We start from the raw sequence: 52813 nt of genomic DNA on the forward strand, positions 1-52813 counted from the left end.
TCCAGCGCGATGACTTCATATCCATCGGCAAGCAGCCTTTGGCACAGATGAGAACCCAGAAATCCTGCTCCGCCGGCGACCAGCGCGCGTCCTTGATCGGCACGCCTCCGTCCCGGCTTGGTGTCCAGCTTCAGAACTTTGATGACCCTACCCATGGCGACCTCATACTCGCACACACCCACGCATCGTCGTTCCGGGCCGGGGCAACAGCGTTGCCCGACCAGGTGAAATGGCGATCCCCTCCGCATGCGCGAAGTCGCCAAAAACACGATGTGTTTTGTCTGAGTAAGCGGGGTCGTTGCCGTACGGCTTATGTGCTGCCGCTCAGCGTCCCTTTGCCCCTAAGTCGCGATCCACGAACATGGTTGCCACCACCGCGGACTGCTCGCCCAAATTGCACACCCAACGTATAGAAAGATATACCTGTGCGCGGCATAGTCAACTAATTTAGGGATTCATTAACTTCAGTCTTTTGCGGTTGGTTAACTGTAAGCGTAGGCAGGCGCGCCTTTGAGTCATAGAAGGGGTCGGTTCCGGCCGGTTTTCCCGCGGTAAAACACCGCGTGCCAGGGCCTACGCAAAGCTTGTCGAGCGTTAGAGGCGGAAGGCTTCAAGGTGAAGGACAAGGAATGCGTCTGGCGCCGTCTCTCGGGCTCTGGCATTTCTTGCGGCCGGTCTTTCGGGCTAGAAAATTGCGCAAGTATATCTTAGTTCGCCAACAGGTAGATCTGGCGAGCCTGTAGGCCCTATCTGCGAAACGCGCTTTCCGAATTGATCGGGGCTAAGCGGCCGTGGTGACGACGGCTCCGCAGCCGTGCTGTCCGGCACGCCGAGATGGCCTCCCGGCATCGCCACCACTCTGAGGTGCATCAAAAAGGGGAGCACAAGGAGTAGCCCAGGTTGGACAACTGGACGCCGTGCATTCCTATTTCTACTCCTCATTGCCCTCCTTATTCTCCGCCCATCTCCCTCTTAAACTGGGCGAAGTCGACCTGCATGCCGTTGAAGATGGTGCTCCAGTGGCGGGTCAAGGCGGCCAAGGCGACTGCCTCCTGGATCTCCTCGTCGGTGGCGCCGGCGCGTTTGGCGTTCTCGGTGTCCGACCAGACACAATAATTGCAGGGGATTTGCGCCGCGACCGCCAGCGAGATCAGCGACTTCACCTTCGGCGGCAGCGCCGTATTGTCGCTGAGCTCGATGGCCTTGACCTCTGCCCACGCGCCGGGCAGAGCGGCTTTCGGGAACTGCTTCATGAAGCCGGGCACGCCGCCCATGGTCGACTGGATGTCCTTGATGGCGTCGTCATAGTCGTCGGCGCCGGCAGGCATGGTCAAGGCCGCGGTGAACGCGATAGCGGCGAGCAGCGAGGCTGAACGAAGGCAGGAGTGCGCGCTTGAGATGATGCGAATGACAGGCATGGTGTTCTCCTCTGGTTTTTGTGAGCCTTACGGTGTAAGGTTATTTGGAACATGAACCTTACAGTGTAAGTTGTCAAGCGGCGCCATGGACTCACCGAGCAAGAGAATCCGAACCCGCGGAAAACTGTCCCGCGAAATGATCGAGGACGCGGCCTTTGAGGTAATCGAGCGGGAAGGGCTCTCCGGCTTCTCGATGCGCAAGCTCGCCGCCAGGCTCGGCTGCGAGGCGATGAGCATCTACCATCACTTTCCCTCGCAGGCGCATCTCTACGAGGCGCTGGTCGATCGCCAGATGAGCGGGCTCGTGATCCCCGATGAGGGCCTTCCTTGGCGTGAGCGGGCGCGCATCGGCATGCAGGAGTTCCGGCGTGTGGCGACGGAGCATCCGGCCTTCGCGCCGTTCATCGTCGTCTATCGCATGAACTCGCCGCCCTGCCTCGCCAAGTTGAACGCCATCATCGGCCTGTTCGAGGATGGCGGCTTCGGACCTGAGCTCAGCGCCCGTCTGTTCCGCGCCGCCGGTTATTATCTGATGGGGGCGATCCTCGACGAGACCGCCGGCTACGCCAAGGGGCCGTCGGCGGTCACCACGGTCAGCGACGAAGAATTGCAGCGCGACTATCCCAGTGTCGTGGCGGCCGCGGCTTATTTTGGCACAAGCGGTTTCGACAAGACTTTCGAGCTTGGCCTGGAGATGTTTCTGGACGAGATGGAGCGGATTCGCGACGCTGCCCGGGACGATGCCGCCAAAAGTGGCGATCGCGCCCGCAAGAAACTCTAACCAGGGCTTTCAATGCGCTTCCTCTCGGTTCTTGTGCTCATCGCCGGCGCTGCCATAGGGGTCTTCTATCCCTGGGCGATGAGCAATTTCTCCGGCCATGCGATCGGCACCTGGCGCGTCTACGAGGGCGGCCGCTTCCGGCCGGCGACCGTACGGCTCGCTGCGCGCGACGCGCCTGTCCGCGTGCTGGTCGACCTCACCGCGCGTGCCGAGCGCGTCGCCTCGCAGCAGCACACGGTGCTGACGCTGACCGCGGCAAGCGGCGGCCGCACGGCGCTCGCCTCGACGCTCTCCTTCAACCACACCGACAATCCACGCCAGGTGAGCCCGCAGCTGCCCGACAAGATCTTTCGCGACGAGGCCGGTGTGATAGAGACGGTCACGCCGGGCGCTTACGTCTTCACTGTCGGTCCGGGCGATGCGGACGGGATCGACATGCGCGCCGTCGACCTGATCTTGCGTGCGGGCACCGGCTCGGTCGACGAACGCGCGCAGCCGGCCGGTTACACGCTGATGGGAGTCGGCTTGGCTGGACTGGTGCTTTCGCTGGTCTTTGGGCGCGGCAACAAGCCGCCGCAGAATCCCAACTCGCAGCCCCCGCCGCCGCGCTGGGGCCGCGGCGGTTCGCAAAGGTGAAGGCGGCATGAATTATCGCCACGCCTACCACGCCGGCAATTTCGCCGATGTCGTCAAGCACGCGGTGCTCAGCCGGCTGGTCGAGTATCTGAAGCAGAAGGACAAGGCCTTTCGCGTTATCGACACTCACGCCGGCATCGGCCGCTACGATCTCGCGTCGGTGGAGGCCGGCAAGACGGGTGAATGGCAGGGCGGCATCGGCCGGATGTCCGAGGCCGCGCTCGAGCCTCGGACGGCCGCGCTGCTTCAGCCCTATCTGGAAGCGGTGCGCTTGGAAAATCCCGACTGCGGTCTCCGCCGCTATCCCGGCTCACCGCTGATCGTGCGCCATCTCCTGCGCAAGCAGGATCGGCTTACGGCGATCGAGTTGCATTCCGAGGACGCTGCGCGGCTCAAAGCCGTCTTCGCCGGCGACATCCAGACCAGGGTGATCGAGCTCGACGGCTGGTTGGCGCTCGGCGCGCATCTGCCGCCGAAGGAAAAGCGCGGGCTCGTGCTTGTCGATCCGCCCTTCGAGGAGGAGGGCGAGTTCCAGCGTCTCGTCGAGAACCTGCGCCGAGCGCACCGGCGCTGGCCGGGGGGCATCTACGCGCTCTGGTATCCGATCAAGGATCGCAAGGCGGTCGCCGCCTTCCGTGCCGCGCTGAAGGAGACAGGCATTCCAAAACTGCTCGACATCGGCTTCGAGATCCGGCCGGCCTCGAGCGGACCGAGCCTCGACGGCAGCGGCCTTGTGGTGGTGAACCCGCCCTTCACGCTGGAGGCCGAATTGCGGGTGATGCTGCCGGCCTTGCATGGAGCGCTTGCCGTCGAACAGCCGTCGCGCTGGACGATCGAATGGCTGGCCGGTGAGTGAGACCGGGACCAGCCGAAGATTGAGCTACGCCAGCGCCGAGGGTGTCACGCCGGTCAGCCGCCGGGTTTCGCGGATCAGATGCGCCTGGTCGGCGTAGCCGGCCTCGATGGCGAGCAGCGCGGTCGAGGCATCGCTATGCCGTCGCTGCAGGCGCCGGAAGCGGTGGAAGCGCAGGATGCGGTCGAGCGTCTTCGGACCATAGCCGAAAGCGTCCTCGAAACGCCGGCGCAGCGTCCGCTCGCTCATGTTGAGGCGGTTGAGCAGACAGGGAACCAGCGGCGTCTCCGGCGACAGGCCTTCATCAATGACTTCGAAGGCCCTGCCCATCAGCGCATCGAGCGCATCGCGCCCCTCTGTATGCGCGCCGATTTTATTCTCCAGCTGCCGCACCATGCCGGCGAGGTCGGGCGCGGCCTTGACGCGATCCGACAGTTCGCGGGCACGCGTACCCCATAAGTCCTGGAGGCTCAGCCGCCCGCCGACGATTTCGCCGGCCGGCACGCCGAGCCACCCGGCGGCCGCGCCCGGCCGGAAGCGGAAGCCGATGATCACCGACCCGGGGGGAAGGCGCTCGATCTGCGGCTCCTTGTCCGGTCCGGCCACGCGGAAGCGACCTTCGATCCATTGCAGATCGATGGTCGCGTCTGGCGTGATGACGATTGGCGGGACCTCCTGCTTCGCCATGCGATGCACCCAGACGGCGGAGAAGGCGCCGGCCAGGCCTCGCGGGGCGGGCCGTTCCCGAAAGAAGCCGGTGGTCTGCGCCAGGACCGCTTCCATATCTTCTCCGATCTGCTTCGGCGTCCTCTGGCGGATCCGCTTCGGCCATTTTGGCCGAAATCTTCAATGCGGGTCGCTTCCGCCGTGGCAAAACGGATGCAGCCTCTTGGCGCGTCCAGCGCCTTCACTGCGCCGCATCCGGTCGCGGATGTGGTCACGAATATAGAAGGGAGTGACAGAAATGAAAGCTCGCATCACCGTCTTCACCCTTGGCGTCGACGATCTGGAGGCGTCGCTCAAATTCTACCGCGACGGCCTGGGCCTGCCGACCGAAGGCATCATCGGCCGCGAGTTCGAGCACGGCGCCGTCGCCTTCTTCGAGCTTGCCGACGGCTTGAAATTCGCGATCTTCGAGCGCGCGAGCATCGCCCTCGACGCCACCGTGCCGCAGAGCGACCGCAGTCCGACCGAGTTCACCATCGGCCACAACGTGTCGAGCGAGGCCGAGGTCGACGCTGCGATGGCCGAGGCCGTCAAGGCCGGCGCGCGCGTCGCCAAGCCGGCGCAAAAGACCTTCTGGGGCGGCTATGCCGGCTATTTCCAGGATCCCGACGATCATCTCTGGGAAGTCGTCTACAACCCCGCTTTCATCCCGAAGGATTGAGCCGGAAGCCTGCAGGAGGTCGACATGTCGATCGATACCGTTCAGGCGATAGGCGCGCTTCTCATCGGCGGCGTGTTCGTCTTCGCCGGCATCGAGCACTTCCTGAAATTCCAGGCGATGTGCGACTATCTGGCGAGCCGGAAGTTTCCGGCTCCCGCTGTCATGCTGGCAGCCGGCTCAGCCCTCGAGGTCGTCGCCGGCCTGATGCTTGCGCTCGGCCGTGCCGTGCCTTTCGCCGCAGGTGCGCTTGTCCTGTTCACGCTAGCGACGAACGTCGCGCTGCTGCGCTTCTGGGAGTCCGAAGAGCCGGAGCGGCAGGTGCTGCGCAACGCGTTCCTGATCAACCTGGCCGTCGTCGGCGGACTGCTGGTGGCGGGAACCGTCTGACAGCCGGACCGCATCTGGAACGATGATTTGGGAAACCATTGTCTTCACAACCGCTTGACCGCCGTCAAGCGAATCCGCACAGTGCGTGCAACCGACCTTGAGAGGCTGTCATGACTCGCTTCGCCCATTCCGCCCTTGCCGCGCTGATTTCGCTTCTGACGCCGCTTGGCACGTCGCTTGGTTTCACCCAGGCAGCGCAGGCTGCCGACCTTGCCGTTTTAACCGAGGATGACGGCAGCGTCTGCGGCGAGGCCTGGGTGCTGAGCAAGATCACCGATCGCTTCAGCTATCAGGTTCATCATGTGCCGCACCTGCCGGACGTCGCGATCACCGATTTCCATAACATCCGCCTGCATCGTTATCTGCCGTCGACCGAGAGATGGCCGATCGGCCGGCACTATTGCCGCGCCACCGTCAGCCTGTCGGACGGCCGCGACCGCTCGATCTTCTACCTGATCGAGGAAGGCCAGGGCTTCGCCTCGATCGGCGACAATGTCGAGTTCTGCGTCTCCGGCTTCGACCGCTGGATGGTTTATAACGGCCGCTGCCGCGTGCTTCGGTAAGAAGCCGCAGATCCATTCACTGGTCCGCGGCCTTTAGGTCGCAGGCCACTCCGTTCGGCCCGTCGACGGCATCAGTCCCATCGCGAATATTGTGAGCTTGCCGGCCATCGCCGGAAGCCAAATCGGCTAATCGGCTGCCGATTGACAACTGTCGAACTGTCGCCTAAAAAGAGACAGACCTGTCTCATCACACGGCGACATAATGCCCTCATCGCCTTCCGCCAAACGCCAGCATGTCGTCGACACCGCGTATTCGCTGTTCAAGCGCGACGGCTTCCACGCCACCGGCATCGATCGCATTATCGCCGAGGCCGACATCGCCAAGATGACGATGTACCGCCACTTCCCGGCGAAGGACGAGCTGATCGTCGCGGTGCTGGAGCACCGCTCGGCGCGTTTCGAACGCCAGCTCGATCGGCTGGCCGCGTCGGCGGACACGGCGGAAGCGAAGATCTTCACGATACTGGACTGGCACGAACGCTGGTTTCGCGATCCGGCTTTCCACGGCTGCCTGTTCGCGCACGCGCTCGCCGAGTTCGGCGATCCCGATCATCCGGTGTTCAAGGCAGCCAGCCGCCAGAAGAAGGGTTTGCGGGCGCGCCTGCGCGCCATCCTGGAAGAAGAGATGCCGCCGGAGCGGGCCGAGGGCGTCGCCACGGCGCTGCTGATGCTGATCGAGGGCGCGACGCTGATGGCCCAGATGGGGGAGGCTGATGCCGCCATCGCCAATGCGCGCAAGGCGGCTTCCGCCATCCTCGCCGGCGCGCGGGTCCCCCAATGAACGCGACGGTCGTTGGGCTCGCGCTGTCCGCGGCCATTTTGCATGCCAGCTGGAACGCCTTCCTACGGACCGGGGCCGACAGGCTGTGGACGGTCACAGTCATGAGCTTCTCGAGCACTGCCGCTGCTGTTGTCCTGGCGCTCTTCCATCCGCTGCCGGCTGCGGCTGCCTGGCCCTATGTCGTGCTGTCGGCCGTCCTTCAGGTCGGCTACAGCGTGTTCCTGGTTGCCGCATACCGCTATGGCGAGCTCGGGCAGGTTTATCCGATCGTGCGCGGCAGCGTGCCGCTGCTGGTGGCGCTCGGCGGCTTCCTGCTGGCCGGCCAGCGGCTCGCCGCGCCGGAACTCATCGGCGTCGCGCTGGTCGCCTGCGGCATTATGGGTCTGTCAGTCGGGCGGGGCAGGGCCTCAGTGACATCGATCCTCTACGCGTTGGCCACCGGCGTCATCATCGCGGCCTATGCGACGGTCGACGCGATCGGCGTGCGCGTCGCCGGCGACAGCGCCGCCTACACCGCCTGGGTGCTGCTGATCTACGGTGCCCTGCTGCCGGCGGCTTTCGTCGGCCTGCGCGGCAGGCTCATTGTCGACCTGCGTGCGCCGGAAACACGCAAGGCCTTGAGCGGCGGCCTATTCGCGCTGCTGGCCTATGGCGCGGTGGTCGCCGCCTTCGCGCTCGGGCCCGCCGGGCCGATCACCGCCATCCGTGAGACCAGTGTCGTCTTCGCGGCCTTCATCGGCCGCTTCTTCCTCGGTGAGCAGTTGACGCCGCGCCGTATCGGAGCCTGTGCCGTCGTCGCGCTGGGCGCGATCTGCCTCGGCTATCAACCCTGACGGCGTCGGTCTCGCGATCGTCACGCTCGCGCGCCCTGGCCGGACAGATAGGCGCAGATCAGCTCGCCGAGCTGCTTCTGCAGCTCCGGCGCATCGAGCATGTTGCGGCGCGCCGCATTGTGGATCACGCCCTCGACGGCGGAGGAGAGCACGCGCGCCACGGTCTCGGTATTCTTCAGGCGCCGGCGGTATTGCGCGACGGCCGCCGCATAGTGCTCGAGATAGCGGGCCTGGAACGAGGCATGCGCGGCGCGCGAGCCGCGGTCGCCCGGCATCTCGTCGAGCAGCACCTGATGCAGCGTCGGGTGAATGCTGTGCGCGGCGATCATGCCGCGCACCAGCTCGCGCGCGAATTGCCTGAGCGGCTTCTCCTCGGCCGCGGCTTCGCGAATGACGGACAGCACATGGTCGAAGTGGCGGCGTCGGATGGCGTCGACCAGCGCAAGCTTGTCGGGGAAATATTGATAGAGCGACCCGATGCTCACGCCCGCGGTCTCGGCCACCTTGTTGGTGCTGAAGCCCGCCCAGCCGATCTCGCTTAGAACGCGGGCACCTGCTTCGATTATCGCCTCGACGGTGGCGACCGAGCGCGCCTGGCGCGGCTCCTTGCGCATGCGCGGGGCTGGCTTTGCAATGCGAGTAGACATCCCCAACCTGCCTCCCGAGAATATAAGCAGGATACTCACATTTGGCCTGAGAGCAATTCCAGGAAAAGTGCGAAGCGGGTTTTCCGTCCGGAATTGCGACCAAGGAAGAACAGCAATTCCAGGAAAAGTGCGAAGCGGTTTTCCGTCCGGAATTGCGACCAACGAAGAACAGCACTTCCAGGATTGTGCGCAACGGTTTTCTCCCCGGAACTTGCGAGGAGCATGGAACGGGCGGCGTCCTCACGCCGTCTGCAGCGGAGCCTGAGCGGTATCAGGCTCTTCCAGCGGCAGTTTTGAATGTGAGCGGTAAGCTCGCTTTTTGCCACGCAAGCTTTGCTCCTTCGCCGGTTCGGTTCTGCTCCGCCTTGACTTGTAAATCTTTCCGCTGGACAAGATGAGGTGCTTTGTATGGTGTGCGTTGTCCATTATGAGCAATACGCTCACATTCTACGCTCTGCGCGGCATCAAGATGTCTGGATGATCCGGCGATAGAGAGCATCGGGAATTCTCGACGGCGCATTTTCACTTCGAAGGGCAAAGATTCTCTGTCGTTTTTTTCGCCGATGCCCTTGTCAACGCGTCTTGCGTAACCAAAATTCAATAACTGAAATTCATTGTGTTGCTTCGCTGGCTAGATAGCCGCGAGTCAGATATGCATGAGCACGCCGGGTCACTCACGACCTTGGGCAAAACGCAAGGGGCATCGCATGGCAAAGACGACAACCAAGGCGCCGGCGGCGAAAGCGCCGGCAAAGAAAGCGGCACCGAAGGCTGCCGCGAAACCTGCAGCAGCGAAGAAGGCAGCGGCACCGAAGGCAGCCGCCAAGGCTCCGGCCAAGGCAGCGGCAAAGCCTGCGGCGAAGGCTGCGGCTAAGCCGGCCGCGAAGGCGGCAGCCAAGCCCGCCGCGAAGGCGGCAGCGAAGCCCGCCGCCAAGAAGCCGGCAGCGAAGGCAGCGGCCAAGCCCGCCGCCAAGGCGCCGATGAAAGCAGCAGCGGCCAAGTCGACGGCAGCCGTGAAGAAGGCAGCGCCTGCCAAGAAGGCGCCGGCCAAGAAGTAATCGCGTAACTTCGCTCGCGAGCCTGAACAGGCGAGGGTGGGTGCCGTCGAGGCGCCCCTCTCGCCAGTTCGGCGTGACAGCGGGCGAAGTGGATCGGCAAAGGCCTGTCCTGAAAGCTCCCGGAAATTTGCCGCCCGGCAAACTTCCGGGGGCTTTTTTATTGCGCGACCGGCACGCAGCGTCACGATCCGTTCCGGTCCGGGCGATGTCGGCTGCTGCCGCACGTCGATCAGGTAGAAAGGGTTGATCATGGCTTTGTGGCTTGGACTTCGCCGGGCAGGCGAGGGCGATGCCGAAGCGGTAAGCCGGGTCATCCTTGCCGCTCTGAGGAAAAACAACGCCAGGGATTACGGACCGGAAATCATCGCCCGCGTTGAGCAGAGCTTCAGCCCCTCGGCCGTGCTGCAACTTTTCAAGAAGCGCCAAGTCTTTGTCGCCGTTTGCGGCGACAAAATTGTAGGCACCGCGGGCCTGGACGGAACAACGGTTCGATCTGTGTTCGTCGATCCTGAATTTCAGGGACGCGGCGTCGGCAGCCGGCTGATGCTGGAGATCGAGGAGGCAGCGCGGGCAAACGGCGCGACGGTGCTGACGGTGCCTTCCTCGGTCACCGCGGAGCGATTTTATTTCAGACTTGCTTCCGCGCGCTCCGGGACTGCTTCCACGACAACGAACGACCATCATCATGGAGCGGTCCCTGAAGTAGCGGCCGGCACGCGCCGCTCGAACAAGTGCGGCCAACTGGCGGTAGGTTTTGGCGGCGCTGGCCGTTGCTCTGGCAATAGCATTCGGTCAACAGTGCGCGCGGACAATCAGGAACCCGATCCATGCCGAAGCTGCTCTACGCCTCCACCTCTCCCTATAGTTCGAAGGTCCGCATGGCCGCCGCTTATGCCGGCATCGCCATCGACCTCGTGCCGGTCAAGACGGAGGACAAGCCGGCGGAGCTGATCTCGGCCAATCCGCTGGGCAAGATCCCGGTGCTGGTGCTGGAGGACGGCCGCACGATCCACGACAGCCGGGCGATCACCCAGCATCTCAACCGGCTATCGAAGAACGTGCTGTTCCCGCGCAACCCCGACAAGCGGCTCGAGGCCGAGGTGCTGGAGGCGCTGGCCGACGGCATCTGCGACTGCGCGCTGTCGATGGTCTATGAGCGGCGCACGCGCCCCGACGCCATGGTCTATCAGCCCTGGCTCGACCGGCAGTGGGCGAAGATCACCGCCGCGCTCGACCTGCTCAACGCCAACCCGCCGAAACTGCCCAAGAAGATCACCGCCGGCCAGCTGGCGCTGCGTGCCACCCTCGGCTATCTCGCGCTGCGTTTCGGCGGCCAGTGGGAAAAGGGCCGTGGCCGGCTGGTCCGCTGGGCGACGCGCTTCGACGAGAAGTTTCCGGAACTGAAGGGCTGCGTGCCGGGGTGAGGGACGGTTGGCGACAGCGCTTCACCTCCTTTCCGGGATTCTTTGAGCACTCACTGTGCACATAAAATATGCTCTGCGGATTTTGCGCTTTCTAAAATATTTGGAAGAATCATCAGCCGCGCTTCAATTGGCCTGAGGTAGGGATCAGCATGGCGGAACCCGACTGGGTTGACCGGCTCTTTTTCTGGATATCTCCGGGCATAGAGTTTGAGGGGCTGCGGATTGGCGCACTTGATGGTGACAGCTCAAGCGAAGTTTTTCGCCGTGTGAAAGACGCCATTCAACTGATCAAGACGTACGATGTTGTGCGCTTTCGAATGGTTGTACGGGAAATAGCGCGCATCTGGATAAGGCTCCTTCCGGGTCATTCGGCCGCGTACCGTCAAGATAAAAAGATGTGCCTTCTAGACAGAAGGTTTGTGCTTTCGTCTCAACCGGAGTTTATTGCATCCGCAATCATCCATGAAGCGACGCATGGAAGGCTGATACGATGGAAGATCGGCTATACGGAGGACGTGCGACATCGTGTTGAAATGGCATGCGTTCGTCGTGAGTTGGCTTTCGCCGGGAAGATGCCGAACGCCGAAACATTGGTCGCGCAGACAAAGGCGATACTCGAATATGGTCCCGAGGTCTTCAGCAACGAGGCGATGACAGAACGATCGTTCGCTGGAGAGATCGAGGCAGCTCGAGGGGAAGGCATCCCCGACTGAGTGATACAAATGGCGCTTCGTGTTAGAGCTTGGCGGGTCCGATTTGCGTCAAGAAACGCAACGGTGAGCAAGTATTGGGGCCGATGAAATCTAGTCGCTGAACGGTGAGCATGGCAAAGGCAGTCACCAAGAGCAGCACCACTCCCGATCCGATGGTCGAGCGACTTCGCGCGGCCCTTGGCCGGCGCGCTTTCAGGGAACAGAAAATGTTCGGCGGCACCTGCTTCATGATCAATGGCAATATGCTGGTCGGCACCTCGAAGCGCGGCTTGCTGGTGCGTGTCGGCAAGGAAGGGCACGCGGCCGCAGCCGCACGGCCCCATGCGCGGCCGATGGAAATGGGCGGGCGTTCGATGGAAGGCTATGTCCACGTCGCGCCGGACGGCACTGCAACGGAGGCAGATCTCGCCGAGTGGATCGATCGTGCGCTGGCTTTCGTCGAGACACTGCCGCCGAAGGTCAAACCCGCCAAGGTCGCAAAGCGGCCAGCCTGAACAGATCGCGCCGCCTATCCTTCACATCGGCCGTGTCGGCGGGGGTCGGCCCGGGCACGCAGTCGGCGGAGGAAGCGATGGCATCTCTGGCGGGACGTTGCATGTGCGGCGCGGTCACCTGGATCTATTCCGGGGAGCTCACGCGAAATCTTGTCTGTCACTGCGCCGATTGCCAGCGCGCCACGTCCGCTCCCTTCACCGCTTTCCTCGGCATGAGGCCGGAGCAGCTGAACTGGGCCGGCGTCATCAGGCACTATGAAAGCAGCCTGAACACCTTTCGCGGGTTCTGCCCGTCCTGCGGCACCAGGCTCTACTTCCGCTCCGACAGATGGCCCGACGAGATCCACGTTCACGCCGCGACCATGACCGACCCGGCCGACTACCGTCTGGACGCCCAGGTCTTCACGCGCTCGCGCGCGAATTGGCTCGACCAGCTGCAGTCGATTTCAGCCCATGAGGCTTTCCAGCAGGCGCCATCCACCGGGTTGCGTTGAAGGCGTGGCCAAACGTGTCGGCCTGGGGCAACGCCAACCACAAAAAAAGCCGGGCGCGCGGCCCGGCTTTTTCCGTGTCGTGGCTTGGACGACTTAGAACTTCATACCGACGCCGAAGAGGACGCGGTTGTCCTTCGACTTGACGTTGCCGACATTGTCGAAATTCTTGTCGCCGTAGTCGGTGTAGCGGTATTCGACCCGACCGAACACGTTGTCGGTGATCTTGATGTCGGTGCCGACACCGGCCGTCCAGCCCAGCATCGCCTTGCTGTCGCTGCTGACGCCGTCGTCGATCTTCTGGTTCTTGGCGGCGAGACCGCCGGTGCCATAGAGCAGGATTTCCGGGGTCACGGCATAGCCGAGGCGAGCGCGCAGCGAGCCTTCGAGGCCGCCCTTCGCATCGATGCCCGCGCTGTCGCCCTTGACGCCATTGTAGCCGAGATCGGCTTCAGCGCCGTAGACGAAGTTGTCCTGCTGCCACTGGTAGCCGCCGAAGACGCCGCCGATGAAGCCCTTGGTCTTCACGTTGACGCCGATGTCGCGGGCGTCGGCATGGCCGCTGAAGCCGTAGCCGAGGCTGATACCGGCATAGGGGCCGGCCCAGGAAGCGACGGGGAGTTCGGCGACCGGGGCCGGTGCCGGGGGCTCTTCGGTGACGGCGTCTGCGGCATAAGCGGTACCACCGAGGGCGAAGAGCCCGAGCGCAACCGCCAGCGGCCGCGCAAACTTGAGATTAGCTTGCATTGTTGTTTACTCCTTAAGCCACAAGACACGAGGCTTTTTATGTTCATGAATGCCCCCGGCCCGTCCGGGGGGATAAACGGGCCTGGCGTTCAACGGTTCCAAATGTCGTGCTGAAATACGGCTGAAGCGAACCTGAACTTGGGTAATACCCTGGCGCGAATGAGGCCAAAAGGTGACGTTGCATCTTCGCAACAGCGAATGTCAGCACGCTAATCATGTTGCGCTGCACACCGCTTGGTTCAAGGGGTTCGGGGACATATATTGCATTATGAAACTTCCGCAATCCGGGTCGGCAGCGTGCGTACGGGCCGCTTCGCCACATTCCTGCCCCAGGTAGAAATGGCATTTAACGCTTGGCCCGTCATATTGTGCCGGCTTCCCGGAATCGTGAAGCCGATAGAGGATTGACGACATGAAAGAAGCCTTTGGCGTGGTGCTGGTGACGGGTGGAGCGAAAAGGATCGGCAAGGCGATCGTCGAAGACCTTGCCGCGCATGGCTTTGCCGTGGCCATCCATGCCAATCGTTCCGGAGCCGAAGCCGAGGCGCTGGCCAGCCGCATCAGGAACCAGGGCGGCCGTGCCGCCGTGCTCGTTGCCGACCTCACCGATATGAAAGCCGTCGGCGATCTCGTCGGCCGCTCCGAGGCTGCCCTTGGCCCGGTCACGCTGCTCGTCAACAACGCCTCCTTGTTCGTCGACGACCGTATCGAGGATTTCGACTGGCAGGCCTGGGACCGCCACTTCGCCATTCATCTGAAGACGCCGGCGCTGCTGGCGCAGAACTTTGCTCGCGCCTTGCCGGAAGGCGCGGAGGGACTGATCGTCAACGTCATCGACCAGCGTGTCTGGCGGCCGACGCCGCGTTATTTCTCTTACGCGCTGTCGAAATCGGCCCTGTGGACGCAGACCCAGATGCTGGCGCAGGCGCTGGGGCCGCGCATTCGCGTCAATGCCATCGGCCCCGGCCCGACACTGAAGAACAAGCGCCAGGACGACGAAGATTTCGGCAGGCAGGTCGAAGGACTGATTCTGAAGCGCGGCCCGCAATTGCCGGAATTCGGCGCCACCATCCGCTATCTCTGGGAGGCGCGCTCCGTCACCGGGCAGATGATCGCGCTCGACGGCGGCCAGCATCTTGCATGGCAGACGCCCGATGTGACAGGCATGGTGGAATGAGTCCTGCCCAAAAACACAGCCCCATCGGCGCCGGCGATGATTTGCCGCCCGATCTCGACATCGAGGACGAGGCGTCGGAGGAGATCGTCGAGCCGGAGGCGGTTGTCGCCGGTCCCGACGTTGCTTTCACGGCGATCGACTGGACGCCGCATGCCGGCGACGCCGACGGCATGGTCGGTGCCGAGGTGATCCAGACCTTGGTCAAGCGGCTGCCCAACCAGCCGGGCGTCTACCGAATGATGAATGCCGCCGGCGACGTGCTCTATGTCGGCAAGGCGCGCAGCCTGAAGAAGCGCGTCACCAACTATGCGCAGGGGCGCTTCCACACCGCCCGCATCGGCCGCATGGTGCGCGAGACGGCGACGATGGAATTCGTCGTCACTCGCACCGAGATCGAGGCGCTGCTGCTCGAGGCCAACCTCATCAAGCGGCTGAGGCCCCGCTTCAACGTGCTGATGCGGGACGACAAGTCGTTCCCTTACATCCTGCTTACTGGCGACCATGTCTCGCCCGGCATCTACAAGCATCGCGGCGCGCGCTCGCGCAAGGGCGACTATTTTGGGCCCTTCGCTTCCGCCGGCGCGGTCGGGCGCACCATCAATTCGCTGCAGCGCGCCTTTCTGCTGCGAAGCTGCACGGATTCCTTCTACGAGAACCGCACGCGACCTTGCCTGCTCTACCAGATCAAGCGTTGCGCCGGTCCCTGCACCGGCGAGATATCGCATCGGGGCTATGCCGAGCTGGTTGCTGAGGCGAAGGATTTTCTCTCCGGCCGCAGTCAGAAGGTGAAGACCGAGATCTCGGCCGCCATGCAACAAGCCTCCGAAGAGCTCGATTTCGAGCGGGCCGCTATCTACCGGGATCGCCTCGCGGCGCTATCGCATGTGCAGGCGCATCAGGGCATCAACCCGCAGACGGTGGAGGAGGCGGATGTCTTTGCCATCCACCAGGAAGGCGGCCAGACCTGCATCCAGGTGTTCTTCTTCCGCACCGGCCAGAACTGGGGCAACCGCGCCTATTTTCCCAAGGCCGATCCGGCGCTGGAGCCGGCCGAGGTGCTGGGCTCCTTCCTCGCGCAGTTCTATGACGACAAGCTGCCGGCGCGTACGCTGCTTCTTTCCCAGTCGGTGCAGGAGCAGGAGCTGCTCGCCGAGGCGCTCTCCACCCGTGCCGGGCGCAGGATAGCGATCTCGGTGCCGCAGCGCGGCGAGAAGAAGGATCTCACCGATCACGCGCTGCAGAACGCGCGTGAGGCGCTCGGCCGCAGGCTGGCGGAAACGTCGACGCAGGCGCGGCTATTGCAAGGCTTTGCCGAGACCTTCGGCCTCGCAAGGCCGCCAGTGCGCATCGAGGTCTACGACAACTCGCACATCATGGGCACCAATGCGGTCGGCGCCATGGTCGTCGCCGGGCCGGAAGGTTTTGTGAAGAACCAGTACCGAAAGTTCAACATCCGCTCGACCGAGATCACGCCCGGTGACGATTTCGGCATGATGCGCGAGGTGATGGAGCGCCGCTTCTCGCGGCTGCTCAGGGAGCATGGCGACGTCCAGCCTTCAATCGGCGCGGAGGCCGAGGACGATGCGGCCGAGGATCTTGTCGAGGGAAACGGCAGCTTCCCGGCATGGCCGGACGTCATCCTGATCGACGGCGGCCAGGGCCAGATGACGGCGGTGCGCAAGATCCTGTCCGGTCTCGGCATCGAGGACCGGGTCGTCGCCATCGGCATCGCCAAGGGCCAGGACCGCGACGCCGGGCGCGAGCGCTTCTTCGTCAAGGGCAGGGACTCTTTCACGCTGCCGGTGCGCGACCCGATGCTCTATTTCGTCCAGCGCCTGCGCGACGAGGTGCATCGCTTCGCCATCGGCTCCCACCGCGCCCGCCGCAAGAAGGAGATGGTCAAGAGCCCGCTCGACGAGATCGCCGGCATCGGCCCCGGCCGCAAGCGGGCGCTGCTCCATCATTTCGGCACCGCCAAGGCGGTCAGCCGCGCCGCGGTCGAGGACCTGATCAAGGTCGACGGCATTTCCGAGCACGTGGCGAAGCTGGTCTACAACCATTTTCATGACAGCTGACCATTCTTGCGCCTATTTTGGGTTGACCAATCGAATCTCGCCTGTTGACCCCCCACATTGGCTTCTGATTTGAGTAGGCAGGCGGAGAGAGATCCCGATCAGATATGGCCCAGCGCGCTTTCAACCTGCCGAACATCCTCACCTACGCCCGCATCATCGCGGTGCCGCTGGTGGTGCTGTGCTTTTTTCTCGAAGGCCATCTGAAGTCCTCCGACTTCGCCCGCTGGTCGGCGCTCGCCATCTTCCTGCTCGCCTCCGTCACCGACTATTTCGACGGCTATTTCGCGCGCGCCTGGCAGCAGACCTCCAACATCGGCAAGATGCTGGACCCGATCGCCGACAAGCTCCTGGTCGCCACCTGCCTGCTCTTGCTCGCCGCCGACACCGATCGCCATGCCGGCATTGCCGGTTGGTCGCTCTGGGCGGCGATCATCATCCTGTGCCGCGAGATTCTTGTCTCGGGCCTGCGCGAATATCTGGCGGCGCTGAAGGTCTCGGTGCCGGTGACGCAGCTCGCCAAATGGAAGACGACCATCCAGATGGTCGCCATCGCCTTCCTGCTCGTCGGCCCGGCCGGCGACAAGATCTTCCCGCTGACCACCCAAATCGGCCTGGTGCTCTTGTGGATCGCGGCACTTGTCACCCTCTACACCGGCTACGACTATTTCCGCGCCGGCCTGAAACACATCATGGACGAGTGAGATGTCGACCAAGCTCATCTATTTCGCCTGGGTGCGCGAGCGGATCGGCAAGCCGGAAGAGCATGTCGAGCTGCCCGCCGGCGTCGAGACCGTCGCCGACCTGTTGCGCTGGCTGAAGTCGCGCGGCGAGGAATACGAAAACGCGCTGCAATATCCGGACGTCATTCGCGTCGCCATCAACCAGGAACATGTCGGCCATCGCGAGAAAATCGCGGGCGCGCTCGAGATCGCGCTGTTTCCGCCGATGACCGGGGGCTGAGATGGCGAGCACGGTCGTGCCGGCCATCCGCGTCCAGCGCGAGGATTTCGACGTCGCCGCCGAGATTGCCGCGCTGACCGAGGGCCATGCCGATATCGGCGCCGTAGTCACCTTCTCCGGTCTCTGCCGTGACGAGCAGGGCGCGCTCGCCGCCCTCGAACTCGAGCACTATCCCGGCATGGCCGAGGTCGAGATCGGCCGCATCGCCACTGAGGCCATCGGGCGTTGGCCGCTGCAGGGGCTCACCGTCGTACACCGCCATGGAAAAATCACGCCGGGCGAAAACATCGTGCTGGTGGTCGCGGCCTCCGCGCATCGCCAGGCGGCCTTCGAGGCGGCGAATTTCCTGATGGATTACCTGAAGTCGCGTGCGCCCTTCTGGAAGAAGGAGCACCGTGCCGACGGCTCCGAAGGCGGCTGGGTCGAGGCCAAGGAAGCCGACGACGAAGCCGCGGATCGTTGGAAGACCTCGGACAGGTAAGCCAGGACGGCATTGCCTTGGCGATCGCCCCATCTGGCGCGCTTCGCAGCACCTTCTCCCCTTGGGGAGAAGAGGGTCGCCCCGAACTGCTCTTCGCAATTTCGGTTGGCAATCCGCCTGAGGGACAAGCCGGCGAAATTTCCTCCCCAAGGCCATCGAACGACCGCAATCCTTCCCGACCTTGCAAATCGGTTTGATTTGCTGGGCGGGAGCAATCTTATGCTGGACAGGATCGCGGAATTTTTCATCTTCGGCCTTGTGCCGCTGGTGGTCGGCGTGCTTGCCGTGCCGGAGTTCACCAGTGCCGCCGAAAAGACGATTGCCGGCGAGGTGACCTATCGCGAGCGCATCGCGCTGCCGCCCAATGCCGTGCTTTCGGTCGAGCTCGCCGACATCTCGCTGGCCGACGCGCCGGCGACGCTCCTCGGCCAGCGCAAGATCGTCCTGGCCGGCCAGGTGCCGATCAAATTCGAGATCGGCTTCGATCCCAAGGCGATCCAGCCCGGCAGGACCTACGCTCTGCAGGCCCGCATAACGGTCGATGACCGGCTGATCTTCGTCACCGACACTCGCCACCAGGTCGATCCGCTGGACGGCAAGCCACAGACCATCGTGCTGAAGAAGGTCACGTCGTAACCTGGCTTGGTTCGCAAGATTCCCGACACGCCGGAAACGCATAGAGACGAGGGATCGCGGCTGCTTCTGCGTCAGCGGCCGCCTCGGGAGTTCCGGCCTCTCGTCCGCCACCGCGTCCGCCACAATAACGGATTCGGCAAATGTTAAGGAGGCGCGAAAGGAACGCGGCGCAACCATAGTGGCCCCGATTGACCGCGAACCCGCGACCACCTAGTTTCCCTCGTCAAATGGGGATGGGGTTCCCCCGAAACCGCCCGAGCTTTTCGCATTCGGGCTGATGACTCCTGCCAGGCGTGCTTTCGCGCGGCAGGATTTGTTTTTTCCGCTCGCACATGCCTGTCTTGATGGCGCGATTCCCGCGAGGAATCGCTTTGTGGAAAGGCAATGAAGCGATGAGCCTTGCGGCCTGCGCCCTGGTCCTGATCGGCGGCTTCCTCGGCGGTATTTCCCGCTTCTTCCTGTCGGGCCTTGTCGGCCGCAGCGTCGGCGAGACCTTTCCCTGGGGCACGCTGGTGGTCAACGTCTCCGGCGCGCTCGCCATCGGCGCCTTCGCCGGCGCGGCGCGGTCGCTCGGCGGCATCTTTTCCGCCGAACTCGTGCGCGACCTGATCGTGGTCGGTCTGTTCGGCGGCTACACCACGGTTTCGTCCTTCTGCCTACAGACGCTGAACCTCGCGCTCGACGACGAGAGGCGGCTCGCCGCTCTCAACGTCGTCGCCTCGGCGGCGCTCTGCGTGCTTGCCGTCGCCTTTGGCTTTTGGACCGTCGAGCGGATGGCAGGGTAGGGCCTATGCTTGGAAACGATAGACAGACAGCCATGCGGCTTTATCTGGCGGTGGGCTGCGGCGCGGCCATCGGTTCGCTGGCGCGCTTCCTGTGCGGCTACGTCGTCGTCTCCCTGCTGGGCTGGAGCGCGCTGCTTGCAACGGCGTTCGTCAACGTCGTCGGCTCCTGGGTCATCATGTTCTTTTCCACGCTGACCCGGCCGGATGGACGCCTGATGATCGGCCCGGCCGGCCGCCAGTTCGTGACCGGCGGCTTCTGCGGCGGTCTCACCACTTTTTCGTCGATGAGCCTCGACACCTTCATTCTGCTTCTCGAGGGCGACCTCGGCCTTGCGGCGACCTATCTTGTCAGTGTGGTGGTGCTGTCGCTTGCGTCGGCCTGGCTCGGCCATCTCATGGCGGCCAGGTTCAACCGCTTGCCGATCACCAGGTGATCAGGGAGGAGAGCATGGCACTTCTCGCCGGCTCGGAGGCCTCCGGCGCTGCCGCGGGCAATCGCCCGTTCCTAAAGCCTGCCCGGCCGCCCGCTCCAACAAAAAGGCGGCCCGAGAGCCGCCTTCATTGCCAGGACCGAAGCGTCTCAGCCGACGATCTCGGTGTCGGAGAACCAGTACCTGATCTCCTGCGCGGCGGTCTCCGGCGCGTCCGAGCCGTGCACCGAATTTTCGCCGATCGACAGCGCATGCACCTTGCGGATGGTGCCCTCGGCCGCATTGGCCGGGTTGGTGGCGCCCATCACTTCGCGGTTCTTGGCAATGGCGTTGTCCCCTTCCAGAACCTGCACGACGGTCGGGCCCGACGACATGAATTCGACCAGCTCGCCGAAGAAAGGACGATCCTTGTGGACGGCGTAGAAGCCTTCGGCCTCGCGGCGGCTCATCCATACGCGACGCGACGCGACGACGCTGAGGCCCGCGTCTTCCAGCATCTTGGTGATGGCGCCGGTCAGATTGCGCTTGGTGGCATCCGGCTTGATCATGGAGAAGGTGCGTTCGATCGCCATTGGGTCGTCCTTGTTCTGGGAATGGAAATTGGAGTGGCGGGCTCTATACAAGCCGCTTGGCGGCTTGCCAAGGGGAGGCGGCTTCTGGTCAAGGCCGGCCGTTTGCGGGATAATTAGACGGCTGAGAGCGCGCTTCGCGTGCAGTCCGGAGCGCCGCGGCAGCGGAGCAGGAGGCGATGAACCGGCTCTACCTCAAACGCGACGATATCGCCGGCATTTTCTTGATGGCCGTGGTCCTTGCCGTGATCGTCTTGGTCCTGCTGTTCTTTCCACAAACCGGACAGCAGAATTTCGGCTTCGGCCCGGAATGGCAATGCGCCCGCATGGGAGGGGGCGATCCGATCTGCGTCAGGCTGGTCGAAAACGATGAAGCCGGAAAATTCCCGCCTTGAGGGGGAGATGGCCGGCAGGCCAGAGCGGGGCGCCGCGCGTGAAACGCCGACTTCTTCTCTCGCAAGTAGGCACCGCAGCTGTTGAGGCGCCCACTCTGTCACCTTCGGCGACATCTTCCCACAAGAGGAAGATTAGCGCCTTAGGCCGCCGCGGCGACCTGCCGGCCGATTCCGCCATGCAGGTCGAGGCAGCGTTCGAACCATTCGGCAACGCCGTCGCCCGTCTCGAGCAGCTGGTAGGGCGAGGCGACGCGCGCCCATTGCAGCGCCCCGAACACGATGTAATCGGCAAACAGCGGCGATGTCCCGCCGATGAAAGGCTGGTAGCTGAGCATCGAGCGCAGCGGCTCGAGCGAGGCACGAAAGCCGACAAGCCCCGTGTCGCGGCCGGCCACCACCTCTTCGAGCCGCTTGCCGAGCCGCTGCTCGCGGCTCTCGCGGAAATAGGCGCGGTTCGCCTCGTCCTGCATGCTGTGCAGATCGGTCAGCAGCACCGTCATGAGGTAAGGATGGATGGTGAGCTGCGACCAGCGTTCGATGAAGCGCGCCGTCGCCTTGCCGCCTTCGCCGCCGAACAACGTCGGCCGCTCGGGGTAGGCTTCGTCGAGATAGAGTGCGATGGCAAACGAATCGGCCACCACGCGCTCGCCGTCGCGGATCACCGGCACCGTCTTCGACACGCCGCCTTCCACCTTGGGGACTTCCAGGAAGCGCGTCGGCACCTTGGTGGCATCGAGCCCTTTGTGGGCCAGCGCCATCTTCGTCTTCCAGCAATGCGGACTGAAGGGGCGTTTTGCGTCGTGGCCGACGAGATCATAGAACAGAATGGTCATTACGGTTCCTGCGGGTTACGAAGAGCCGGGATTCGTTGCGAGCCGGGTGGAAGAATGAAACAGCATTTCATGATGTTTGCGGCCTACAATCAATGGGCCAACACGCGCATCTATGATGCCGCCGCCGATCTCAGCGAAGAGGAACTCGGCCGCGATGTCGGCGCCTTCTTCGGCTCGATGCTGGGCACGCTCAATCACCTGCTCGTCACCGACCGCGTCTGGATGAAGCGCTTTACCGGCGAGGGGGACGCGCCCTCAAACCTTGCGACGATCCTCTATCGCGCCTTCCCGGGCTTGCGCCTGGCACGCGAGGCCGAGGACAGGAGGATCGTCGACTGGATGGACGGCATGACCGATAAGGCGCTCACCGGGCGATTTTCCTATATGACCACTGACATGCGCACCGTTTCGCAGCGGCTGGCGCCGGCGCTCAGCCATCTCTTCAATCACCAGACCCACCATCGCGGCCAGGCGCATATGTGCCTTACCGTCCTCGGCAGGCCCTCGGTGCCGCTTGACCTGATGCAGTTCCAGCGCTCCGAAGAAGGCCGCGCCTACGCCTGAAGCTTGCGGGATTCCGGTTGGCCAATTCCGGAAAACTAAAAAACACTTCAATTTCGTCTATATTTTTAAAGCAGAAGTATCGTTTTTGAAAACTAGGATTCGTCATATGCGCAATAGCTAAAGAAACCGAAAGGGCACTCTCGGCGTATTTCTGTCTCAAAAGCTACGCGCGCTAGAAAAGCGCGACAAATGATGCAAGGCGGAAATACAAACCACATGGAGAGTGTCATGGCCAGTATCGTAAAAAGATTCGCCAGCACATTGGCGAGTGGTGCAATCGTCGTTGCTCTTGCCATGCCGGCGAACGCCCAGAGCGTCGGGCTCGGTGGCCTCGGCGGCGCATCCGTAGGCAGCAATAGCGCCGACGCCAATGCGGGCGGCCCAAATGGGGCTGACGCAAATGCATCCTTCGGCGGCAGCAACACCAGCGCCAGGGCTTCGATCGGCGGCGCAAGCGGCGGCACCGGAACCGCCACCATCGGCGGCAGCAGTTCCACCGCAACGGCATCGATCGGCGGCACCAACGGGGCTGGAGCCAATGCGACTTTGGGCAACGGCACCAATAGCACGCTCAACGTGACGACGGGCGGCACGAGCGGCGCTGGCGTCGCCCTCGGCGCGGGCGCCACCGTTCCTGGAACCGTCGGCGCGACGCCGCCGGGAACGACGAACCTGTCCTCCGCCGTCGCCCAGATGTCGAGCAGCCAGTTGTCGCGGATGAAGAAGCGCTGCGTCGATGTGCTCAGCAGCGAGGGCACCTATGATCGTGATCTGAGGGCGCTCTGCCTGATGATTTCGCGTCGTTGACGGCGCGCTGACGAGCGCCTCCGGCCAATCGCAAAGCCCGCCGCTGCGTCGGCGGGCCTTCTTCAGCTGGTATCGCGGTGCGGCGCGCTCGACGCCTGGTTAACCACATTCCCATTGAAGCCAATATATTAGGACTTCGTTTGCGCTCGCGCTCCACAATAGGCCAGTTGTAGTGGGAGCAATGCCATGCGCATCGATTTGTCCCCCACCAGTTGGGGCAGGGTCGCGCTGGTTACCGTTGCCGGCACGGCATTCTTCATTGCCGCGGCCTTCTTTGTCGATTCCTTCAACTTTCCCTCGCTGTCACCCGAAGCGCTGCTCTGGGCCAAGCTCACCGACCTGTTCCTGCCGCTCATCCTTGGCGGCTCCTTCCTGTTCTTCCTGATGTGGAAGATGCGCCAGCTGGCCATCGCCCAGAAGGAGCTCAGCATCATTGCCGCGACCGACAGCCTGACGGCGGTCTTCAACCGCGGCGCTTTCTCGATGCTGGTCGAGGCCTATCTCGACAAGGCTCGCAGCCATGCGGTGGCCGAAGCCGGCGCGCTGCTGATCGTCGATGCCGACCATTTCAAGTCGATCAACGACCGGCTCGGCCACGATTGCGGCGATCAGGCGCTGAAGCTGATCGCGAGCACGATCCGGAGCCAGCTCCACGGCGCCGACATCGTCGGACGCATCGGCGGCGAGGAATTCGCGGTCTTCCTTCCGGGCGCCGACGCGACGCGCTCCTTCCTGGTCGCCGAGTCGATCAGGCTGCGTATCCGCGAGGCCGAGTTCGCTCCAGGCGGGCAGCCGTGCCCGCTTTCGGTCAGCATTGGCGGCGTCGCCTTCAGCGGGCCCACCACCTATCACCACATGTTTCAAGTCGCGGACAGGCATCTCTACAAGGCGAAGTCGAACGGACGCGACCAGGTGAGCTTCGAAAGCCCGCGCAGCAGGCTATCCGGCGAGGCCGCCGGCACCTTCCACTGAACGAACCCGCGCTGCAGGAAACGGAGCGCCCTCACCAGTGGTTCTGGTTGAGTGGAGCGTCGTCCCCGCCTTTGGGTAGGCGCCTATTTCCACATGCCGCGCATGCGCGCGCCGAGATCGACCTTAACGCCCGGCTTTTGGCGCGGGTCGTCCGTGATCGCCGCGCTCGCCCAGGATGACTGTTCGAAAGCCGAAAGCATCGAAGCCGGGATGAAGCGGGTGCGCGAGGCATAGACGTGACGGTCGCCGCGCGCCGGCTGGTTGTGCGGATAAAAGCGCTGCGGCACCACCAGGTGCAGGCTGTCCTTGGCGCGCGTCATCGCCACATAGAGCAGCCGCCGCTCCTCCTCGATATCCTCCTTGGTGCCGACGCCGAGATCGGCCGGGATGCAGCCGTCGACCGTGTTGAGCACGAAGACGTTCTTCCACTCCTGGCCCTTGGCCGAATGGATCGTGGACAGGATCAGGTAATCCTCGTCGCGATGCGGCGGGCCGGCCTGGTCGCTGGTGGCGTCGGGCGGGTCGAGCGTCAGCTCGGTCAGGAAACGCTCGCGCGAGGGATAGCCCGACGCGATCTGCTCGAGCTGCAACAGGTCGGCCCGGCGCGTGATGGCGTCCTCGTGGATACGCTCCAGATGCGGCTCGTACCAGAGCCTGATCCGCTCGAGGTCGGCCGGCCATTTGGCGCCGGCGCGCAGTCCGCTGTAGATGTCGAGAAAAACCGGCCAGTCTGCGGCCGCGCGCTGCGGCGGCCGGAAGCGCGCAAGGCCCAGCGTCTCGTCGAGCGACGTCGCCATCGCCTCGACGATCTGCGAGGCGGCCGAAGGCCCGATGCCGGGCATCAACTGCAGCACCCGGAAGCCGGCGACCCTGTCGCGCGGGTTCTCGGCAAAGCGCAGCATCGCAAGCATGTCTTTCACGTGCGCCGCGTCGAGGAATTTCAGCCCGCCGAATTTTACGAAGGGGATGTTGCGCCGCGTGAGCTCCACCTCCAGCGGCCCGCTGTGATGCGAGGCGCGGAAGAGCACGGCTTGCGCCTTGAGCGCCGTGCCGGCCTCGCGCTCGGCAAGGATCGCCTGGCAGACATAATTGGCCTGCTCAGCCTCGTCGCGCACGCTTACCAGTTGCGGCTTGTGCGACGACCGGCGTTCGGTCCAGAGATTCTTGGTGAAACGCTCGCTTGCCTCGCCGATTACTTTATTGGCGGCGGCCAGGATCGGCTCGGTCGAGCGGTAATTGCGCTCCAGCATGACGATCTCGGCGCCTTGCGCGTACTGTTTTGGGAAATCGAGAATGTTGCGCACTTCCGCGGCCCGGAAGGAATATATCGACTGTGCGTCATCGCCCACCACGGTCAAGCCCGCGCCGTCCGGCTTCAGCGCCAACAGAATAGAGGCCTGCAGCCGGTTGGTGTCCTGGTATTCGTCGACCAGCACGTGGTCGAAGCGGGAGCCAAGGTGAGCGGCGATCTCTGGCTCGGCCGCCATCTGCGCCCAGTAGAGCAAAAGGTCGTCGTAATCGAGCACGTTCTGCGCCTGCTTGGCCTCGACATAAGCCGCGAACAGCTCCTTCAGCTGTTCCGCCCATCCTGAGCACCAGGGAAAGGCCGAGCCCAGCACCTCGCCGAGCGGCGCCTGCGCGTTCACCGCCCGCGAATAGATCTGCAGGCAGGTGGCTTTGGTCGGGAAGCGGCTTTCGGTCTTGGAAAAACCGAGCTCGTGCCGGGCAAGGTTCATCAGGTCGGCCGAATCCTCGCGATCGTGGATGGTGAAAGCCGGATCGAGGCCGATCTGCTCGGCATAGTCGCGCAAGAGTCTGGCGCCGATACCGTGGAAAGTGCCGGCCCAGGAGAGCGCATCGGCTATGATCGCGGCATCGCGGCCCAGCACCTCGCCGGCGATGCGCTCGACGCGCTTCGCCATTTCAGCCGCGGCGCGGCGCGAAAAGGTCATCAAAAGGATGCGGCGCGGATCGGCGCCCTTGACGATGAGGTGCGCCACGCGATGCGCCAGCGTGCTGGTCTTGCCGGAGCCGGCGCCGGCGATCACCAGCAGCGGCGCGGCCACCTTGCCGTCGCCATGCACCACCGCCAGCCGCTGCTCGTCGTTCAGCCGGGCAAGATAGGCAGGAGTTTCGAAGGACGAATCACGGGCGGCGATGTTCATCGCCCATCAAGCATCGTTTCCGCTTTGTTCGCAATACAGCTGATCTCCCGACAGGCGCCCAAGTGGGGGGCGATGCCCGGCAGGGCAGAGGGGACGATGCACGCGCCGGCATGTGCTGGATAGGCCGGCCATCTTCCCAACAAGCGGGAGATTGGCCGATCTATCTTTTCGGCTCGACACCCATCGCCGCGGACTGGCGCCGCAGCGACCGCCGACCGTCCGGCGGCGCGAGCTCGCCGGACGCCTCCTCGATGATCCTCATCGTGACGCGATAGGCCGTGTAGCCGAATAGGCCGACGAGCAGCAGACGGATCATGACATCTCCTCGTGAGTTATCGACGTTCAACCGGAGACAGCCGCGTTGGTTCCCGCCGGACGGCGCAACCAAACCGCCGCCGCCTCGTTTGCTTCGAAGAAAGGGGCGAACGAGAGGAGGTCGTCATGATGAAACTTCCTGTGCTGCTGGCACTCGCGGCAGGGCTCGCGCTCGCCGCCTGCGACAACAGCGTGCAGCCCACCAAGGCGCCGAGCGACACTGTCGACAAAAACCCGCAGGTCGACAAGAACCCGGTGCCGCAATCGACCACCGGCGGCGACCAGCCCGGCACGCCACCGAAGCAATGAAAGCGGACGGTGTTGTCGGGAGGCGAAGCGGCGCCGCCGCAGAAGAAGGCCGGCGCTGCTTGGGAGGAAGCTGGAAAGCGCCGGCCAAGCGGGAAAATCAGGCCCGCCGCAGGATCAAAGATAGCTGAGTCTCTCCGCCGCGTCATGGGGCGATCGCGCTAGCCGGCTACAGGTATTCGTCCAAACGCTTTGTCGGCCTTCAAAGATCGGAGAATCTCAGGGGTGTGTTTGCGTCGCTTGCGCGTCACGCCATCGCGGCGCGCGCCAGCGGCACGTTGGCGATCTCCAGGTCCAGCTGGCGCTGCGTCAGCGCCGCTTCGGCCATGATCCACTGCTTGAACAGCTCCACCTTGCGGGCGCCGAGCGCCTTGATGGGGCTGACGAAATACCAGCCGGCGGTGTTGGGATGGTGGACCGCGAAGGGGGCCACCAGCCGCTCGGCTCGGATGTCGCTTGCCATATAGGCGCGGTTGGCGACGGCAAAGCCCATGCCGGCATTGGCCGCCTCGTAGGACATCATGCAGGAATCGAAATAGATGCTCTTGGTCTCGCCAAGCACGAAACTCGCGCCGGCAAAAGCCAGCCACGACTGCCAGTTCTGGGTGCAGGTGTCGGAGTGGAGCAGGGTGAAGTGCCTGAGGTCCTCCGGCGTCACCTTGGACAGCGGCTTGTCGCCAAGCACCTCGCGGAACAGCTTGCGGCTGCACACCGGCGTCAGGTCCTCCTTGAACAGCAGCGCGGAGTTGAGGCCGGGGAAATTGCCATCGCCGTAGCGGATCTCGAGATCGTATTCGGAGGTGGCGAATTCATGCGTGGCATAGGAAGTCGAGACCCGCATCTCGATATCCGGATACTGCCGCTGGAAGGTGGAAAGCCGCGGAAACAGCCAGCGCGCCGCGAAGGTCGGCAAGACGCAGATCTTCAGCACATGCGCCTGGGATTGGCCGGTCGCCTCCATGCTGGCAGCCACGATCCGCTCCAGCGCCTCGCGCACGCGCGCCACGTAGGTCTCGCCTTCCGGCGTCAGCGACACCGCGTTGCCGCCGCGCTGGAAGATCTTGAAGCGCAGCTGGTCCTCCAGGCTCTTCACCCGCTGGCTGACGGCGGAGGCGGTGATGAACTGCTCTTCGCCCGCGCGCGTGAAGTTGCGGTGCCTGGCGGCGCTCTCCACGATTTTCAGCGAGTTTAAGTTGACCTGGCTGAGCAGACGCACGGGGTTCGACCTTTAGCTATGCTTAAAGTAGCACCAGCATTCCTAAATTTACAGGGGAGGGTGCTCAATCGACTGTTTACCAAGTGTTGCCCCGACCTTGGAGAAGTAGAATGAACGCCCATACAATCCCCGAACTGCGCTATGCGATGAGCCGTGAAGCCATCATCGGTCATGATACGGCGTGGAAAGTGTCGAGCTTCGGCGTCGCCCAGTATCTTCACGGCTACGACCCGCAACTGCTCGCCGCGATCGAGGAGGCGGCGCTCAAGCTCAAGGCCAGCCACGCCGTGCACAAGCATCTCGACCTCACCTTCATCACCGGCGCCGACCGCTACATTCCCGAGATCAAGGAACTGCTCAACGACAAGCTGCGGCTGGAACGGCTGTCCGACATGATGGGCACCAAGCTCGAACCCTATCCGCTGTCTATCGTCGGCTCGACCGTCACCTTCATGAACCCCAAGGACGGCGCCGTCGACTGGCACTGCGATGGCGTTCCGGTGACGGAACTCATTCCGCTCTCGATCAGCGATCCTCTGATCGGCGGCCATCTTGAAATCTATTGCGACGATTCCGAGACGGGGCGTGCCATCCTCGAATCCGGCAGCGACCTGCCGCGCAACAGGGTCATGCGCATCGACCACAAGATGAATTACGCCACGCTCGGCCAGTTCCTCGGCGTGCTCCATCGCACCGCGCCGATCCAGCTCGGCTCGCGCGTCACCCTGGTGCTCAACCAGCGTTCGGTGGCGAAGCCCTATGTCGACGACAACCGCATGTTCTACCTCGCCGCCGACAACGACCAGGACCGCGGCTGGGTGAACGAACTCGCCGAGGACGTCTGGACGAACCAGCTGCCGGCCTATCGCCGCCATGCCGAAGAACATCCCGTGCCGAAGCCGGCTGTCGATCCGGTCTCCGGCGGAGCCAGGGAATCGTGGTAGTGGCTGACGATCCGGCCGGTCGCCAGCCGCCTTCAGCATCGCTAAGCCTGGGCCCGGTCACCGCCGGAAGGCGGAAGGACCGTTCCAGCGCCGCTCCCCCGGTGGCGCTGGCCTTTGCCTTCGGCGCCGTGGCGCTCTGGGCAACCAACGCTTTGGTCGGCAAGACGCTGCTTGCCAATCACCCGGTATCGGAGGTGCAGTTCCTGCAGTTCTCAGGCGCCGCGCTGGTCTTTGCGCTGATCAGGTTCTTCCCTTCTCCCCTTGTGAAGTCCGAAGGAGGGGGCGAGACCCGTGGCTCGCGCCCGGGCAGTGGCCTCGCCAAGCGAGATCGGATCAAGGGGGCGGGACGGATCGCCGACGCAGGAGTTTCTTCCAACATCCCTCATCCGTCTCGGGGCTCTGCGCCGATCCAGCTTCTCCCACAAGGGGAGAAGGGGAGTACCGTGCTCGCCTGCGCCGTCGGCTTCATCGGCCTGGTCGGCACCATGGTGCTGCAATACATCGCCTTCGCCTCGATGCCGGTCATCGAGGCCAATCTCGTTGCCTACACCTGGCCGCTGATGGTCGCCGCCGCGGTCATCGTGCTCGGCCGTCCGAGACGGCCAATGCTGCTTGGACTGACCGCCGCGCTTGGCTTCGCCGGCGTCGCGCTGGTGATCTCCGGCGGAGACGCGCGTGCCTGGTTCGCGGGCAGCCCCGCCGGGTATTGCGCCGCCTTCGGCTCGGCACTTTGCATGGCCTTCTACTCGCTTGCCGTCGGCCGCCTTGCCGTGCCGCCGGATCGGCTTCTGCTGCCTTCGGCGCTGATCGGCGTGGCGCTGACCTTCGCATGGTGTCTGCATGACGGCGTCGCCGCCCTGGGCGGCTTGGACCTGCTGCTCGGACTCTATCTCGGCGCCGGGCCGATGGGGCTCGGCTATTATTTCTGGTCGCGCGCGCTCGGCCTCGATCAGGATGGGCGGCTCGCGGTCGTGGCGTATCTCACGCCGATCGCTTCCACGCTTCTGCTGGCGCTGTCGGGCGAAAGCCTGTCGATGACGGCCATGGCTGGCGCCGTCCTTGTCATCGGCAGTTGCATTGCTGTCGGCATCGAACGTCCGGAGGGCTGAAGACCATGCCAGGGATCGTACCAGGAAAGATGCCAGGGAGCGGGCTTGACGACGACGAACGCCGGGCCAGACAGGAGGCGCATTGGCTGGTCAAGGAATTCGGCGCCGAGGCGCAGCTCTATGCCGCCATGAAGGCTGAGAAGGCCATCGAGCAGAAGGATTTCGGCCGCTGCGCCCGCTGGAAACGCGTGCTGGAGATTCTGGCCGACGGCCCGACCGATCTCCGGCGCGGCGCTGCCGCGAAATAAGCGACTTGCACTAACGAATCGGGCATGATCGATGATCGGAGAGCCAGCGCTGCTCGCAATTATTGGCTTTCCGTCCGGAATTCCAATTTTTGCAGGAATTACTCGTAGAAATTGAAGTGCTGTTGCGTCATTTACTCGCCCGTGTAGAGCTTCGGTGCTGTAAAGTGTTTGTTGTAGGTATTAGAATTCCTAACTTGCGCGGTCGCGGCCCGCGGTGAAAACATACCTTCGGTATTGAGCCTCGTACGTTTACTGACTCTGGACGTCCGTTGGGGGACAGGTCCAACAAGATACCTAGACTAAAGTCTTAAAAACAGCTGGTCATTTGAGAGCCAGCAGAAGGTGAAAAAATTGTCCAATATCGACGACAAGACTGCAATCGAGCTGACCGCCGACATTGTTTCGGCCTATGTGGGCAACAACCCGCTTCCGGCATCCGGCTTGCCTGATCTGATCGCCAGCGTCAGCGCTTCGGTGCGCAAGCTCGCCGGCGGCGCCCCGGTGAAGGAAAGCGCGCCGCAGACGCCGGCCGTCAATCCGAAGCGTTCGGTATTCCCCGACTACATCGTCTGCCTCGAGGACGGCAAGAAGTTCAAGTCGCTGAAGCGGCACCTGTCGACCGACCATGGGCTGACGCCGGACGAATATCGCGCGAAATGGGGCCTGCCGGCGGACTATCCCATGGTGGCGCCCAGTTATTCGGCCACTCGCTCGGCGCTCGCCAAGTCTTCCGGCCTGGGCCGCAAGCCGGCCGCGGATTCCGGCAGGGGCAAGCGCAAAGCCAAGGCCTGAGCCGAAGGTCATGCTGCCCGCAACGGACGGCGCCACGCCGTCGGCCGACCGCTTTGCCGCGCTCGACGCGTTGCGTCGCAGGGTGGCCATCCAGTCTTGCGCCGTTGCCGGCGAGGGGGTCAAGGCGCGGCGCGTCCTGTTTTCATTGGACCTGCCGGCCATCGATCTGCGTACCGCGCTCGACAATTTCGAGCGCGCCATCGTCGAGCATGACGACCGGCCGGTCGTCGCTGCGCGACGGCTGAGATGCCTCGCGGTCCTGGACGGCATCGTCGGCGGCTGAAAAGGCGCATGGTCAAGGCGGTTCCGGGATAACCGCGCAGCGGTTTTCCGGAATCGCGGGAGGAGCGGTATTCAGCGTCAGCACCTGTCAAAGCCGGACCCGCTCGGGCCGCCTTCAATTGCGCGGCAGCTTGCCCGCCCCGGTGCCTCGATCCTGGTCGGCCGCGAGGCTGTCCGCCTCGACGGCGGTCATTTCCAGAAAATAGACAAGCATTTGATAGCGCGTGCTTGAAAGCATCTTCGCCAGCCTGCGCGTGATCTCCGCCACATATCTCACCATGCGCGGATCGTTTGCCGCCCCGTCCATCGTGAGCTCCTAAACAAGCCAAGTTATTGTTGTTGTTCTTCTTGATCATTCTTGGCGCTTACGCGCGACTCACAGCGCAATTCCAAATTCGCAGCGTCACGACAAAAACTGAAGTCAATTTTCAGAAAGCATCAAGCCTGGGCCAAAAGCTTTCGACGCGCGGCGGCCCAGAGCGGCGCTGCGCCGCCGGCCTATCGGTCATTGCGTAGGCGACGTCTGGGATTGTTTTCCAGGATAAATTTGGATCAGCAGGTGCTTCGTCGCGTCCGCCTCTGGCCTGCCGGTCATCTCCCCCACTTGGGCGGAGACTGGCAGCGTCGGCGCCGCGCTTGCCGGGCCGGTTAAGGGGAGCACTGCAGCCGTCTCGCCCTCAAACAGCACCACTTGTGTCGCCAGCGCGGCGGTCGTGGCGACCTGGAAGAAGATGAAGGCGAGGGCGAAATAGCGGATCACGGGGCTCACAACGCTTCGGCCGGCAACTGGTTCCCTGGTCGGGCTCGGGACCGGCGCCCGGAACCACGGCGAGCCGTCCTCCAGGCCTGGCTCTTGCGAAGCGCCGACGTCCGGTGCAAAAGCCCGCCCATGCTTATCATCAACGATCTCTCGCTGCGCATGGCGGGGCGCCTGCTTCTCGATCATGCCTCGCTGACCCTGCCGGCCGGCACCAAGGCCGGTCTCGTCGGCCGCAATGGCACCGGCAAGACGACACTGTTCAAGGCAATCACCGGCGATTTCCCCTCCGAGACCGGCTCGATCAGCCTGCCGAAAAACACCCGCATCGGCCAGGTCGCACAGGAAGCGCCGGGCACCGAGGAGCCGCTGATCGACATCGTGCTGAAAGCCGATGTCGAGCGGCAGGCCTTGCTGGAAGAGGAGAAGACCGCGACCGATCCGCACCGCATCGCGGAAATCCACACGCGGCTCGCCGACATCGATGCGCATTCGGCCGAATCCCGCGCCGCCACCATCCTTGCCGGCCTCGGCTTCGACGATGCGGCGCAGAAGCGCCCGGCTTCGTCCTTCTCCGGCGGCTGGCGCATGCGTGTGGCCTTGGCCGCCGTGCTGTTCTCCGAACCCGATCTTCTGTTGCTCGACGAGCCGACCAACTATCTCGACCTCGAAGGCACGCTCTGGCTCGAGAACTATGTCGCAAAGTATCCGCACACGGTTTTGCTCATCTCGCACGATCGCGACCTGCTCAACCGCGCGGTCAATTCGATCGTCCATCTCGACCAAAAGAAGCTGACCTTCTGGCGCGGCGGCTACGACCAGTTCGAGCGCCAGCTCACCGAGCAGCGCGAGCTGCAGGAAAAGAGCCGCGTCAAGCAGGAAGCGCAGCGCAAGCATATGGAATCCTTCGTCGAGCGTTTTCGCGCCAAGGCCTCGAAGGCCAGGCAGGCGCAATCGCGGCTGAAGGCGCTGGAGAAGATGAAGCCGATCGCCGCGGTGGTGAACGACACGGTGCGGCCGTTCTCCTTTCCCGAGCCGGTGAAGACGGTGGCTTCGCCGATCGTGGCGCTCAACGGCGTCAATGTTGGCTACACCGAGGGCGATCCGGTGCTGAAGAAGATGACGCTGCGCATCGATGCCGACGACCGCATCGCGCTGCTCGGAGCCAACGGCAACGGCAAATCGACCTTCGCCAAGATGCTCGCCGGCCGCCTCAAAGCCGAGACCGGCACAATGACGGTGGCGCCGGGCCTGAAGGTGGCGATCTTCGCACAGCACCAGCTCGACGATCTGCGTCCCGAGGAAAGCGCCTATGAGCATGTGCGCCGGCTGATGCCGGATGCGCCGGAAGCCAAGGTGCGCGCCCGCGTCGCGCAGTTCGGGCTCTCGACCGAGAAGATGAACACCGCGGCCAAGGACCTGTCCGGCGGCGAGAAGGCGCGTCTCCTGATGGGACTCTCGGCCTTCGACGGGCCGAACCTCTTCATCCTCGACGAGCCCACCAACCACCTCGACATCGACAGCCGCGAGTCACTGATCCATGCGCTCAACGATTTTTCAGGCGCGGTGATCCTCATCTCGCACGACCGGCATCTTCTGGAGGCGACGGCGGACCGGCTGTGGTTGGTCAAGGACGGCGCGGTCAATCCTTATGACGGCGACCTGGAGGATTATAAAACGCTGGTCACCGGCGTTTCCTCAAATCGTCGCGAGCAGAAGGAGGCGGACAAGGCATCCAAGGCCGACCGTCGCCGCGAGGCCGCCGCCCGGCGCTCGGCGCTCGAGCCTCTAGCCAAGGAGATCCGCGCCACCGAGGCGCTGATGGACCGCATCCGCAAGCGCATCGACCTGATCGAGGACGAGCTCGCCAACCCGGCGATTTACGAGAAAGACCCCTCGACCGCGACGCGGCTGGCCAAGGAGCGCTCGCAGCTTGCCCACACACTTGCCCTAAACGAGGACAAGTGGCTGACGATGTCGGCGGAATATGAGGAGGGGATCGCGGAGTAGGGCGGCTTCCCCTTCTCCCCTTGTGGGAGGAGGTGGATCGGCGCGAGGCGCCGAGACCGATGAGGGGTGTTGGACGGAGTGAGGCGCCGAAGAACAGGCTGCTTCGATCGCCCATTTCTTTGTCGTAGCGATCCTTCCAACACCCCTCATCCGACCGAGCTTCGCTCGGCCACCTTCTCCCACAAGGGGAGAAGGAGGAGCCCCATCTGGCCCTACACCTCTCCTGCAAAACCCGCTACACAGCCTCGCATGAACCAGCACGCCAAGCTCGGGATCGGCCATTCGGCCTGTCCGCATGACTGTCCTTCCACCTGCGCGCTCGAGGTCGAGCTGCTCGACAATAACCGCATCGGCCGCGTCCACGGCGCGAAAGCGAACAGCTACACGGCAGGAGTCGTTTGCGCCAAGGTCGCGCGATATGCGGACCGCGTCCATCACCCCGACCGGCTGCTGAAGCCGCTGGTGCGCGCGGGCGCAAAGGGTGAGGGTGCCTGGAAGGAAGCCAGTTGGGAAGCGGCGCTTGACCTCGTCGCGGAGAAGTTCATCGCGGCCGAAGAGAAATACGGCTCGGAGACGGTCTGGCCCTATTTTTACGCCGGCACGATGGGGTTGGTGCAGCGCGACGGTATCGAGCGGCTGCGGCACGCGAAGAGATATTCGGGCTTCTTCGGCTCGATCTGCACGAATCTCGCCTGGACCGGCTGGATGATGGGGGCGGGCGCTCTGCGCGGCCCCGATCCGCGCGAGATGGCGAAGTCCGACTGCGTGGTGATCTGGGGCACCAATGCCGTGGTCACCCAGGTCAATGTCATGACCCATGCGACCAAGGCGCGAAAAGAGCGCGGCGCCAAGATCGTCGTTATTGACATCTACGACAACGCCACCATGAAGCAGGCCGATCTCGGCCTGGTGTTAAAACCCGGCACCGACGGCGCGCTGGCTTGCGCGGTCATGCATATCTTGTTTCGCGACGGCATGGCCGACCGCGCCTATCTGGAAAAATACACCGACGATCCGCGCGGGCTGGAAGAACATCTGAGGACGCGCACGCCCGAATGGGCGGCGGCAATCACGGGTCTGACAGTCACCGAGATCGAGACCTTCGCGCATCTGGTCGGCACAACGAAGAAGACCTACTTCCGCCTCGGCTACGGTTTTGCGCGCCAGCGCAACGGCTCGGTCAACATGCATGCCGCCTCATGCATCGCTGCGGTTACCGGCGCCTGGCAATATGAGGGCGGCGGCGCCTTTCACTCCAATTCCGGGATCTTCAAGCTGAACCAGGACGTGCTCGAAGGCACCGCGATGCGCGACCCGAAGGTGCGCTATCTCGATCATTCGCGCATCGGCCCGGTGCTGACCGGTGCCGAGGATGCGCTTTACGGCGGCCCGCCGGTGACGGCGATGCTGATCCAGAACACCAATCCCGCCAACGTCGCGCCCGAGCAGCGGCTGGTCAGAAAGGGTTTCCTGCGGGAGGACCTGTTCACCTGCGTGCACGAGCAGTTCATGACCGATACGGCCAAGCTCGCCGACGTCGTGCTGCCGGCGACGATGTTTCTGGAACATGACGACATCTACAAGGGTGGCGGCAACCAGCACATCACGCTCGGCCCCAAGCTGATCGAACCGCCGGAGGGGCCGCGCACCAACCACTACGTCAATGAAGAACTCGGCAAACGGCTGGGCGTCGGCGACCGGCCGGGCTTTGGCCTGACCGAGAAGGAACATATCGACATCATCCTCGGCAAGCGCGGGCTAGGCAGCTTCGACAGCCTGAAGGAACAGAAGTGGGTCGACCTGCAACCCGATTTCGACGACGCGCATTTCATCAACGGCTTCGGCCATGCCGACAAGAAATTCCACTTCCGGCCCAATTGGACCGGGCAGTCGGCGCCCAACCGGCCGCCGAAGAGCATGGGCTTGTTCGGACCGGTCGAGCGTCTGCCCCAATTCCCCGACCATGTCGAGCTGATCGAGGTCGCGGACGAAGAGCATCCGTTCCGGCTGGCAACTTCGCCGGCGCGCAACTTCCTCAATTCCAGTTTTGCCGAGACGCCGGTGTCGAAAGCCAAGGAAGGCAGGCCGGAGCTTTTGCTGCACCCGGAAGATGCCGCGGCGCTTGGCATCGAGGACGGCGGCCGCGTTGAGATCGGCAACCGGCGCGGCAACGTGGTGCTGCATGCCAGGTTCTTCGACGGCGTGAAGCGCGGCGTGGTGATTGCGGAAGGCATCTGGCCGAACAGTGCCCATGAGCGCGGCGAAGGCATCAACGTGCTGACCGGTGCCGACGCCCCGGCGCCCTATGGCGGTGCTGCCCTCCACGACAACAAGGTCTGGCTGCGCGCGCTGTGATGGTCTGTGGCGCGAGCTCGGCAGGTCACATGCCCGGGAGATTAGCCGAAAAAGCCCGTTGCTTCGTCACCCTAAGGCGGAGCAAGGTGCGAAGCGACGGGCGAGGTATCCCTTGCCGCAACAACCATTGAAAATAGCCATCGCCGGCGCGCTCGGCCGCATGGGCCGGGAGATGACGGAGGCGGTGCAGGTCGATCCGCGGCTGGAGCTTGTCGCCCGCTTCCATCGACCGGGTAGCACGGGCGAGGGGCTGGTCGCGCGCGACGAGGCGCTGGCGCTTGCCGACGTCGTCATCGACTTCACCACGCCGGCGGCGTCAGTCGAACTGGCACAGGCATGCGCGGCGCGCGGCGGTCCGGCGCTGGTGATCGGCTCCACCGGTTTCGATGTTTCCGAGCTGGAGACAATCGCCGACGCGGCAAAATCGATCGCGATCGTGCGCTCCGGCAGTTACTCGCTGGGTCTCAACATGCTGACCGGGCTGGTGGAGCAGGCGGCGCGGGCGCTTGGGGCTGACGATTGCGACATCGACATCCTGGAAGCGCACCACCGTTTCAAGGTCGATGCGCCGTCCGGAACGGCGCTGATGTTGGGCGAGGCGGCGGCGCGCGGACGCGGCGTCGGGCTGGACGAAGTGGCGCGGCGCGCTCGAAATGGGATTATCGGCACACGCCCTGCCGGCAAGATCGGCTTCGCCGTGCTGCGCGGCGGCAGCATCATCGGCGAGCATTCCGTCAGCTTCCTCGCCGAGAGCGAGGCGCTGACGCTCTCGCACTCGGCTGGCGACCGCTCGATGTTTGCTCGCGGCGCCATCGCGGCGGCACTCTGGGTGGCCGGACAGTGTCCAGGCGAATACGGCATGCGCGATGTGCTTGGCTTCGCCGCTTCGTGACCAGCGATAGCTGCGGAATTCGCTCTTTCGGCCGCTAAAATGACTGAAAGCCAGCTGAAAGCTTGGCCATGCCATGACAGTTTTGCGGCGTTCGCCGCGGGATCGGTCCGGGAGCGGGCCGGCAAGGAGGAAATGCGGCGTGGCCTGGTGGCACACCGCCCAGGTGGAGGAAGTTACGTGACCGGTTTCATCTCGAAGTGCGTCTTGCGTTCGGCGGTGCTTTCGTTTGCCATCGTCGCCGCGGGCGCCACGGCGGCATCGGCTGCCGACAAGATCACCATCATCGTCGGCGGCATGGAAAAGCAGATCTATCTGCCGGCCGTGCTCACCCAGCAGCTCGGCTATTTCAAGGACGAGGGGCTCGATGTTGAGCTGGTCAACTCCCGCGCCGGCGTCGAGGCCGAGAATGAGTTGCTGGCCGGTGCCGTGCAGGGCGTCGTCGGCTTCTATGATCACACCGTCGACTTGCAGTCGAAGGGCAAATACATCCAGTCGATCGTCCAGTTCAGCCAGGCGCCGGGCGAGGTCGAGCTGGTTTCGGCCAAGCATCCGGAAATCAAGTCGCCGGCCGACTTCAAGGGCGCAACGCTCGGCGTCACCGGTCTTGGCTCCTCGACCGATTTCCTGACGCAGTATCTTGCCGTGCGCAACGGCCTTAAGCCGGGCGACTACACGCTGCTGCCGGTGGGCGCCGGCAACACTTTCATCGCCGCCGTCAAGCAGGACCAGATCCAGGCCGGCATGACCACCGAGCCGACCATCGCCAAGCTGCTTCAGACCGGCGAGGCCAAGGTGTTGGTCGATATGCGCACGCCCGAAAAGACCAGGGAAGCGCTGGGCGGCGACTATCCGGCGGCATCCTTCTATGTCCAGTCCGCCTGGATCGAGAGCCATAAGGACGAGGCGCAGAAGCTCGCCAACGCTTTCGTCAAGACGATGAAGTATATCGCCAGCCATTCGGCCGAAGAGATCGCGGACCAGATGCCGAAGGATTATTACGCCGGCAACAAGGACCTCTATGTGCAAGGCTTGGCCGGCGGCAAGGCGATGTTCACGCCTGACGGCCGCATGCCCGCCGATGGCCCGGAGACGGTGCTGAAGGTGCTGTCGACCTTCTCGAAGAGCCTGCAGGGCAAGCAGATCGATCTGTCGAAGACCTATACCACGGCATTCGTCGACGCCGCCAAGTAGCGCCGACAGGGAGCCGGGCCTGCCGGCTCGGTCGTTGAAGAACAACAAGTTGCGCCGCTTGTCTGAATCAATTCGGCAGCGGCGCCTTTCCGGATACCGAGGCGCGGCGGGCCCATGGGCTCGAGCCCCCAGCCATCCTCGCACCATCGCTACAGGAGTGTGCCATGCAGTTGCAAACCATGGCGGCCGAGAAATTGTCTCCGGCCGCGCCGCCGGCCGATGCCGCGATCGCCATCGACGATGTGACGCTGCGCTTCGTCACCCCCGACGGCCACATGATGACGGCCATCCGCGATTTCACCATGACGGTGGCGCGCGGCGAGTTCGCCTGCGTCGTCGGGCCGACCGGCTGCGGCAAGTCGACGACGCTCAACCTCGTCACCGGGCTGCTCAGGCCGACGACCGGCAATGTCCGCGTCATGGGCAATCCCGTAACCGAGATCAGCCGCGACATCGGTTTCGTCTTCCAGGCGGACGCGCTGTTTCCGTGGCGCAGCGTCATCGACAATGTCGCCGCCGGCCCGCTCTATCGCGGCACGCCGAAGGCGCAAGCCTATGACCGGGCGCGCGACTGGATCGCACGCGTCGGCCTTGCGCGTTTCGAGAAACACTATCCGCACCAGCTCTCTGGCGGCATGCGCAAGCGGGTCGCGCTGGCGCAAACCTTCATCAACCAGCCGAAGATTCTGCTGATGGACGAGCCGTTCAGCGCGCTCGACATGCAGACCCGCACCGCCATGCAGGACGAGCTGCTCGGCCTCTGGTCGGAACTCAAATCCTCCGTCGTCTTCGTCACTCACGATCTCGAGGAGGCGGTGGCACTGGCCGACAAGGTCTATGTGCTCACCGCCGGGCCGGGCACGGTGAAGAGTGTCTACCGCATCGACCTGCCGCGCCCGCGTGTCATGGCCGACATCCGATACGATCCGAAATTCATCGAGATCGCCAAGGTGATCTGGAACGACCTGCGCGAGGAAGTGCAGCTCGGCCAGAGCCGCGGCCTGCAGACCGGCCATTGAAAGGAGACTTGCCATGACCGCCATCTCTCCAGCCTCTCACCAAGCCGCCCGCGCGACCTCGATCGTCGCCGCGGAAGCCCGGGCGAGGGCGCGGCTGCGCCGCCGCCATGCCCTGGTTATCGGCCTGCGGCTCGCCATCCTGATCGTCTTCCTCGCTCTTTGGGAACTTGGCGCCGATCACGGCGTCATCGATCCGTTCTTCTTCTCAAGCCCCTCCGGCATCTGGGAGCAGATCTGGTCCTGGGTCACCGAGGGCACCTCGCAGGGGCCGCTCTGGCTGCAGATCTATGTGACGCTCGAGGAAACCTTCCTCGGCTTCGCCATCGGCGCCGTCGGCGGCATCGCCGCCGGCATCGTCCTTGGCCGCAACAAGCTCCTGGCGGATGTCTTTTCGATCTACATCAAGATCGCCAACTCGGTGCCGCGCGTCGTGCTGGGCTCGGTCTTCATCATAGCGCTCGGCCTCGGCATGTCCTCCAAGGTGGCGCTGGCCGTCGTCATGGTGTTCTTCGTGGTCTTCGCCAATGCCTTCCAGGGCGTGCGCGAGGCCGACAGGGCGATGATCGCCAACGCCCAGATCCTCGGCGCCTCGCCCTACCAGATCACCACCACAGTCATCATCCCATCGGCCATGAGCTGGATCCTGGCGAGCCTGCATGTCAGCTTTGGCTTCGCGCTGGTCGGCGCCGTGGTCGGCGAGTTCCTCGGCGCCAAGCAGGGCATGGGCTTGCTGATCTCGACCGCCCAGGGCGCGTTCAACGCCAATGGCGTCTTCGCCGCCATGATTATCCTGGCGGTGATGGCGCTGGTGGTGGAGTTCATCATCACCCGCTTCGAGAACTACGTCGTCAAATGGCGCCCGGCGCCGTTCAACGAGCAGGGGACCTGACCGCTCCACTCGGCCTGTCCTGGGGTGCGGCGAGCGGCAGCCGGACCTCGACCCTGAGCCCGCTGCCGGCGGCCTCGCCAAGCGCAACGCTGCCGCCGGCATTCTCGACCACCTCGCGTACGATCGCGAGTCCGAGCCCGCTGCCTTCCTCGGCACCACCGGCAATGCGATAGAAGCGCTCGAAGACCTGCTCGCGCTCTTCGGCCGGAATGCCGGGACCGGTGTCGGTGACCGTCATCACGCCCTCGCGACCGATCGCGGCCAGCTTGACGGTCACCGTGCCGCCAGCTGGCGTGTAGCGCAGCGCGTTGTCGACCAGGTTGACGATCATCTCGCGCAGCATGGTGCCGTCGCCGATGACGGGAACAGGTCCGGCTTCCTCGAGCCCAAGATCGATGTTGCGCTCGACGGCCTTCGGCGCATGTGTTTCCAGCACCTCGCGGGCGGCTTCGGTGAGGTCGATGCGGTCGGCGCGCGGCCGGCGGCTGCCCGGCTCGGCGCGCGATAGCGTGAGCAGCTGTTCGGCCAGCCGCGCCAGCCGGCCGGAGCCTGCCTGTAGAGCCACCAGCGCCTCCTCGCGCCGGTCGGCGGCGCTTTCGCGCAGCACATAGCTCGCCTGTGTCGACATGAGCGCCAGCGGCGTACGCAGCTGGTGCGCGGCATTGGCGATGAAGCGGCGCTGCGCCGCCATCTGCGCCCGCACGCGCTCCATATAGGCGTTGAGCGCGTCGATCAGCGGCCGGATCTCGCTTTGCGCGCCCGGCACCTCGACCGGGTCGAGATCGCTGCGATCCGGCGAGCGCACCGTATCGCGCAGGCGCATCAGCGGCGCCAGCCCGCGGCGCAGGCCAAGCAGCACGAAGAGGCCGGCGATCGCCACCAGCGCCAGCTGCTGGGCAAAGGCGCTGAACCACAGCCGCTGCACCATCGCGTCATGGCCGGCGAGCGTGACGCCCACCGTGACCCTGATCGGCGAATCCGTGCCGGCGCCGATCACGGCATGGCTGAGCGTTGTCAGACGCAGCCGGCGATCGCGATAGGAAGCCTCGATGCTGCCGCTCTGCGACGCCTGGGGGAGGTCGGGATATCCGGTCAGCAGCCGGCCGTTGGCGGTCTCGACCCGGTAGTAGACGCTGTCGCGGTCGCCGGTGTCGAACATCTCGATCGCCGCCGGCGGAATGGTGGCGTCGAGCACGCCTTCGGCCATCGCCACCCGCTCGGCGATCGCGCGCGCCGAGCCGACCAGCATCCGGTCGGTGACCAGATCCGCCGTCGCCAGCGCGTTGCGCTGGCTGGTCCACAGATTGACCGTCACCAGCGCGGTAAGCGGCAGCACCACCCATGCCAGCAATTGCAGGCGGAGGCTGTTAATCTTCATGGCACCTAATCTTCATGACGGAGCAGATAGCCAAGGCCGCGCAAGGTGGCGATCTGCACGCGCGAGCCTTCCAGCTTCTTTCGCAGCCGATGCACGTAGATCTCGATGGCGCTGGGATCGGCGTCGGTGTCGAAGTCGTAGATCGCCGCCGAGAGTGCCGCCTTGCTCACCGTGCGCCCCGCCTTGACCACCAGCTGTTCCAGCACCGCATGTTCGCGCGGCGTCAGCGAAAGCGCCGCGCCGCCGAGCGAGAACAGCCTGGTGTTGGTGTCGAAGACGAGGTCGCCGCAGGAGATGACGGGCGCTGTCCGGTCGTTGGCGCGGCGCAGCTGCACGCGGATGCGCGCTTCCAGTTCCTCGATCTGGAAGGGTTTTGCCAGATAGTCGTCGGCGCCCTCGTTGAGGCCCTTCACCCGGCCGTCGAGACTGGCGTTGGCGGTGAGCACGATGACCGGCACCGGGTTGCCGCGTGCCCTCAGCCGCTTCAGCACCTCCATCCCGCCCATGCGCGGCAGGGCGAGGTCGAGGATGATCAGCGCGTGGTCGCCGGCCGCCAGCGCATGCTCGACGTCCTCGCCGTCATGTACGACGTCGACGACGTAGCTCGCCTGGCGCAGCGTCTTGCTCAGCCAATCGGCCAGTTCGCGATTGTCTTCGACAAGCAGGAGCCGCATCGTCCATCGCTGTTCGGCAAATGCCTCCATCCGGGTGGCGCCGGGCTTTCGCAAGCGCGGCGGGCGGTCCGAACGGAAAGTTTGAGAGCAATCGATAGTCTCGATCCGCCGACAAGGCAAACGCCGGCTGAAATCGGTTCCGTCGGTCGGCCTGGAGGCCCAATTCGCTCGCGTGATGGATAAAACCGAACGGTTCGGTTCAATTTATGTTGACGGTTCGTGTAACTCAGGTGAACGCTGGCTCGCTGTCCAGACCGTGAGACCTCGTCCGCTAATACTGCAAGTAGTTGATATTCAAACAAAAGAATGTGGCAGCCACGCTGTTCACGCGATTTCAAGGTCGAACCGAACGGTTCGATTTGCACATCTTCGTGATTGGAAATGGCAACAGGACCGACCCATCTCGGGGTGGTCCGAGCGACGCGAATTTCCATTACGGCACGCCACTTGACGGACAGGATTTTGAAAATCTGGAGTACCTAAAATGAACAAGATTGCTCTTACCGCCGCGGTCCTTCTCGTTGCCACGGGCAGCGCCTTCGCCGGCAGCGACCATTACGGTTCCGACAACGTCAACCAGCCGGCCGTCACCCAGTCGGTTGCGCCGCGGTCGGGCGACAACATCGACCGCAGCATCACCGGTTCGATCCGCAAGTTCGAGCAGCGCGATCTCAGGATCACGCCCGATCAGAACCAGCCGGAATCCGGCCAGGGCATTTGGGGCCGCTAGGCCTCCGTCCCGAACCGATCAGAACCACAACTCTCAAATCTGGAGTAACTGAAATGACCAAGATCGCTCTTACCGCAGCCGCCCTTCTCGTTGCCACCGGTGCCGCTTTCGCCGGTTCCGACAACTACGGTTCGGCCAATGCCAACCAGCCGGCCGCCTCGGTCGACACCTCGTACACCGCTTCGGTCAAGAAGTCGGTCGCGAATGTTCAGAAGCCGGTTACCCAGGGCGCCGACCGCGACCTGTTCGGCAACCACTAACCGGCCTGTCAGGGCAACCTTGCCAACATCCCCCCTCAATTTCGGAGTAACTGAAATGACCAAGATCGCTCTTACCGCCGCTGCCCTTCTCGTTGCCACCGGTGCCGCTTTCGCCGGCTCCGACAACTACGGTTCGGCCAATGCGAATCAGCCGGCTGCTTCGGTCGACACCTCGTACACCGCTTCGGTCAAGAAGTCTGATGCGAATGTCCAGAAGCCCGTCACCCAGGGCAGCGACCGCGACCTGTTCGGCAACCACTAGACGGTCGATCCTCGATAGATCTCAAAGCGGCGGGCTTGTCCCGCCGCTCTGCTTTTATGGAGCCGGCTATCCGCAGGCCGGCTTGTGTCGTGCCTATAGGCCCGGCTGCGCACAGAGGCGCTCTATTCCAAATCCTTCGGCCTGACGAAATGCGTCAGTCGCGCTCCGCCGAAGTCGAGCTTCGCCCAATCCTCCTTCACCGTGAACCGGGCCAGCGCCGCCGTCGGAAACTTCGCTTCGACTTTCTTGAACACGCCCTCGTCCGATCCGGTGCCGGCGAGCCGCAGCACGAAATTCTGCAGGCCGGGATTGTGGCCGATCACGACCAGGCTGGTGGCTTTCGCCTGCCGCACGCACGCCAGGATGGCGGCCGGCGCCCCCTCGTAGAGCTCCTCGGCGAATTCCGCCGGCCCATGCTTCGGCAATTCGGCGGCGACCAGCCGCCAGGTGTCGCGGGTGCGCAGCGCCGGCGAGACCAGTGCCAAATCCGGCAGCCAGCCGCGCCGCGAAAGCTCGCGCCCGATCAGCGGTGCCGTCTTCAGCCCGCGCGGGGCAAGCGGACGGTCGAAATCGGCGAGCTTGGGATCGTCCCGGCTCGACTTGGCATGGCGCAGCACAAGGAGTTGTCTGGGCGTCGCCATGGCAGTCCTACGGCGTGATGCGCGCCAGCTGTTCGAGGTCGGTTTCCTCGCGCAGCGGGTCGGGCGCCATCACCACTGAAGTGGCGTTGTCGGCGTCGTCGGCGAAATGGGCAAGCACGGTGTGGCCCTTTTCCATGCGCGCCTTGCCTTCGGCGACCAGCCCCAGCGCCAGCGGATAGAGCCGGTGCTCCACCTTCAGCACCCGCGCGGCTAAAGTGTCCTCGTTGTCGCCGACCATCACCGGCACGGCGGCCTGGGCGATGATCGGCCCGTCATCCATCTCGGGCGTGACGAAATGCACGGAGCAGCCATGGATGCGCACGCCCGCGCGGATGGCCCGCGCATGCGTGTCCAGCCCCTTGAAGGCAGGCAGAAGGGCAGGGTGGATGTTGACCATGCGCCCCTGCCATTTTTCGACCAGGCCGCGGCCGAGGATGCGCATATAGCCGGCCAGAGCCACGATCTCGGCGCCGAAGCCGGTAAGCGCGGCATCGATCGCAGCGTCATGTGCGTCCTTGCTCGGATGGTCGGCGCGCTGAATCACCTTGGTGGCGATGCCGCGCGACTGCGCGAGGCCGAGGCCCGCGGCGTTCGCACGATCGGAGATGACGCCGACGATCTCGGTCGGATAGGTCGGGTCGCTGGCTGCCGCGATCAGCGCCGTCATGTTGGAGCCGCGGCCCGAGATCAGGACGACCGTGCGTTTCCTGCTCATAGTTCGATCGAGCCCCGGTATATGACGCCGGCGTCGCGGCGCGGCACGATGCGGCCGATCGGCGTCACCGTCTCGCCGGCTTCCTGCAGCACCGCCGCCACCTGCGCCGCCTGGCCGGAAGCAACGGCGAGGATCATGCCGATGCCGCAGTTGAAGGTGCGCATCATTTCTTGCGGCGCCACGCCGCCGGTCCTGGCGAGCCACGAGAATACCGGCGGTACGTCGATCGCTTCGAGGTCGAGCTCGGCGGAGAAATCCTTGGGCAGCACGCGCGGAATGTTTTCCGGAAAACCGCCGCCGGTGATATGAGCCAGCGCCTTGATGCCATGCGTGTTGCGGATCGCCTTCAGGATCGACTTCACATAGATGCGCGTCGGCTCGAGCAGCGCCTCGGCGAGGCTGAGCTCATCGTTGAACGGCGCCGGATCGCTCCAGCCGAGCCCGCTGGCGTCGACGATGCGGCGCACCAGCGAAAAGCCGTTGGAGTGGAGGCCGGAGGACGCGAGGCCAAGCAGCACGTCGCCCTCGACGATGTCGTCGGTGGGCAGCAACTGGCCGCGCTCGGCCGCGCCCACGGCAAAGCCGGCAAGGTCGTAATCCTTGTCGTGATACATGCCGGGCATCTCGGCGGTCTCGCCGCCGATCAGCGCGCAGCCGGCCTGCCGGCAGCCTTGCGCGATGCCGCCGACGATGGACGCGCCCTGGTCCGGATCGAGCTTGCCGGTAGCGAAATAGTCGAGGAAGAACAGCGGCTCGGCGCCCTGCACGACGATATCGTTGACGCACATGGCGACGAGGTCGATGCCGATGGTGTCGTGCTTGCTGGAATCGATGGCGATCTTGAGCTTGGTGCCGACCCCGTCATTGGCCGCGACCAGCACCGGATCGGTGAAGCCGGCGGCTTTCAAATCGAACAGGCCGCCGAAGCCGCCGATCTCGCCGTCGGCACCCGGCCGGCGCGTCGCGCGCACGAGCGGCTTGATCTTCTCGACCATGAGATTGCCGGCATCGATATCGACGCCCGCCTCGGCATAGGTGAGCCCGTTCTTGCGCTTGGCCTTGTCGCCGTTGCTCATCTTCGGCTCATCCCTGTTTCCATTGCGGGCTCATCGCATGAATGGTTTCGGGGGGCAAGGCGCGTGAGAGCCAATCTCCCCCTTGAGGGGGAGATGTCGCTGGAGGCGACAGAGGGGGGTCGCCTCGCGTGGAGCTCCAGCGCCTAGTGCGCCAGAGATGGAGGTCGGCGATCGACGCGTGAGGCGACTGGCCTGCCGGCCATCTTCCCCCTCGAGAGGGGAGATCAGCAACTCCTCCCTTGCGCGCACCTCTCATCTCCATCAACTATCTTCCAACAAAACCCATGACGGGACATCACGTGACCATACCCAACATGATCACGATCATGCGGCTGCTGCTGGTGCCGGCCGTGGTGTTGGCCATGCTGCAGGCGCGCTGGGACTGGGCCTTTGCCGGCTTCCTCGTCGCCGGCATCTCCGACGGCATCGACGGTTTCATCGCTCGCCGCTACCGGTTGTTCTCGCGGCTCGGCGCTTATCTCGATCCGGTCGCCGACAAGCTTCTCCTGGTCTCGGTCTTCGTCGTCATGGGTTATGCCGGGGAACTGCCGCTCTGGCTTGTCGTGACCATGGTCTCGCGCGACGCGCTGATCGTCTGCGCCGTGCTTTTGTCCAGCGTGATGGCGCAGCCGGTCGAGATGAAGCCGCTCTTGGTCTCCAAGGTGAACACCGCCGTGCAGATCGCGCTGGCGGCGCTTGTGCTGGGCGAGCTTGCCTTTTCCATGCATCTCTATCCGCTCCGGCCGGCGCTCATATTGCTCTCCGGGGTCTTGACCGTGGCTTCGGCCGCGGCCTATCTCGTGGCCTGGCTAAGGCATATGAGTGGCTATGGCGAAGGCTCCCGGACGAGCAACACCAAGTCGGGCAATTCCAGCACGGACACCTGACGGCGAAGCCTGGACGGCCGCGGCCTCGACCGCGTTGCGCCGGCAGATCGCGTTCTGGCTGATCGTCGCCGTGCTTCTGGCGCTGTTCCTCTATGTCTTCTCCGGCATCCTCTTGCCCTTCGTCGCCGGCATGGTACTCGCTTATTTCCTCGATCCGGTGGCCGATCGGCTGCAGCGGCTCGGCCTCTCCCGGCTGATGGCGACGGTGGTGATCCTCATTGCCTTCGTCGTCGTCGTGGTGCTCGCCTTCGTTATCCTGGTGCCTGTGCTGGCCACGCAGATGGCCGATTTCGCGCGCAAGCTGCCGGAATATCTCACCCGCCTGCAGTCGCTCATCACCAGCTTCGACCCGAAGTGGCTGGAGCAGCGTTTTGGCGTCAACGCGGCCAGCCTGCGCGACGGACTGAACTCGCTGCTCACCACCGGTTTCGGGCTGCTCACCACCGTCTTCACCTCGATCTGGAGCTCGGGCGTGGCGCTGGTTTCGGTGGTCAGCCTCTTCGTCGTCACCCCGGTCGTGGCCTTCTACATGCTGCTCGACTGGGACCGCATGGTGGCCGTGGTCGACAGCTGGGTTCCGCGCGACTACGTCGAGACGGTCAGGGCGCTTGCCCGCGAGATCAACACCGCCACCGCCGGCTTCGTGCGCGGGCAGGGCACGCTCTGCCTTGTGCTGGGCGCCATGTACGCCACCGGCCTGACGCTGACGGGGCTGAACTTCGCCATCCTCATCGGCTTCTTCGCCGGGCTGATCTCCTTCATCCCCTATGTCGGCTCGCTGACCGGGCTGGTGCTGGCGGTCGGCGTCGCCTTCGTCCAGTTCTGGCCGGATTGGACGATGATCGTGGCGGTGGCCTGCGTGTTCTTCGTCGGCCAGTTCATCGAGGGCAATATCCTGCAGCCGAGGCTGGTCGGCAAAAGCGTCGGACTGCATCCGGTTTGGTTGATGTTCGCGCTCTTTGCCTTCGGTGCGCTGTTCGGCTTCGTCGGCCTGCTGATTGCGGTGCCGGCTTCGGCGGCCATTGCCGTGCTGGTGCGCTTTGCGATTGCCCGCTACCTCGAATCGCCGCTCTACAACGGCCATGCCACCGAGCCCGCACCTCCTTTGCCGGCGGATCGCGGCGGCGGCCACCGCTCACCGCCGCGTGGCTGAAATGGCTGGCGAACGAACCGGTCCACCGCGCCAGCTGCCGCTCGATCTCGGCCACGGTACCGGCTACTCGCGCGACGAGCTCGTCGTCTCCGGGGCCAACGCGCAGGCCGCAGCACTGGTCGACCGCTGGCCGGACTGGCCCGCGCCGGTGGTGGTGCTCGCCGGCCCTCCCGGGTCCGGCAAGACGCATCTCGCCCAGATCTGGCAAGCGCATGCGCACGCTGTCGCCATCGCTCCCGATCACATCGGCGAGCACATTGGCGGGCTAGGCGCGAGCCCCGCGCTGATCGACGACATCGACAAGCTCCCGATCGACGAGCAAGGCCTGTTCCACCTGATCAACACCGTGCGCGGCGCCGGCTCCACGCTGCTTCTGACGGCGCGGCGCTTTCCCTCGGCCTGGCGCGTCGCGCTGCCGGACCTCATCTCGCGGCTGAAAGCGGCGGCGACCATCGAGATCCACGAGCCGGACGACCTGCTGCTCGCCGGCGTTATCACCAAGCTCTTCGCCGACCGCCAGGTCGAGGTCGAGCCGCATGTCGTGCAATATCTGGTGCGGCGCATCGAACGCTCGCTGGCGACTGCCATGCGGGTCGTGGAGCGCCTCGACCGCGCCGCTCTCGAGCGCAAGACGCCGATCACCCGAGCGCTCGCCGCCGAGACCGTCAGCGCCATGGACGAGGGCCAGGGCGAGTTCGATATTTAGGATGTCGAGGAAGGCTGTTCCGGGATTGTGCGCTCTCTACGCCCATAATCCGGCCAGATGCCGAGCCAGCAGATAGACTCCCGTATGCGCTGCCACGTAGCATGAGGCGACAAAGACGAAGAACACCAGGCTGCCGATCCGCGACAGGGCGACGCTGCCATTCTGCCTCTTGCTCGGCCGGTTGTTCCAAACCCACAGAGCAGCGCACAGGATTGCCCAGGCGACCGCCACCGGAACCGCGAAGCCATAATAGGCCAAATAGGCCGGGCCGATCAGCGACAGCAGCGCCTCGAGAATAGGCATCCAGAGTCCCCCTTGCCCCGTTTGCCCGGAGTTTAGAGCAACTCCGGGAAAAGCGCGTAGCGGTTTTCCGTCCGGAGTTGCGGGACGATCGTGGCTGTCCCATTTCGAGCCACTTCCCTGGCATCCATCTTGCAGCGCGGAAGACGCCGGTTGATCCCGGTCCCGGTCACATTGCAGATCGGGTTGTAGGCTCGCCGGGCTCGAGGTTGTTGGGGACTCGCCCGGCGGGTTTACTCGGTTCCACGCCGAAGGCTCCCTTCAGAGATCAAAGCCGTTGCTCGATGCTGGACACCTTCAGCCCGTCTTGCCATGGCTGGTGAGCAAGCGCAGCACTTGCACGCTCTTCGGCAGCTCGATCAGGAATTCCGCGTCGCGGTCGAGGTGGTGGACCTGGGTCGGCCCGCCGCCGGTGAAGCGCGCCATTGCCTCGATGCTCTCCCAATAGGAGATCGTCACGAACTCGGAATGGGTCGCCGTGTCCTCGCGAAATGTCTGGACGCCGAGTGCCTTTTCGATGAGCGGCTTGATGCCGGTCTCGTAATTGTAAGCTTCATAATCGTCGGCTTTTTCCGGCAAGGTCCGGCCGCGCCAGATGCGGGCGATGGTGGGGGTCCTTTTAGTGTCGGCCATGGCAACAGAACTTCTGAAGGCCGACAGGGTTCCCGAAGCGCGGGCTCTAGGATGTTCAGGAAACTGGTCGGAGTGGCGTGATTCGAACACGCGACCCCCTGATCCCAAATCAGGTGCGCTACCAGGCTGCGCTACACTCCGAACGGCATCCCCATAGGGTTCCGAACCATTTTGAGCAAGCCCCAAAATGGAAGAGCGGAACGAACGGCGTACATTGGCAGAGTTCGGCACGCAAAGTCCCACGGAAAGTCCCACGGTGTTGCCCAGTCGTTCCCCCCTCCTGCTTTCGAGCCGAAGGTCAAAAATGTAATAAGTCTCGATGCCGGCTGCGGGCGATGGGCAGGCGCAGATACGCGGCGGCGTACGGATGCGCGCCCAGCAACATCTCTATCGACCGCGCCCGCCGTCGAGCTTCGATGCGCAAGGGACGGTAGAGGCCGGAGGATGCTGACTGAAAGCCACAGACAAACAGCAGGTTAGGACGCAAGGAACGCTAAAGTCGATTTTTCCGTTTCGCGTGCGCGCGAAGATACGCAAGAATAGCAAACGCAGCTTGATTGTGTGGCGCGAAATTTGTCGTCTCTTCCTGCTGCTCGTTCCGAGGGCCAGCGACGTCGTTCATCGGAACGGCGGACCTGGATAGACTCGCGCCGTTCGCCCCCAACACCGATCAGATCCAACCCTTTAGTTCAAATCCGATAGCAGCATGTGCACGCACCAGAAGCGAATCTCCGGGTTGCGTCGCTATGGCTAGGCGTCCATCCGCTCCAGTCTGGAGACGCCTGCGTTTGCCGGCTCCAGTTTTATGTAGCACGGACTTACGTCCGACTTCAGCTTTCGCAGCTGTAGACGGATTTTGGCGCGAAGCATTGGGTCGGCTTTGTCCTCGACGGCGCTCAGCACCCTGGTGGCCTCATCCACCTGGCTAAGCTGCGCGAGGCTGCGGCCAAGACCATATCGCGCCCCCGACAGGTCTGGATTGAGCTCAAGCAATTTGCGGAAGGCGTCGGCGGCGTCCGCGTGCCGGCTGAGCAGCTGAAGTTCGACGGCAAGCCTTGACCAAGCCTTGACCGATTTCGGTGCGATCTCCACGAGCGATCCGAAAGTATCGGCCGCCGACCAGTGGTCGCCTTTGGCGGCCAGCAGCTGGCCCAATCCGTAAAGCGTGCGCGGATGGCGAGGGTTGACCTCCAAGATCTGGCGATAGCCATTTTCGGCGTTGGCAAGGTTGCCTGCTTCGTGGAATTTGGTCGCCTGCTCCAGCACGCTCCCGACGGACCTCTCGTCGATCCGGTCGCCGAGATTGCGACCGGTCCTGGTCTTGATCAGGACGCAATGGATGGTGGTCTCCTCCACGCCGTAGGAGTACTTGTACGGTTCGTTGCCGCGCAGGAAGTCGTAGTTGCGGAAGCCCTGTTCGATCGCATGACGAATGCAATAGCCATGCAGCACGAGCCCGGACGGGATGTCGTTCGCGGTCTCGTCGCGTCCCGCGAGATGGAACAGCATCGTTTTTTTGACCCGGTCGACCAGGAATGCCAGGCCCCCGAGCGGCTTGTCGCCCTGCCACAGGATCGGCAGGAACAGCGTTCCGCTTTCGAAGGCGTCCTTGAACAGGATCCGGTTGGACCTGACTAGGCCAGGCAGGAGGTTGCCCTTCCGCGGCGCCCATTTGATCCGCCACATTTCGAGGATGATGCCGATGTCGCGATCTATCGTGGAGGCGTCGGCATGGGTGATGCGGAACTCGCCGGATCCATCGAGCTTGCGCAGGAAGCGTCTGATCTTCTGGCGCGTGTTCGGGCTGGTCTTTTGTTCGAGATAGCTGTCCCAATCGCCTGGCAGTGCGGCGGCCGGGCAGATGCAATTGTCGACATTGTCGGTTTTGTTGACGCGCGGCATCTTGTGGGCCGTCAGCCGCTTGTCGGCAAGGTTGTCGATGAGCAGGCGCCGTCGCTTCTCCGACATGCGCAGATTTTCGAGATGCAGCTTGGCCCAGTTCATCTTCAGAAGATGCCTGGCAAGAGCCGGGATCGCGCGCTCGGCAAAGCCCGGTGCGCACAGGATACCGGCATAGTCGGCCGCGTAGTTGCCGGCCATGTTGATCTCGTTGTGGCAGATACCGGTCTTCTTGTTCAGCCTGGTGCGCAGTCGCAGAGGCAATAGGGCGACATAGGAAGATCCTGGCGGCCCCGAGCGTGCCGCCAGGACGGACCAGGCGTCTTCATAGCGTCGCATATAGGACGACAGGAACGTCCAGGAGAGGAAAAACTGCGCTTCGGGATCCTTTTGGTAGAGATCATCCCAGTTCTTTCTGAGCCGGTTCAGCTCCTCCCGTTTCGTGATGACGTCGATCTGCATGGTTCCCCCGAAATCGTTGCCTGTTCGTAGGTCTCACTGCTCCATGAAGGCTCTCGCCATGCTGTCGGCGATCGGCTTCGTCAGATAGCTGAAGAATGTGCGCGACTCCGTCGCGACGAGGATCTCGGCGGGCATACCCGGGGTCGGCGTAAAACCATGCACCTTTGCCAGTTCGCTTGCCGGCACGCGCACGCGCGCCAGATAGACTTCCTTGGGCGTGGGGCCGCTCATCTCCGGCAACGCATCTGCCGAGACATAGTAGACTTCGCCCTCCAGAACCGGCGTCGTGCGGCGATTGAGAGCGATCAGCCGGATCGAGGCTTGCTGCCCGACCTTGATGTTGTCGATGTCGGTGCGGGGCACCTGGGCCTCGATGACGAGAGGCACGTCCGAGGGCAGGATCTCGAGGATCGCCTTGCCGCTCTCGATAACGCCGCCGGCGGTGTGATAGTACATGCGTATGATCGTGCCGGGCTCGGGAGCCTTGATGGTCACGCGGCGAAGCACGTTCTCCGCCTCGCGCGACTTTTCTCGCACGGCGTCCAGTTCGGCCTCCAGGCTTTGCAGTTCCTGGAGCGCCGCCTGGCGATAGGTATCCTTGGTCTGCGTGATCTGCTGCTCGAACCTGACGATCTGTTCGCGGTTCTCG

66 protein-coding genes, 1 tRNA gene and 1 riboswitch (2 of these 68 only partly in view) are annotated in these 52813 nt (G+C 64.0%); of the genes, 44 read left to right on the top strand and 23 right to left on the bottom strand.

The window, feature by feature from the left end:
* Together A9K71_RS13055 and A9K71_RS13060 are read right to left on the bottom strand one after the other, a co-directional pair.
* Positions 1–155, bottom strand: partial view of a UDP-glucuronic acid decarboxylase family protein gene (locus A9K71_RS13055; protein WP_066995749.1) — the 5' portion only. 907 nt of this gene lie to the left of the window's left edge; the window shows 155 of its 1062 coding nt (coding positions 1–155); it begins with the start codon at positions 153–155; the stop codon falls past the left edge of the window.
* Positions 156–950: 795 nt separating this feature from the next.
* Positions 951–1418, bottom strand: coding sequence for a carboxymuconolactone decarboxylase family protein (locus tag A9K71_RS13060; protein ID WP_066995752.1), 468 nt, complete (start codon positions 1416–1418; stop codon positions 951–953).
* Between the two features lie 136 nt (positions 1419–1554).
* Here A9K71_RS13060 and A9K71_RS13065 point away from each other — a divergent pair, with 136 nt between their 5' ends.
* The 3 genes from A9K71_RS13065 to A9K71_RS13075 are packed head-to-tail and all read left to right on the top strand — an operon-like array spanning position 1555 to position 3691.
* The gene (locus A9K71_RS13065) at positions 1555–2199 is read left to right on the top strand and encodes a TetR/AcrR family transcriptional regulator (RefSeq protein ID WP_245299613.1); all 645 of its coding nucleotides are present in this window, start codon (positions 1555–1557) and stop codon (positions 2197–2199) included.
* A gap of 12 nt (positions 2200–2211) precedes the next feature.
* Positions 2212–2835, top strand: coding sequence for a hypothetical protein (locus A9K71_RS13070; protein ID WP_066995755.1), 624 nt, complete (start codon positions 2212–2214; stop codon positions 2833–2835).
* 7 nt (positions 2836–2842) lie between these two features.
* Entirely contained in the window at positions 2843–3691 is an 849-nt protein-coding gene (locus tag A9K71_RS13075; protein WP_066995759.1) for a 23S rRNA (adenine(2030)-N(6))-methyltransferase RlmJ, read from the top strand.
* Between the two features lie 24 nt (positions 3692–3715).
* On the opposite strand, the gene A9K71_RS13080 is transcribed toward A9K71_RS13075, so the two are convergent.
* A complete protein-coding gene (locus A9K71_RS13080; protein WP_066995761.1) occupies positions 3716–4471 on the bottom strand; it encodes a helix-turn-helix domain-containing protein in 756 nt (251 codons plus the stop codon).
* A 181-nt stretch (positions 4472–4652) separates the two neighbouring features.
* Here A9K71_RS13080 and A9K71_RS13085 point away from each other — a divergent pair, with 181 nt between their 5' ends.
* The 5 genes from A9K71_RS13085 (at position 4653) to A9K71_RS13105 (ending at position 7639) form a co-directional block, all read left to right on the top strand.
* Positions 4653–5075, top strand: a complete 423-nt coding sequence (locus A9K71_RS13085) for a VOC family protein (RefSeq protein WP_066995763.1) — start codon at positions 4653–4655, stop codon at positions 5073–5075.
* A 24-nt stretch (positions 5076–5099) separates the two neighbouring features.
* Positions 5100–5462, top strand: a complete 363-nt coding sequence (locus A9K71_RS13090; protein WP_066995765.1) for a DoxX family protein — start codon at positions 5100–5102, stop codon at positions 5460–5462.
* 110 nt (positions 5463–5572) lie between these two features.
* Positions 5573–6025 (top strand): hypothetical protein, encoded by a 453-nt coding sequence (locus A9K71_RS13095; RefSeq protein WP_066995767.1) that lies wholly within the window; start codon positions 5573–5575, stop codon positions 6023–6025.
* A 202-nt stretch (positions 6026–6227) separates the two neighbouring features.
* Positions 6228–6806 (top strand): TetR/AcrR family transcriptional regulator, encoded by a 579-nt coding sequence (locus A9K71_RS13100; protein ID WP_066995769.1) that lies wholly within the window; start codon positions 6228–6230, stop codon positions 6804–6806.
* The gene (locus A9K71_RS13105) at positions 6803–7639 is read left to right on the top strand and encodes a DMT family transporter (protein ID WP_066995771.1); all 837 of its coding nucleotides are present in this window, start codon (positions 6803–6805) and stop codon (positions 7637–7639) included. Before A9K71_RS13100 ends, A9K71_RS13105 begins: the two co-directional genes overlap by 4 nt.
* 20 nt (positions 7640–7659) lie before the next feature.
* Here the strand turns inward: A9K71_RS13105 and A9K71_RS13110 are convergent, their stop codons facing one another.
* Complete coding sequence (locus A9K71_RS13110; RefSeq protein WP_066995773.1) at positions 7660–8253, bottom strand: TetR/AcrR family transcriptional regulator; 594 nt, start codon at positions 8251–8253, stop codon at positions 7660–7662.
* Between the two features lie 304 nt (positions 8254–8557).
* Positions 8558–8887 (bottom strand): hypothetical protein, encoded by a 330-nt coding sequence (locus tag A9K71_RS31455; RefSeq protein ID WP_156752659.1) that lies wholly within the window; start codon positions 8885–8887, stop codon positions 8558–8560.
* Between the two features lie 106 nt (positions 8888–8993).
* Here A9K71_RS31455 and A9K71_RS31460 point away from each other — a divergent pair, with 106 nt between their 5' ends.
* The 6 genes from A9K71_RS31460 to A9K71_RS13135 all read left to right on the top strand — a co-directional run bounded on the left by A9K71_RS31460 (position 8994) and on the right by A9K71_RS13135 (position 12469).
* Complete coding sequence (locus A9K71_RS31460; RefSeq protein ID WP_066995775.1) at positions 8994–9344, top strand: hypothetical protein; 351 nt, start codon at positions 8994–8996, stop codon at positions 9342–9344.
* A gap of 249 nt (positions 9345–9593) precedes the next feature.
* Positions 9594–10295: a GNAT family N-acetyltransferase gene (locus A9K71_RS32545; protein WP_245299614.1), complete on the top strand. Its 702-nt coding sequence runs from the start codon at positions 9594–9596 to the stop codon at positions 10293–10295.
* Positions 10223–10768 carry a glutathione S-transferase family protein gene (locus A9K71_RS13120; protein ID WP_245299615.1) on the top strand — a complete coding sequence of 182 codons (546 nt, stop codon included), beginning with the start codon at positions 10223–10225 and terminating at the stop codon, positions 10766–10768. The genes A9K71_RS32545 and A9K71_RS13120 overlap by 73 nt, the downstream gene beginning before the upstream one ends.
* A 149-nt stretch (positions 10769–10917) precedes the next feature.
* Positions 10918–11481, top strand: coding sequence for a hypothetical protein (locus A9K71_RS13125; protein ID WP_066995779.1), 564 nt, complete (start codon positions 10918–10920; stop codon positions 11479–11481).
* Positions 11482–11591: 110 nt separating this feature from the next.
* Entirely contained in the window at positions 11592–11975 is a 384-nt protein-coding gene (locus A9K71_RS13130; RefSeq protein ID WP_066995781.1) for a TfoX/Sxy family protein, read from the top strand.
* A 77-nt stretch (positions 11976–12052) separates the two neighbouring features.
* Positions 12053–12469 (top strand): GFA family protein, encoded by a 417-nt coding sequence (locus A9K71_RS13135; RefSeq protein WP_066995910.1) that lies wholly within the window; start codon positions 12053–12055, stop codon positions 12467–12469.
* Positions 12470–12562: 93 nt separating this feature from the next.
* On the opposite strand, the gene A9K71_RS13140 is transcribed toward A9K71_RS13135, so the two are convergent.
* The gene (locus A9K71_RS13140) at positions 12563–13213 is read right to left on the bottom strand and encodes an outer membrane protein (RefSeq protein ID WP_066995784.1); all 651 of its coding nucleotides are present in this window, start codon (positions 13211–13213) and stop codon (positions 12563–12565) included.
* 412 nt (positions 13214–13625) lie between these two features.
* Here A9K71_RS13140 and A9K71_RS13145 point away from each other — a divergent pair, with 412 nt between their 5' ends.
* The 8 genes from A9K71_RS13145 (at position 13626) to crcB (A9K71_RS13180) (ending at position 19761) form a co-directional block, all read left to right on the top strand.
* Positions 13626–14390 carry an SDR family oxidoreductase gene (locus tag A9K71_RS13145; RefSeq protein ID WP_066995786.1) on the top strand — a complete coding sequence of 255 codons (765 nt, stop codon included), beginning with the start codon at positions 13626–13628 and terminating at the stop codon, positions 14388–14390.
* Positions 14387–16465 (top strand): excinuclease ABC subunit UvrC, encoded by a 2079-nt coding sequence (uvrC, locus tag A9K71_RS13150; protein ID WP_066995788.1) that lies wholly within the window; start codon positions 14387–14389, stop codon positions 16463–16465. Before A9K71_RS13145 ends, uvrC begins: the two co-directional genes overlap by 4 nt.
* Before the next feature lie 104 nt (positions 16466–16569).
* Entirely contained in the window at positions 16570–17166 is a 597-nt protein-coding gene (gene pgsA, locus A9K71_RS13155) for a CDP-diacylglycerol--glycerol-3-phosphate 3-phosphatidyltransferase (protein ID WP_066995790.1), read from the top strand.
* A gap of 1 nt (position 17167) precedes the next feature.
* Complete coding sequence (gene moaD / locus A9K71_RS13160) at positions 17168–17425, top strand: molybdopterin converting factor subunit 1 (RefSeq protein WP_066995792.1); 258 nt, start codon at positions 17168–17170, stop codon at positions 17423–17425.
* Position 17426: 1 nt separating this feature from the next.
* Positions 17427–17906, top strand: a complete 480-nt coding sequence (locus A9K71_RS13165; protein WP_066995795.1) for a molybdenum cofactor biosynthesis protein MoaE — start codon at positions 17427–17429, stop codon at positions 17904–17906.
* A 219-nt stretch (positions 17907–18125) separates the two neighbouring features.
* Positions 18126–18542, top strand: a complete 417-nt coding sequence (locus tag A9K71_RS13170) for a YbaY family lipoprotein (protein ID WP_082980498.1) — start codon at positions 18126–18128, stop codon at positions 18540–18542.
* 220 nt (positions 18543–18762) lie between these two features.
* A riboswitch (Fluoride riboswitch) is annotated at positions 18763–18836 on the top strand.
* Between the two features lie 98 nt (positions 18837–18934).
* The gene (gene crcB, locus A9K71_RS13175) at positions 18935–19327 is read left to right on the top strand and encodes a fluoride efflux transporter CrcB (RefSeq protein ID WP_066995797.1); all 393 of its coding nucleotides are present in this window, start codon (positions 18935–18937) and stop codon (positions 19325–19327) included.
* Between the two features lie 32 nt (positions 19328–19359).
* The gene (gene crcB, locus A9K71_RS13180; protein WP_245299616.1) at positions 19360–19761 is read left to right on the top strand and encodes a fluoride efflux transporter CrcB; all 402 of its coding nucleotides are present in this window, start codon (positions 19360–19362) and stop codon (positions 19759–19761) included.
* Between the two features lie 146 nt (positions 19762–19907).
* On the opposite strand, the gene ndk is transcribed toward crcB (A9K71_RS13180), so the two are convergent.
* Positions 19908–20330, bottom strand: a complete 423-nt coding sequence (ndk, locus tag A9K71_RS13185; RefSeq protein WP_066995802.1) for a nucleoside-diphosphate kinase — start codon at positions 20328–20330, stop codon at positions 19908–19910.
* A 176-nt stretch (positions 20331–20506) separates the two neighbouring features.
* Between ndk and A9K71_RS13190 the strand changes: the two genes are divergently transcribed.
* Positions 20507–20722, top strand: coding sequence for a hypothetical protein (locus tag A9K71_RS13190; protein WP_066995804.1), 216 nt, complete (start codon positions 20507–20509; stop codon positions 20720–20722).
* Positions 20723–20862: 140 nt separating this feature from the next.
* On the opposite strand, the gene A9K71_RS13195 is transcribed toward A9K71_RS13190, so the two are convergent.
* Positions 20863–21555, bottom strand: coding sequence for a glutathione S-transferase family protein (locus A9K71_RS13195; RefSeq protein WP_066995806.1), 693 nt, complete (start codon positions 21553–21555; stop codon positions 20863–20865).
* Positions 21556–21609: 54 nt separating this feature from the next.
* Here A9K71_RS13195 and A9K71_RS13200 point away from each other — a divergent pair, with 54 nt between their 5' ends.
* The 3 genes from A9K71_RS13200 to A9K71_RS13210 all read left to right on the top strand — a co-directional run bounded on the left by A9K71_RS13200 (position 21610) and on the right by A9K71_RS13210 (position 23898).
* The gene (locus A9K71_RS13200; protein WP_066995808.1) at positions 21610–22119 is read left to right on the top strand and encodes a DinB family protein; all 510 of its coding nucleotides are present in this window, start codon (positions 21610–21612) and stop codon (positions 22117–22119) included.
* Positions 22120–22308: 189 nt separating this feature from the next.
* Positions 22309–22926 carry a hypothetical protein gene (locus A9K71_RS13205; protein WP_245299617.1) on the top strand — a complete coding sequence of 206 codons (618 nt, stop codon included), beginning with the start codon at positions 22309–22311 and terminating at the stop codon, positions 22924–22926.
* A gap of 186 nt (positions 22927–23112) precedes the next feature.
* Complete coding sequence (locus A9K71_RS13210) at positions 23113–23898, top strand: GGDEF domain-containing protein (protein ID WP_066995812.1); 786 nt, start codon at positions 23113–23115, stop codon at positions 23896–23898.
* Between the two features lie 83 nt (positions 23899–23981).
* On the opposite strand, the gene A9K71_RS13215 is transcribed toward A9K71_RS13210, so the two are convergent.
* Complete coding sequence (locus A9K71_RS13215; RefSeq protein ID WP_066995814.1) at positions 23982–26063, bottom strand: ATP-dependent helicase; 2082 nt, start codon at positions 26061–26063, stop codon at positions 23982–23984.
* A gap of 160 nt (positions 26064–26223) precedes the next feature.
* On the bottom strand, positions 26224–26379 hold the full coding sequence (locus tag A9K71_RS32055; RefSeq protein ID WP_082980499.1) for a hypothetical protein: 156 nt from the start codon (positions 26377–26379) through the stop codon (positions 26224–26226).
* Between the two features lie 125 nt (positions 26380–26504).
* On the opposite strand from A9K71_RS32055, the gene A9K71_RS13220 reads away from it, so the two are divergent.
* Positions 26505–26687: a hypothetical protein gene (locus tag A9K71_RS13220; RefSeq protein ID WP_066995816.1), complete on the top strand. Its 183-nt coding sequence runs from the start codon at positions 26505–26507 to the stop codon at positions 26685–26687.
* A gap of 244 nt (positions 26688–26931) precedes the next feature.
* Here A9K71_RS13220 and A9K71_RS13225 read toward each other — a convergent pair whose 3' ends face one another.
* Entirely contained in the window at positions 26932–27900 is a 969-nt protein-coding gene (locus A9K71_RS13225; RefSeq protein ID WP_066995818.1) for a LysR substrate-binding domain-containing protein, read from the bottom strand.
* Positions 27901–28010: 110 nt separating this feature from the next.
* On the opposite strand from A9K71_RS13225, the gene A9K71_RS32060 reads away from it, so the two are divergent.
* The 5 genes from A9K71_RS32060 (at position 28011) to A9K71_RS13250 (ending at position 31276) form a co-directional block, all read left to right on the top strand.
* Complete coding sequence (locus tag A9K71_RS32060; protein ID WP_066995820.1) at positions 28011–28844, top strand: hypothetical protein; 834 nt, start codon at positions 28011–28013, stop codon at positions 28842–28844.
* 47 nt (positions 28845–28891) lie between these two features.
* Positions 28892–29953 (top strand): EamA family transporter, encoded by a 1062-nt coding sequence (locus A9K71_RS32550; RefSeq protein ID WP_245299619.1) that lies wholly within the window; start codon positions 28892–28894, stop codon positions 29951–29953.
* Positions 29954–29958: 5 nt separating this feature from the next.
* Positions 29959–30201: a hypothetical protein gene (locus A9K71_RS13240; RefSeq protein ID WP_245299618.1), complete on the top strand. Its 243-nt coding sequence runs from the start codon at positions 29959–29961 to the stop codon at positions 30199–30201.
* Positions 30202–30552: 351 nt separating this feature from the next.
* Positions 30553–30993 carry a MucR family transcriptional regulator gene (locus A9K71_RS13245; RefSeq protein ID WP_066995912.1) on the top strand — a complete coding sequence of 147 codons (441 nt, stop codon included), beginning with the start codon at positions 30553–30555 and terminating at the stop codon, positions 30991–30993.
* 10 nt (positions 30994–31003) lie between these two features.
* The gene (locus A9K71_RS13250) at positions 31004–31276 is read left to right on the top strand and encodes a hypothetical protein (protein WP_066995825.1); all 273 of its coding nucleotides are present in this window, start codon (positions 31004–31006) and stop codon (positions 31274–31276) included.
* 114 nt (positions 31277–31390) lie between these two features.
* Here A9K71_RS13250 and A9K71_RS13255 read toward each other — a convergent pair whose 3' ends face one another.
* Positions 31391–31582 carry a hypothetical protein gene (locus A9K71_RS13255; RefSeq protein WP_066995828.1) on the bottom strand — a complete coding sequence of 64 codons (192 nt, stop codon included), beginning with the start codon at positions 31580–31582 and terminating at the stop codon, positions 31391–31393.
* A 198-nt stretch (positions 31583–31780) separates the two neighbouring features.
* Positions 31781–32035, bottom strand: a complete 255-nt coding sequence (locus A9K71_RS13260; RefSeq protein WP_095830257.1) for a hypothetical protein — start codon at positions 32033–32035, stop codon at positions 31781–31783.
* Positions 32036–32164: 129 nt separating this feature from the next.
* On the opposite strand from A9K71_RS13260, the gene A9K71_RS13265 reads away from it, so the two are divergent.
* The 6 genes from A9K71_RS13265 (at position 32165) to A9K71_RS13290 (ending at position 40388) form a co-directional block, all read left to right on the top strand.
* The gene (locus tag A9K71_RS13265; protein ID WP_066995834.1) at positions 32165–34042 is read left to right on the top strand and encodes an ABC-F family ATP-binding cassette domain-containing protein; all 1878 of its coding nucleotides are present in this window, start codon (positions 32165–32167) and stop codon (positions 34040–34042) included.
* Positions 34043–34291: 249 nt separating this feature from the next.
* Positions 34292–36397, top strand: coding sequence for a molybdopterin oxidoreductase family protein (locus A9K71_RS13270; protein WP_066995837.1), 2106 nt, complete (start codon positions 34292–34294; stop codon positions 36395–36397).
* Positions 36398–36509: 112 nt separating this feature from the next.
* Positions 36510–37289, top strand: coding sequence for a 4-hydroxy-tetrahydrodipicolinate reductase (gene dapB, locus A9K71_RS13275; protein WP_066995840.1), 780 nt, complete (start codon positions 36510–36512; stop codon positions 37287–37289).
* A 177-nt stretch (positions 37290–37466) separates the two neighbouring features.
* Positions 37467–38480 (top strand): ABC transporter substrate-binding protein, encoded by a 1014-nt coding sequence (locus tag A9K71_RS13280; RefSeq protein WP_066995915.1) that lies wholly within the window; start codon positions 37467–37469, stop codon positions 38478–38480.
* A 164-nt stretch (positions 38481–38644) separates the two neighbouring features.
* Positions 38645–39499: an ABC transporter ATP-binding protein gene (locus A9K71_RS13285; protein WP_066995843.1), complete on the top strand. Its 855-nt coding sequence runs from the start codon at positions 38645–38647 to the stop codon at positions 39497–39499.
* Between the two features lie 13 nt (positions 39500–39512).
* Positions 39513–40388 (top strand): ABC transporter permease, encoded by an 876-nt coding sequence (locus tag A9K71_RS13290; RefSeq protein WP_066995846.1) that lies wholly within the window; start codon positions 39513–39515, stop codon positions 40386–40388.
* Here A9K71_RS13290 and A9K71_RS13295 read toward each other — a convergent pair.
* Positions 40369–41766, bottom strand: a complete 1398-nt coding sequence (locus A9K71_RS13295) for a sensor histidine kinase (RefSeq protein ID WP_066995849.1) — start codon at positions 41764–41766, stop codon at positions 40369–40371. The two genes, A9K71_RS13290 and A9K71_RS13295, sit on opposite strands and share 20 nt — an antisense overlap.
* A gap of 5 nt (positions 41767–41771) precedes the next feature.
* Positions 41772–42440 (bottom strand): response regulator, encoded by a 669-nt coding sequence (locus A9K71_RS13300; protein ID WP_066995918.1) that lies wholly within the window; start codon positions 42438–42440, stop codon positions 41772–41774.
* Between the two features lie 484 nt (positions 42441–42924).
* Here A9K71_RS13300 and A9K71_RS13305 point away from each other — a divergent pair, with 484 nt between their 5' ends.
* Genes A9K71_RS13305 through A9K71_RS13315 form a run of 3 tightly spaced genes read left to right on the top strand, consistent with a single transcriptional unit; the run spans position 42925 to position 43692 of the window.
* Complete coding sequence (locus tag A9K71_RS13305) at positions 42925–43170, top strand: DUF680 domain-containing protein (protein WP_066995852.1); 246 nt, start codon at positions 42925–42927, stop codon at positions 43168–43170.
* A gap of 53 nt (positions 43171–43223) precedes the next feature.
* Positions 43224–43430 carry a DUF680 domain-containing protein gene (locus A9K71_RS13310; protein WP_066995855.1) on the top strand — a complete coding sequence of 69 codons (207 nt, stop codon included), beginning with the start codon at positions 43224–43226 and terminating at the stop codon, positions 43428–43430.
* 55 nt (positions 43431–43485) lie between these two features.
* The gene (locus A9K71_RS13315; protein WP_066995857.1) at positions 43486–43692 is read left to right on the top strand and encodes a DUF680 domain-containing protein; all 207 of its coding nucleotides are present in this window, start codon (positions 43486–43488) and stop codon (positions 43690–43692) included.
* Positions 43693–43814: 122 nt separating this feature from the next.
* Here A9K71_RS13315 and A9K71_RS13320 read toward each other — a convergent pair whose 3' ends face one another.
* Genes A9K71_RS13320 through purM form a run of 3 tightly spaced genes read right to left on the bottom strand, consistent with a single transcriptional unit; the run spans position 43815 to position 46124 of the window.
* On the bottom strand, positions 43815–44333 hold the full coding sequence (locus tag A9K71_RS13320) for a histidine phosphatase family protein (protein ID WP_066995860.1): 519 nt from the start codon (positions 44331–44333) through the stop codon (positions 43815–43817).
* A gap of 7 nt (positions 44334–44340) precedes the next feature.
* Complete coding sequence (gene purN, locus A9K71_RS13325) at positions 44341–45048, bottom strand: phosphoribosylglycinamide formyltransferase (protein WP_066995863.1); 708 nt, start codon at positions 45046–45048, stop codon at positions 44341–44343.
* The gene (gene purM, locus A9K71_RS13330) at positions 45045–46124 is read right to left on the bottom strand and encodes a phosphoribosylformylglycinamidine cyclo-ligase (RefSeq protein ID WP_066995866.1); all 1080 of its coding nucleotides are present in this window, start codon (positions 46122–46124) and stop codon (positions 45045–45047) included. Before purM ends, purN begins: the two co-directional genes overlap by 4 nt.
* A 299-nt stretch (positions 46125–46423) precedes the next feature.
* Between purM and A9K71_RS13335 the strand changes: the two genes are divergently transcribed.
* The 3 genes from A9K71_RS13335 to hdaA are packed head-to-tail and all read left to right on the top strand — an operon-like array spanning position 46424 to position 48870.
* Entirely contained in the window at positions 46424–47011 is a 588-nt protein-coding gene (locus A9K71_RS13335) for a CDP-alcohol phosphatidyltransferase family protein (protein WP_066995921.1), read from the top strand.
* On the top strand, positions 46953–48164 hold the full coding sequence (locus A9K71_RS13340; protein ID WP_066995869.1) for an AI-2E family transporter: 1212 nt from the start codon (positions 46953–46955) through the stop codon (positions 48162–48164). Before A9K71_RS13335 ends, A9K71_RS13340 begins: the two co-directional genes overlap by 59 nt.
* A 1-nt stretch (position 48165) precedes the next feature.
* Positions 48166–48870: a DnaA regulatory inactivator HdaA gene (hdaA, locus tag A9K71_RS13345; RefSeq protein WP_066995872.1), complete on the top strand. Its 705-nt coding sequence runs from the start codon at positions 48166–48168 to the stop codon at positions 48868–48870.
* A 36-nt stretch (positions 48871–48906) separates the two neighbouring features.
* On the opposite strand, the gene A9K71_RS13350 is transcribed toward hdaA, so the two are convergent.
* From A9K71_RS13350 to A9K71_RS13370, 5 genes are all read right to left on the bottom strand, one after another.
* Positions 48907–49173, bottom strand: coding sequence for a hypothetical protein (locus A9K71_RS13350; RefSeq protein ID WP_066995875.1), 267 nt, complete (start codon positions 49171–49173; stop codon positions 48907–48909).
* 294 nt (positions 49174–49467) lie between these two features.
* Positions 49468–49803, bottom strand: coding sequence for a hypothetical protein (locus tag A9K71_RS13355; RefSeq protein ID WP_066995878.1), 336 nt, complete (start codon positions 49801–49803; stop codon positions 49468–49470).
* A 64-nt stretch (positions 49804–49867) separates the two neighbouring features.
* Positions 49868–49944 (bottom strand) — tRNA-Pro (locus tag A9K71_RS13360).
* A 609-nt stretch (positions 49945–50553) separates the two neighbouring features.
* Positions 50554–52164, bottom strand: a complete 1611-nt coding sequence (locus A9K71_RS13365) for a GNAT family N-acetyltransferase (protein WP_066995881.1) — start codon at positions 52162–52164, stop codon at positions 50554–50556.
* Positions 52165–52197: 33 nt separating this feature from the next.
* Positions 52198–52813, bottom strand: partial view of an HlyD family type I secretion periplasmic adaptor subunit gene (locus A9K71_RS13370; protein WP_066995884.1) — the 3' portion only. It continues 725 nt past the right edge of the window; 616 of the gene's 1341 nt are visible here — the last part of the coding sequence; its start codon lies off the right edge, out of view; its stop codon occupies positions 52198–52200.

Source organism: Mesorhizobium sp. WSM3873, assembly GCF_001672445.1.
GTDB lineage: Bacteria > Pseudomonadota > Alphaproteobacteria > Rhizobiales > Rhizobiaceae > Mesorhizobium.

What these genes read in the sequence shown, in the direction of transcription:
- A9K71_RS13315 (WP_066995857.1), top strand. Translation starts at nt 43,486, where the DNA reads ATGACCAAGATCGCTCTTACCGCCGCTGCCCTTCTCGTTGCCACCGGT.
- uvrC (WP_066995788.1), top strand. Translation starts at nt 14,387, where the DNA reads ATGAGTCCTGCCCAAAAACACAGCCCCATCGGCGCCGGCGATGATTTG.
- A9K71_RS13095 (WP_066995767.1), top strand. Translation starts at nt 5,573, where the DNA reads ATGACTCGCTTCGCCCATTCCGCCCTTGCCGCGCTGATTTCGCTTCTG.
- crcB (WP_066995797.1), top strand. Translation starts at nt 18,935, where the DNA reads ATGAGCCTTGCGGCCTGCGCCCTGGTCCTGATCGGCGGCTTCCTCGGC.
- purN (WP_066995863.1), bottom strand. Translation starts at nt 45,048, where the DNA reads ATGAGCAGGAAACGCACGGTCGTCCTGATCTCGGGCCGCGGCTCCAAC.
- A9K71_RS13145 (WP_066995786.1), top strand. Translation starts at nt 13,626, where the DNA reads ATGAAAGAAGCCTTTGGCGTGGTGCTGGTGACGGGTGGAGCGAAAAGG.
- A9K71_RS13085 (WP_066995763.1), top strand. Translation starts at nt 4,653, where the DNA reads ATGAAAGCTCGCATCACCGTCTTCACCCTTGGCGTCGACGATCTGGAG.
- crcB (WP_245299616.1), top strand. Translation starts at nt 19,360, where the DNA reads ATGCGGCTTTATCTGGCGGTGGGCTGCGGCGCGGCCATCGGTTCGCTG.
- A9K71_RS13205 (WP_245299617.1), top strand. Translation starts at nt 22,309, where the DNA reads ATGATGCAAGGCGGAAATACAAACCACATGGAGAGTGTCATGGCCAGT.
- A9K71_RS13355 (WP_066995878.1), bottom strand. Translation starts at nt 49,803, where the DNA reads ATGGCCGACACTAAAAGGACCCCCACCATCGCCCGCATCTGGCGCGGC.
- A9K71_RS13075 (WP_066995759.1), top strand. Translation starts at nt 2,843, where the DNA reads ATGAATTATCGCCACGCCTACCACGCCGGCAATTTCGCCGATGTCGTC.
- A9K71_RS13120 (WP_245299615.1), top strand. Translation starts at nt 10,223, where the DNA reads ATGGCCGCCGCTTATGCCGGCATCGCCATCGACCTCGTGCCGGTCAAG.
- A9K71_RS13250 (WP_066995825.1), top strand. Translation starts at nt 31,004, where the DNA reads ATGCTGCCCGCAACGGACGGCGCCACGCCGTCGGCCGACCGCTTTGCC.
- A9K71_RS13285 (WP_066995843.1), top strand. Translation starts at nt 38,645, where the DNA reads ATGCAGTTGCAAACCATGGCGGCCGAGAAATTGTCTCCGGCCGCGCCG.
- A9K71_RS13270 (WP_066995837.1), top strand. Translation starts at nt 34,292, where the DNA reads ATGAACCAGCACGCCAAGCTCGGGATCGGCCATTCGGCCTGTCCGCAT.
- A9K71_RS13200 (WP_066995808.1), top strand. Translation starts at nt 21,610, where the DNA reads ATGAAACAGCATTTCATGATGTTTGCGGCCTACAATCAATGGGCCAAC.
- A9K71_RS13065 (WP_245299613.1), top strand. Translation starts at nt 1,555, where the DNA reads ATGATCGAGGACGCGGCCTTTGAGGTAATCGAGCGGGAAGGGCTCTCC.
- A9K71_RS13105 (WP_066995771.1), top strand. Translation starts at nt 6,803, where the DNA reads ATGAACGCGACGGTCGTTGGGCTCGCGCTGTCCGCGGCCATTTTGCAT.
- A9K71_RS13305 (WP_066995852.1), top strand. Translation starts at nt 42,925, where the DNA reads ATGAACAAGATTGCTCTTACCGCCGCGGTCCTTCTCGTTGCCACGGGC.
- A9K71_RS31460 (WP_066995775.1), top strand. Translation starts at nt 8,994, where the DNA reads ATGGCAAAGACGACAACCAAGGCGCCGGCGGCGAAAGCGCCGGCAAAG.
- A9K71_RS13340 (WP_066995869.1), top strand. Translation starts at nt 46,953, where the DNA reads ATGGCGAAGGCTCCCGGACGAGCAACACCAAGTCGGGCAATTCCAGCA.
- A9K71_RS13295 (WP_066995849.1), bottom strand. Translation starts at nt 41,766, where the DNA reads ATGAAGATTAACAGCCTCCGCCTGCAATTGCTGGCATGGGTGGTGCTG.
- A9K71_RS13090 (WP_066995765.1), top strand. Translation starts at nt 5,100, where the DNA reads ATGTCGATCGATACCGTTCAGGCGATAGGCGCGCTTCTCATCGGCGGC.
- A9K71_RS13300 (WP_066995918.1), bottom strand. Translation starts at nt 42,440, where the DNA reads ATGCGGCTCCTGCTTGTCGAAGACAATCGCGAACTGGCCGATTGGCTG.
- A9K71_RS13130 (WP_066995781.1), top strand. Translation starts at nt 11,592, where the DNA reads ATGGCAAAGGCAGTCACCAAGAGCAGCACCACTCCCGATCCGATGGTC.
- A9K71_RS13365 (WP_066995881.1), bottom strand. Translation starts at nt 52,164, where the DNA reads ATGCAGATCGACGTCATCACGAAACGGGAGGAGCTGAACCGGCTCAGA.
- ndk (WP_066995802.1), bottom strand. Translation starts at nt 20,330, where the DNA reads ATGGCGATCGAACGCACCTTCTCCATGATCAAGCCGGATGCCACCAAG.
- A9K71_RS13210 (WP_066995812.1), top strand. Translation starts at nt 23,113, where the DNA reads ATGCGCATCGATTTGTCCCCCACCAGTTGGGGCAGGGTCGCGCTGGTT.
- moaD (WP_066995792.1), top strand. Translation starts at nt 17,168, where the DNA reads ATGTCGACCAAGCTCATCTATTTCGCCTGGGTGCGCGAGCGGATCGGC.
- A9K71_RS13255 (WP_066995828.1), bottom strand. Translation starts at nt 31,582, where the DNA reads ATGGACGGGGCGGCAAACGATCCGCGCATGGTGAGATATGTGGCGGAG.
- A9K71_RS13170 (WP_082980498.1), top strand. Translation starts at nt 18,126, where the DNA reads ATGCTGGACAGGATCGCGGAATTTTTCATCTTCGGCCTTGTGCCGCTG.
- A9K71_RS32055 (WP_082980499.1), bottom strand. Translation starts at nt 26,379, where the DNA reads ATGATCCGTCTGCTGCTCGTCGGCCTATTCGGCTACACGGCCTATCGC.
- hdaA (WP_066995872.1), top strand. Translation starts at nt 48,166, where the DNA reads ATGGCTGGCGAACGAACCGGTCCACCGCGCCAGCTGCCGCTCGATCTC.
- A9K71_RS13215 (WP_066995814.1), bottom strand. Translation starts at nt 26,063, where the DNA reads ATGAACATCGCCGCCCGTGATTCGTCCTTCGAAACTCCTGCCTATCTT.
- A9K71_RS13060 (WP_066995752.1), bottom strand. Translation starts at nt 1,418, where the DNA reads ATGCCTGTCATTCGCATCATCTCAAGCGCGCACTCCTGCCTTCGTTCA.
- A9K71_RS13220 (WP_066995816.1), top strand. Translation starts at nt 26,505, where the DNA reads ATGATGAAACTTCCTGTGCTGCTGGCACTCGCGGCAGGGCTCGCGCTC.
- A9K71_RS13190 (WP_066995804.1), top strand. Translation starts at nt 20,507, where the DNA reads ATGAACCGGCTCTACCTCAAACGCGACGATATCGCCGGCATTTTCTTG.
- A9K71_RS32060 (WP_066995820.1), top strand. Translation starts at nt 28,011, where the DNA reads ATGAACGCCCATACAATCCCCGAACTGCGCTATGCGATGAGCCGTGAA.
- A9K71_RS13165 (WP_066995795.1), top strand. Translation starts at nt 17,427, where the DNA reads ATGGCGAGCACGGTCGTGCCGGCCATCCGCGTCCAGCGCGAGGATTTC.
- A9K71_RS13320 (WP_066995860.1), bottom strand. Translation starts at nt 44,333, where the DNA reads ATGGCGACGCCCAGACAACTCCTTGTGCTGCGCCATGCCAAGTCGAGC.
- pgsA (WP_066995790.1), top strand. Translation starts at nt 16,570, where the DNA reads ATGGCCCAGCGCGCTTTCAACCTGCCGAACATCCTCACCTACGCCCGC.
- purM (WP_066995866.1), bottom strand. Translation starts at nt 46,124, where the DNA reads ATGAGCAACGGCGACAAGGCCAAGCGCAAGAACGGGCTCACCTATGCC.
- A9K71_RS13100 (WP_066995769.1), top strand. Translation starts at nt 6,228, where the DNA reads ATGCCCTCATCGCCTTCCGCCAAACGCCAGCATGTCGTCGACACCGCG.
- A9K71_RS13125 (WP_066995779.1), top strand. Translation starts at nt 10,918, where the DNA reads ATGGCGGAACCCGACTGGGTTGACCGGCTCTTTTTCTGGATATCTCCG.
- A9K71_RS13195 (WP_066995806.1), bottom strand. Translation starts at nt 21,555, where the DNA reads ATGACCATTCTGTTCTATGATCTCGTCGGCCACGACGCAAAACGCCCC.
- A9K71_RS13110 (WP_066995773.1), bottom strand. Translation starts at nt 8,253, where the DNA reads ATGCGCAAGGAGCCGCGCCAGGCGCGCTCGGTCGCCACCGTCGAGGCG.
- A9K71_RS13290 (WP_066995846.1), top strand. Translation starts at nt 39,513, where the DNA reads ATGACCGCCATCTCTCCAGCCTCTCACCAAGCCGCCCGCGCGACCTCG.
- A9K71_RS32545 (WP_245299614.1), top strand. Translation starts at nt 9,594, where the DNA reads ATGGCTTTGTGGCTTGGACTTCGCCGGGCAGGCGAGGGCGATGCCGAA.
- A9K71_RS13135 (WP_066995910.1), top strand. Translation starts at nt 12,053, where the DNA reads ATGGCATCTCTGGCGGGACGTTGCATGTGCGGCGCGGTCACCTGGATC.
- A9K71_RS13140 (WP_066995784.1), bottom strand. Translation starts at nt 13,213, where the DNA reads ATGCAAGCTAATCTCAAGTTTGCGCGGCCGCTGGCGGTTGCGCTCGGG.
- A9K71_RS13265 (WP_066995834.1), top strand. Translation starts at nt 32,165, where the DNA reads ATGCTTATCATCAACGATCTCTCGCTGCGCATGGCGGGGCGCCTGCTT.
- A9K71_RS13070 (WP_066995755.1), top strand. Translation starts at nt 2,212, where the DNA reads ATGCGCTTCCTCTCGGTTCTTGTGCTCATCGCCGGCGCTGCCATAGGG.
- A9K71_RS13240 (WP_245299618.1), top strand. Translation starts at nt 29,959, where the DNA reads ATGCCAGGGATCGTACCAGGAAAGATGCCAGGGAGCGGGCTTGACGAC.
- A9K71_RS13310 (WP_066995855.1), top strand. Translation starts at nt 43,224, where the DNA reads ATGACCAAGATCGCTCTTACCGCAGCCGCCCTTCTCGTTGCCACCGGT.
- A9K71_RS13350 (WP_066995875.1), bottom strand. Translation starts at nt 49,173, where the DNA reads ATGCCTATTCTCGAGGCGCTGCTGTCGCTGATCGGCCCGGCCTATTTG.
- A9K71_RS13080 (WP_066995761.1), bottom strand. Translation starts at nt 4,471, where the DNA reads ATGGAAGCGGTCCTGGCGCAGACCACCGGCTTCTTTCGGGAACGGCCC.